General features: G+C 64.2%; 54 protein-coding genes (1 of these 54 only partly in view). 31 read left to right on the top strand and 23 right to left on the bottom strand.

The genetic code is table 11. The features are described from left to right. The 7 genes from RAC97_RS20855 to RAC97_RS20825 form a co-directional block, all read right to left on the bottom strand. Positions 1-856 carry the 5' portion of an efflux RND transporter periplasmic adaptor subunit gene (locus RAC97_RS20855; RefSeq protein ID WP_375101370.1) on the bottom strand. It extends 14 nt beyond the left edge of the window, so 856 of the gene's 870 nt are visible here — the first part of the coding sequence; the start codon lies at positions 854-856; its stop codon lies beyond the left edge, outside the window. An 11-nt stretch (positions 857-867) separates the two neighbouring features. Continuing rightward, the gene (locus RAC97_RS20850; RefSeq protein WP_375101371.1) at positions 868-1,074 is read right to left on the bottom strand and encodes a DUF1656 domain-containing protein; all 207 of its coding nucleotides are present in this window, start codon (positions 1,072-1,074) and stop codon (positions 868-870) included. Continuing rightward, positions 1,061-3,049, bottom strand: a complete 1,989-nt coding sequence (locus tag RAC97_RS20845) for an FUSC family protein (protein ID WP_375101372.1) — start codon at positions 3,047-3,049, stop codon at positions 1,061-1,063. The genes RAC97_RS20850 and RAC97_RS20845 overlap by 14 nt, the downstream gene beginning before the upstream one ends. Before the next feature lie 148 nt (positions 3,050-3,197). Next, complete coding sequence (gene ccoM, locus RAC97_RS20840; RefSeq protein WP_375101373.1) at positions 3,198-3,305, bottom strand: cytochrome c oxidase subunit CcoM; 108 nt, start codon at positions 3,303-3,305, stop codon at positions 3,198-3,200. A 145-nt stretch (positions 3,306-3,450) separates the two neighbouring features. After that, positions 3,451-3,612 (bottom strand): hypothetical protein, encoded by a 162-nt coding sequence (locus RAC97_RS20835; protein ID WP_375101374.1) that lies wholly within the window; start codon positions 3,610-3,612, stop codon positions 3,451-3,453. Between the two features lie 65 nt (positions 3,613-3,677). Next, positions 3,678-4,010: an aspartate-semialdehyde dehydrogenase gene (locus tag RAC97_RS20830; RefSeq protein WP_375101375.1), complete on the bottom strand. Its 333-nt coding sequence runs from the start codon at positions 4,008-4,010 to the stop codon at positions 3,678-3,680. Positions 4,011-4,119: 109 nt separating this feature from the next. After that, positions 4,120-4,815 (bottom strand): M949_RS01915 family surface polysaccharide biosynthesis protein, encoded by a 696-nt coding sequence (locus tag RAC97_RS20825; protein WP_375101376.1) that lies wholly within the window; start codon positions 4,813-4,815, stop codon positions 4,120-4,122. 117 nt (positions 4,816-4,932) lie between these two features. Here RAC97_RS20825 and rapA point away from each other — a divergent pair, with 117 nt between their 5' ends. Next, positions 4,933-7,779, top strand: coding sequence for an RNA polymerase-associated protein RapA (gene rapA, locus RAC97_RS20820; protein WP_375101377.1), 2,847 nt, complete (start codon positions 4,933-4,935; stop codon positions 7,777-7,779). Positions 7,780-7,995: 216 nt separating this feature from the next. Continuing rightward, positions 7,996-10,260: a putative bifunctional diguanylate cyclase/phosphodiesterase gene (locus RAC97_RS20815; protein ID WP_375101378.1), complete on the top strand. Its 2,265-nt coding sequence runs from the start codon at positions 7,996-7,998 to the stop codon at positions 10,258-10,260. Here the strand turns inward: RAC97_RS20815 and RAC97_RS20810 are convergent. Beyond that, on the bottom strand, positions 10,160-11,047 hold the full coding sequence (locus tag RAC97_RS20810) for an NAD(P)-dependent oxidoreductase (protein ID WP_375101379.1): 888 nt from the start codon (positions 11,045-11,047) through the stop codon (positions 10,160-10,162). The two genes, RAC97_RS20815 and RAC97_RS20810, sit on opposite strands and share 101 nt — an antisense overlap. Positions 11,048-11,247: 200 nt before the next feature. Here RAC97_RS20810 and RAC97_RS20805 point away from each other — a divergent pair, with 200 nt between their 5' ends. Further along, on the top strand, positions 11,248-13,419 hold the full coding sequence (locus tag RAC97_RS20805) for a hypothetical protein (protein WP_375101380.1): 2,172 nt from the start codon (positions 11,248-11,250) through the stop codon (positions 13,417-13,419). Positions 13,420-13,569: 150 nt separating this feature from the next. On the opposite strand, the gene RAC97_RS20800 is transcribed toward RAC97_RS20805, so the two are convergent. Continuing rightward, positions 13,570-13,875 carry a DUF2288 domain-containing protein gene (locus RAC97_RS20800; RefSeq protein WP_375101381.1) on the bottom strand — a complete coding sequence of 102 codons (306 nt, stop codon included), beginning with the start codon at positions 13,873-13,875 and terminating at the stop codon, positions 13,570-13,572. Positions 13,876-14,233: 358 nt separating this feature from the next. On the opposite strand from RAC97_RS20800, the gene RAC97_RS20795 reads away from it, so the two are divergent. From RAC97_RS20795 to nhaA, 8 genes are all read left to right on the top strand, one after another. Further along, positions 14,234-15,349: a branched-chain amino acid ABC transporter substrate-binding protein gene (locus RAC97_RS20795; RefSeq protein ID WP_375101382.1), complete on the top strand. Its 1,116-nt coding sequence runs from the start codon at positions 14,234-14,236 to the stop codon at positions 15,347-15,349. A gap of 235 nt (positions 15,350-15,584) precedes the next feature. Continuing rightward, positions 15,585-16,508 carry a high-affinity branched-chain amino acid ABC transporter permease LivH gene (gene livH, locus RAC97_RS20790; protein ID WP_375101383.1) on the top strand — a complete coding sequence of 308 codons (924 nt, stop codon included), beginning with the start codon at positions 15,585-15,587 and terminating at the stop codon, positions 16,506-16,508. Next, positions 16,505-17,761, top strand: a complete 1,257-nt coding sequence (locus RAC97_RS20785) for a high-affinity branched-chain amino acid ABC transporter permease LivM (protein ID WP_375101384.1) — start codon at positions 16,505-16,507, stop codon at positions 17,759-17,761. The genes livH and RAC97_RS20785 overlap by 4 nt, the downstream gene beginning before the upstream one ends. Next, positions 17,758-18,525: a high-affinity branched-chain amino acid ABC transporter ATP-binding protein LivG gene (gene livG, locus RAC97_RS20780; protein ID WP_375101385.1), complete on the top strand. Its 768-nt coding sequence runs from the start codon at positions 17,758-17,760 to the stop codon at positions 18,523-18,525. The genes RAC97_RS20785 and livG overlap by 4 nt, the downstream gene beginning before the upstream one ends. Next, on the top strand, positions 18,526-19,227 hold the full coding sequence (locus RAC97_RS20775; RefSeq protein WP_375101386.1) for an ABC transporter ATP-binding protein: 702 nt from the start codon (positions 18,526-18,528) through the stop codon (positions 19,225-19,227). Positions 19,228-19,354: 127 nt separating this feature from the next. Beyond that, complete coding sequence (locus RAC97_RS20770) at positions 19,355-20,029, top strand: COG3650 family protein (protein ID WP_375101387.1); 675 nt, start codon at positions 19,355-19,357, stop codon at positions 20,027-20,029. A gap of 103 nt (positions 20,030-20,132) precedes the next feature. After that, positions 20,133-21,740: an NAD(P)/FAD-dependent oxidoreductase gene (locus tag RAC97_RS20765; RefSeq protein WP_375101388.1), complete on the top strand. Its 1,608-nt coding sequence runs from the start codon at positions 20,133-20,135 to the stop codon at positions 21,738-21,740. Positions 21,741-21,977: 237 nt separating this feature from the next. Beyond that, on the top strand, positions 21,978-23,180 hold the full coding sequence (gene nhaA, locus RAC97_RS20760) for a Na+/H+ antiporter NhaA (RefSeq protein ID WP_375101389.1): 1,203 nt from the start codon (positions 21,978-21,980) through the stop codon (positions 23,178-23,180). A gap of 61 nt (positions 23,181-23,241) precedes the next feature. Here the strand turns inward: nhaA and RAC97_RS20755 are convergent, their stop codons facing one another. From RAC97_RS20755 to dinG, 6 genes are all read right to left on the bottom strand, one after another. After that, on the bottom strand, positions 23,242-23,706 hold the full coding sequence (locus RAC97_RS20755) for a glycine zipper 2TM domain-containing protein (RefSeq protein ID WP_375101390.1): 465 nt from the start codon (positions 23,704-23,706) through the stop codon (positions 23,242-23,244). A 167-nt stretch (positions 23,707-23,873) separates the two neighbouring features. After that, positions 23,874-24,521 carry a pyridoxamine 5'-phosphate oxidase gene (pdxH, locus tag RAC97_RS20750; RefSeq protein WP_375101391.1) on the bottom strand — a complete coding sequence of 216 codons (648 nt, stop codon included), beginning with the start codon at positions 24,519-24,521 and terminating at the stop codon, positions 23,874-23,876. 19 nt (positions 24,522-24,540) lie between these two features. After that, the gene (locus tag RAC97_RS20745) at positions 24,541-25,512 is read right to left on the bottom strand and encodes an OmpA family protein (protein WP_375101392.1); all 972 of its coding nucleotides are present in this window, start codon (positions 25,510-25,512) and stop codon (positions 24,541-24,543) included. Positions 25,513-25,611: 99 nt separating this feature from the next. Beyond that, complete coding sequence (locus RAC97_RS20740; RefSeq protein ID WP_375101393.1) at positions 25,612-26,757, bottom strand: serine hydrolase domain-containing protein; 1,146 nt, start codon at positions 26,755-26,757, stop codon at positions 25,612-25,614. Between the two features lie 129 nt (positions 26,758-26,886). Continuing rightward, positions 26,887-29,112, bottom strand: a complete 2,226-nt coding sequence (locus RAC97_RS20735; protein WP_375101395.1) for a beta-agarase — start codon at positions 29,110-29,112, stop codon at positions 26,887-26,889. A gap of 72 nt (positions 29,113-29,184) precedes the next feature. Further along, positions 29,185-31,329 carry an ATP-dependent DNA helicase DinG gene (gene dinG / locus RAC97_RS20730; RefSeq protein WP_375101396.1) on the bottom strand — a complete coding sequence of 715 codons (2,145 nt, stop codon included), beginning with the start codon at positions 31,327-31,329 and terminating at the stop codon, positions 29,185-29,187. Between the two features lie 98 nt (positions 31,330-31,427). Here dinG and RAC97_RS20725 point away from each other — a divergent pair, with 98 nt between their 5' ends. After that, complete coding sequence (locus RAC97_RS20725) at positions 31,428-31,892, top strand: CopD family protein (protein WP_375101397.1); 465 nt, start codon at positions 31,428-31,430, stop codon at positions 31,890-31,892. A gap of 50 nt (positions 31,893-31,942) precedes the next feature. On the opposite strand, the gene RAC97_RS20720 is transcribed toward RAC97_RS20725, so the two are convergent. The 4 genes from RAC97_RS20720 to RAC97_RS20705 form a co-directional block, all read right to left on the bottom strand. Beyond that, on the bottom strand, positions 31,943-32,692 hold the full coding sequence (locus RAC97_RS20720; RefSeq protein WP_375101398.1) for a collagen-like protein: 750 nt from the start codon (positions 32,690-32,692) through the stop codon (positions 31,943-31,945). After that, the gene (locus tag RAC97_RS20715; protein WP_375101399.1) at positions 32,685-32,960 is read right to left on the bottom strand and encodes a DUF1145 domain-containing protein; all 276 of its coding nucleotides are present in this window, start codon (positions 32,958-32,960) and stop codon (positions 32,685-32,687) included. Before RAC97_RS20715 ends, RAC97_RS20720 begins: the two co-directional genes overlap by 8 nt. Positions 32,961-33,056: 96 nt before the next feature. Then, the gene (locus RAC97_RS20710; RefSeq protein WP_375101400.1) at positions 33,057-33,779 is read right to left on the bottom strand and encodes an OmpA family protein; all 723 of its coding nucleotides are present in this window, start codon (positions 33,777-33,779) and stop codon (positions 33,057-33,059) included. Between the two features lie 88 nt (positions 33,780-33,867). After that, positions 33,868-34,563, bottom strand: a complete 696-nt coding sequence (locus tag RAC97_RS20705; protein WP_375101401.1) for an OmpA family protein — start codon at positions 34,561-34,563, stop codon at positions 33,868-33,870. A 160-nt stretch (positions 34,564-34,723) separates the two neighbouring features. On the opposite strand from RAC97_RS20705, the gene RAC97_RS20700 reads away from it, so the two are divergent. The 10 genes from RAC97_RS20700 to pdeM all read left to right on the top strand — a co-directional run bounded on the left by RAC97_RS20700 (position 34,724) and on the right by pdeM (position 46,140). Further along, entirely contained in the window at positions 34,724-35,218 is a 495-nt protein-coding gene (locus RAC97_RS20700) for a DUF6231 family protein (RefSeq protein ID WP_375101402.1), read from the top strand. A 4-nt stretch (positions 35,219-35,222) separates the two neighbouring features. Further along, positions 35,223-35,699 carry a YchJ family protein gene (locus RAC97_RS20695; RefSeq protein ID WP_375101403.1) on the top strand — a complete coding sequence of 159 codons (477 nt, stop codon included), beginning with the start codon at positions 35,223-35,225 and terminating at the stop codon, positions 35,697-35,699. Between the two features lie 2 nt (positions 35,700-35,701). Further along, positions 35,702-36,178 carry an LEA type 2 family protein gene (locus RAC97_RS20690; RefSeq protein ID WP_375101404.1) on the top strand — a complete coding sequence of 159 codons (477 nt, stop codon included), beginning with the start codon at positions 35,702-35,704 and terminating at the stop codon, positions 36,176-36,178. Between the two features lie 6 nt (positions 36,179-36,184). Beyond that, a complete protein-coding gene (locus tag RAC97_RS20685) occupies positions 36,185-36,382 on the top strand; it encodes an SEC-C metal-binding domain-containing protein (protein WP_375101405.1) in 198 nt (65 codons plus the stop codon). 134 nt (positions 36,383-36,516) lie between these two features. Continuing rightward, positions 36,517-38,955, top strand: coding sequence for a penicillin acylase family protein (locus RAC97_RS20680; protein WP_375101406.1), 2,439 nt, complete (start codon positions 36,517-36,519; stop codon positions 38,953-38,955). Between the two features lie 121 nt (positions 38,956-39,076). Continuing rightward, entirely contained in the window at positions 39,077-40,087 is a 1,011-nt protein-coding gene (locus RAC97_RS20675) for a ligase-associated DNA damage response exonuclease (protein ID WP_375101407.1), read from the top strand. Beyond that, positions 40,084-41,742, top strand: a complete 1,659-nt coding sequence (locus tag RAC97_RS20670) for an ATP-dependent DNA ligase (RefSeq protein ID WP_375101408.1) — start codon at positions 40,084-40,086, stop codon at positions 41,740-41,742. Before RAC97_RS20675 ends, RAC97_RS20670 begins: the two co-directional genes overlap by 4 nt. Before the next feature lie 109 nt (positions 41,743-41,851). Further along, the gene (locus RAC97_RS20665) at positions 41,852-42,967 is read left to right on the top strand and encodes a succinylglutamate desuccinylase/aspartoacylase family protein (protein ID WP_375101409.1); all 1,116 of its coding nucleotides are present in this window, start codon (positions 41,852-41,854) and stop codon (positions 42,965-42,967) included. A gap of 66 nt (positions 42,968-43,033) precedes the next feature. Beyond that, a complete protein-coding gene (locus RAC97_RS20660) occupies positions 43,034-45,484 on the top strand; it encodes a ligase-associated DNA damage response DEXH box helicase (protein ID WP_375101410.1) in 2,451 nt (816 codons plus the stop codon). Continuing rightward, entirely contained in the window at positions 45,481-46,140 is a 660-nt protein-coding gene (gene pdeM, locus RAC97_RS20655) for a ligase-associated DNA damage response endonuclease PdeM (protein ID WP_375101411.1), read from the top strand. The genes RAC97_RS20660 and pdeM overlap by 4 nt, the downstream gene beginning before the upstream one ends. Here the strand turns inward: pdeM and RAC97_RS20650 are convergent, their stop codons facing one another. Further along, positions 46,141-46,371, bottom strand: a complete 231-nt coding sequence (locus tag RAC97_RS20650; protein WP_375101412.1) for a hypothetical protein — start codon at positions 46,369-46,371, stop codon at positions 46,141-46,143. Between the two features lie 95 nt (positions 46,372-46,466). Then, entirely contained in the window at positions 46,467-47,033 is a 567-nt protein-coding gene (gene dcd / locus RAC97_RS20645; protein ID WP_003258001.1) for a dCTP deaminase, read from the bottom strand. A gap of 325 nt (positions 47,034-47,358) precedes the next feature. Between dcd and RAC97_RS20640 the strand changes: the two genes are divergently transcribed. Next, positions 47,359-47,568: a cold-shock protein gene (locus tag RAC97_RS20640; protein WP_016488765.1), complete on the top strand. Its 210-nt coding sequence runs from the start codon at positions 47,359-47,361 to the stop codon at positions 47,566-47,568. A gap of 176 nt (positions 47,569-47,744) precedes the next feature. Here the strand turns inward: RAC97_RS20640 and apbC are convergent, their stop codons facing one another. After that, positions 47,745-48,839, bottom strand: coding sequence for an iron-sulfur cluster carrier protein ApbC (apbC, locus tag RAC97_RS20635; RefSeq protein ID WP_375101413.1), 1,095 nt, complete (start codon positions 48,837-48,839; stop codon positions 47,745-47,747). Positions 48,840-48,997: 158 nt separating this feature from the next. On the opposite strand from apbC, the gene metG reads away from it, so the two are divergent. From metG to RAC97_RS20600, 7 genes are all read left to right on the top strand, one after another. Beyond that, positions 48,998-51,037 (top strand): methionine--tRNA ligase, encoded by a 2,040-nt coding sequence (gene metG, locus RAC97_RS20630; protein WP_375101414.1) that lies wholly within the window; start codon positions 48,998-49,000, stop codon positions 51,035-51,037. Positions 51,038-51,128: 91 nt separating this feature from the next. Continuing rightward, positions 51,129-51,656, top strand: coding sequence for an Rnf-Nqr domain containing protein (locus tag RAC97_RS20625; protein WP_375101415.1), 528 nt, complete (start codon positions 51,129-51,131; stop codon positions 51,654-51,656). Positions 51,657-51,670: 14 nt separating this feature from the next. Next, on the top strand, positions 51,671-52,642 hold the full coding sequence (locus RAC97_RS20620; protein WP_375101421.1) for an RnfABCDGE type electron transport complex subunit D: 972 nt from the start codon (positions 51,671-51,673) through the stop codon (positions 52,640-52,642). After that, entirely contained in the window at positions 52,639-53,226 is a 588-nt protein-coding gene (locus tag RAC97_RS20615) for an RnfABCDGE type electron transport complex subunit G (protein ID WP_375101416.1), read from the top strand. Before RAC97_RS20620 ends, RAC97_RS20615 begins: the two co-directional genes overlap by 4 nt. After that, positions 53,219-53,743, top strand: coding sequence for an Rnf-Nqr domain containing protein (locus RAC97_RS20610; RefSeq protein ID WP_375101417.1), 525 nt, complete (start codon positions 53,219-53,221; stop codon positions 53,741-53,743). The genes RAC97_RS20615 and RAC97_RS20610 overlap by 8 nt, the downstream gene beginning before the upstream one ends. A 4-nt stretch (positions 53,744-53,747) precedes the next feature. Further along, positions 53,748-54,386, top strand: a complete 639-nt coding sequence (gene nth / locus RAC97_RS20605; RefSeq protein WP_375101418.1) for an endonuclease III — start codon at positions 53,748-53,750, stop codon at positions 54,384-54,386. A gap of 125 nt (positions 54,387-54,511) precedes the next feature. Further along, on the top strand, positions 54,512-54,661 hold the full coding sequence (locus RAC97_RS20600) for a PA3496 family putative envelope integrity protein (protein WP_375101422.1): 150 nt from the start codon (positions 54,512-54,514) through the stop codon (positions 54,659-54,661). Positions 54,662-54,711: 50 nt separating this feature from the next. Here the strand turns inward: RAC97_RS20600 and RAC97_RS20595 are convergent, their stop codons facing one another. Continuing rightward, complete coding sequence (locus RAC97_RS20595) at positions 54,712-55,338, bottom strand: response regulator (protein WP_375101419.1); 627 nt, start codon at positions 55,336-55,338, stop codon at positions 54,712-54,714. A gap of 379 nt (positions 55,339-55,717) precedes the next feature. On the opposite strand from RAC97_RS20595, the gene RAC97_RS20590 reads away from it, so the two are divergent. After that, positions 55,718-56,206: a hypothetical protein gene (locus RAC97_RS20590; RefSeq protein WP_375101420.1), complete on the top strand. Its 489-nt coding sequence runs from the start codon at positions 55,718-55,720 to the stop codon at positions 56,204-56,206. The last annotated feature ends 92 nt before the right edge of the window (positions 56,207-56,298 follow it).

Here is a 56,298-nt window from a genome sequence, read left to right as displayed (position 1 = left end):
GGTCCTCGTGCACCTGCACGCTGGCGGTCATGCCGGCGCTGAGTACCACCCCGTCGGGAATGGTGTCCAGGCGGATGCGCACCGGAATGCGCTGCGCCAGGCGCACCCAGTTGAAGGTGGGCTCGACTTCCGGCAGCAACTGGCCGTCGGGGTTGCTGTTACGGTCGGTGATACCGCGGCTGATGCTTTCCACATGCCCTGGAATCGACTCCCCCGCCCCCATCAGCCACACCTTGACCGAGTCGCCGACCTGGATACGCGGCAGCTTGGTCTCTTCGAAATACGCCTGGATATAGAACGTCGACTCGTCCACCAGCGCCATCACCGCCTGCCCGGTGTTTACATAATTGCCCTGGGCCAGGCGCAGGTTGGTGATGTAGCCGCTGCGCGGCGCCCGCACTTCGCTGCGCGTGAGGTTGATCTGTGCCACCTGCACCTGGGCCTGGGCCTCGTGCAACTGGCCGCGGGCGATGGCGGCGTTGATCTGCGCGTTCTCGCGCAGCTCCGCGCTGATCGCCTGCGGACCCAGGGCATTGCGCCGGGCAGCCTCGCGTTCGCGCAGGTGCAACTGCTGGGCGCGCGTGTCGGCCACGGCGCTGGCCTGGTCGAAGGCCGCCTTGAAACGCTCGCGGTCGATGGTCATGAGCACCTCGCCGGCCTTGACCTGCTGGTTGTCGTGTACCTGCAACTCGCGCACCCAGCCGGACACATCCGGCGCTATCACCACCACATCGGCGCGCACGCGGGCATCGCGGGTCCAGGGTGTGAGCATGTAGTACTTCCACAGCTCGGCGCCGGCGAACACGGCGATGGCCACCACGCTCAGGGTGACCAGGATACGAACGGCTGCGCGCATGGACTGACTCCTTACAAAGGCCCGAGTAGATGTACCACCAACGACAGCACGCAGACGAACAACGCGGTGTCGAACAACGCTTCATGCCAGATCCAGCGCCCAAGCGGGGTGGCCTGTACCACCAGGCGCAATGCAGCGGTCATGGCCAGGGCCATCAGCACATAGATAAGGAAGGGGCTGAGCAGCACCCCACCCAGCGCCCATTCACGTAGCCCCATGCATGTCCTCCTGCCAGCGGCACCATTTGCCCCAGCTCTTCTGTAACTGCAATACCGCGCCCTCGGCCAGGCGCAGCGGGTCGCTGGCCGGCTGTTGGCGCAAGGCCTCGATGAACTGTGCGCTGGCAATGTCCAGGCGTTGACCCTGGCCAGGGGCCGGGCCACCTGCCAACACCGATTCGAGTTGCTGCAGGTATCGGCGGTCGGCGCCAGCCATCGAGACATTGGCCAGCGCCAGGCACATGCGCAGGTGCAGCAGCTCGTCACCGATGTCCAGGCCGTGCAGCCCGTCATCCCAGCGCTTGCGTTCGCTTTCCGGCAGCTCGCTGGCATGCCGGGCCAGCTGCATCAGGCGGTCGGCCATGCGCCCGCCGAACCAGCTGTCGGCACCACGCAGGTCGCGGCGGGTCAGGCGCACCAGGTCACTCTGGGTCGCGGCCCGCAGGCGTCGCCCCAGCCAGGCGGGGTGACGCAGGACGACCAGGCGGAACGCCAGCACCGCAGCGCCGACGCCCATCAGCATCGCCTGGGCGTTATTGAGCATCACAGCCACATCGAAATGCATGGCATTGAGCGGCGATACCAGCACGATGAAATGCAGGCAGTAGGAGGTGGCGGTTGGCCCCGTGCGCGGGTGCGCCATGCCCAAGGCGCCGAAGAACAGCGGCACGCCCATGCCAAGGAAGAGCATGGCGAAGCTGCTCCACTGCGGTAGCAGCACCTGCCCGACCAAAAACGCCACCGGTATCGCCAGCAGGATTCCACGCAAGAAGCTCAGGCCGATCTGCGCGCCGTTCTCGCGACTGGCGAACAGGCTGCACACCACGCAGGTCAGCACCAGCCCGCCGGGCGCGGCAGGCCAGGCGGTCGCCAGCCAGAAGCTGCTCATCACCAGGAAGGCCAGGGCACTGCGCGAACCGAACAGCAGCGCCAGCGGCAGGTCGCGATGCACGGCCAGGCCCTGGGAAGCGTCCTTGGGCACCCTGCCCTGCTCGACATCCTGCATGGCCTGGGTCGCGGCCATGGTGAAATCCAGCAACAGTGCCAGGCGCGCCAGGCAGAAATGCTCGGCGGGGCTGATCCGCTCGTCATGGGCGGCATCCCAGATGCGCTGACGCAAGAGCAACAGGCTGGGCGTGTCGGGCGTCGCGAGCTGAGTGCGTACTTGCTCCAACCAGGGCGCCAGCTGCTCCGCCTCCCGGGTATCGAGCTGACGCCACTGGCGGCGTACCGAACGGGAAATACGCAGCAGCACCATGAGCTTCTGGCTCAAGCCGCGAATGGCCTGAGCCCGCAAGCGGCCACTGCGGCCCTCGAACCAAGCGTGTTCGCGTTGCGCATCGATCGCCACGATGCGCCCAAGGATATCCAACAGCCCTTCGCGCGCTTGATCCTCGCCGCCCAGCATCGCACGGGCTGCCTGCAAGCCGTTGTGCCAGGCCTGGCGTGCCTGGCCGGCCAACTGCTGCTCGACGCGCATCGGCCACACCAGCGCACTGCTGGCCGTGGCGCAGACGATGCCCAGGCAGATCTCGGTGCAGCGGGCCACGGCCTGGTCGAACACCTGCAACGGATGGTCGATGGCCGGCAGCGAGATGATCGCTACGGTGTAGCCAGCCAGGACGAAGGCATAGGCCCAGGCACTGCGCAGTTGGGTGGAAGCGGCGGTGCACAAGGCCAGCCACAGTGCCAGCGCCAGCAGGAACAGCCAGGGCGCCTGGGCGAACAGGCCGATGAACACCACCGACATGAAGGTGCCAACCAGCGTCCCGGCCAGGCGCGCCAGGCCCTTTTGCACCACCATGCCCGACAGCGGCTGGGCAACGATGAAGGCAGTCATCAGGGCCCAGGCAGGCTGCTCCAGGCCCCAGCGCATGGCCAGCCATAGCGCCAGGCCACCGCCCAGCAAGGTCTTGAGGGCGAACTTCAGGGCGAGGACGTTGGGGACGAACAGGGCCTGGAAAGTGATAGGCACGAAATGGACCTTGCGCCGGAGGGATGCTTACAAGATAGACAACGGGAAACAGGACACTGCCAATACAAAACCGCCAGGCAAAAAAAATGGGCGACCGAAGTCGCCCTAAATGCCTTGCGTGCCCCTGAACCTGGAAGGGTCAGCGCGCCTAGCGCTTGTTCGAGTCCTTCCAGACGAAAAATCCCAGACCGGCAAAGAACACCACCATCAACCCGACCGTGATCACACCCGCGATAACGACATTGTCGAAGAACATGGCGGCCTCCCGAAGTGTTGCCGTTGTCCGATGAGCACAAGGTAACGAATCGGCGGGAGGAAAAAATTGACCGGGATCAATGCGGGCCCGGAGCCGGGCCTGGGAGGGGCGCAGGTTTGACCTGCATCAGTTTTCGGCGTTGCTGTCAGCGTTTGCCGGGCTTGCCCTTGGGCTTTTTCTTCTTGCCCGAACCCAGTGGCATGGCCTGCTCGAAGGCCTGACGCATGTCGTCCAGGCGCTTGTCGTTGATGTCGTGGATGCGTTTGGCGCGCTCGGCGCCGAAATCGATCAGTTTGTCTTGGCTCATGGGCGGGCTCGACGTACGGGATGGCACCATGATGAAGCCTTGCGCAGGCGCTGAACAGCCCTGGGTCAGACTTCGATATCGACCAGCAATCCCTGGCGCGGGCGTTCGCCCAGTGGCGCTACCGGCACGGTGTTGTCGGCGTTGAGCTCATCGCCGGCCAGGGCACTGTAGGGGACATCCTGCTGCTCCTGCCTTTCCCGCTGTTGCTGCTGGCGGCGCTGCTCTTCGCGCTGGCGCAGGGCCTGCTCCTCAGGGTCGCGCTGCTGCTTGAGGTCGATGGTGCCGTCGCTGGACGTCGGTTGGGCCGGCACCACGGGTGGAATATCCGGCGTGGGCTTGACCGGGTCGAGTTGCGAGGTCACTGGGGCAGCACTGAGCGGGATGATCGGCGGCAGCATGGGTTTTCTCCTATGGCCTTTGTATCGGCCAACCGCCAGCCGCCTTGAGCGCCCGCGGGCAAGTGTGTGCGGCACGTCACAGCGTCGCGCCTGCAAGTATAGACCTCAGCTACCGGGCATCGTCATCCAGCTCGTCTTCCGACGGCGGGCTGGCTTCGCTCCAGGGCCTCTTGTAGACCTGCTGCCACACGGCATCCAGGTGCTCGCGCAACACCTGCGAGGCATTTTTGAGCGAAGCGCTGTCCTCGCGCGTGCCGCCTATCGGCTCCTCGGCAGCCGGGGTGATCAGCGACTGGCCGGTGATGCTGTAGATGGCCTGGCCTTCGCGCAGTTCGATGGCGATGTCGTGGGGGTCGATGCCACCACCGCAGAAGGCGTGGCTGGCCACGGTCAGCTCAGCGACGCCATCCTTGTTCAGGTCGCTGACATCGCTGACATCGGTATAGAAGTCCACATCCAGGTCCAGCCCCGGGCAGGTGGTTTCCTGCTCGATCTGCCAGCGCGGCTTGAAGGGGTCGGCATCGGCCTTGCGCCCATACAGCGTGGCCTTGAGGATCACCTTGTCGACTTCCTGCTCGCTGTCCGGGTCGGTGGCCTGGCCATCGGCGCGGCTCAGCACCAACAGCCCTTCGCCGTCACGGTCGCGAAAATGCACGCTCTTGATCGGCGTCTGCACGCCGAGCACTTCCAGTTGCTCGACCGGAATCGGCGGCAGGGTCTCGAAGCTTTTCTGTTCGCAGGCGCTCAGCAGCAACAGGCTGCCCAGGCCCAGGGAGGCGTTCAACCAGCGGCGCGTGAAAGGCATGTCGGCACGTGGCTCTCTTGGCAAGGCGGGTATTCGTCGATGAAGTGGCGGGACGCTATGGTCCGCCCGGGCTATCCGTTAGAATAGTCCGCTTTTCATGGCGGGAGTTCAGGCAGTATGGCGCAGCAGTATCAACCGGGGCAACGCTGGATCAGCGACAGCGAAGCCGAGCTCGGCCTGGGAACCATCCTGGCGCAGGATGGCCGCCTGCTGACCGTGCTCTATCCGGCCACGGGCGACACCCGCCAGTACTCGCTTCGCAGCGCACCGCTGACCCGCGTGCGCTTCTCGCCAGGCGACCAGATCACCCACTTCGAGGGCTGGAAGCTGACCGTGCGCGAGGTCGAGGACGCCGACGGCCTGCTGGTGTACCACGGGCTCGACCAGCAGAACCAGCCAAGGGTGCTGCCCGAAACCCAGCTGTCCAACTTCATCCAGTTCCGCCTGGCCAGCGACCGCCTGTTCGCCGGGCAGATCGATCCGCTGGCGTGGTTCTCGCTGCGCTACAACACCTTGCAGCACACCAGCAAGCAGATGCTCTCGTCGCTGTGGGGCCTGGGTGGCTGCCGCGCACAACCGATCGCCCACCAATTGCACATTGCCCGCGAGGTCGCCGACCGCAGCGCGCCGCGGGTTCTGCTGGCCGACGAAGTAGGCCTGGGCAAGACCATTGAAGCGGGCCTGGTTATCCACCGCCAGTTGCTGTCCGGGCGTGCCAGTCGCGTGCTGATTCTGGTGCCGGAAAACCTCCAGCACCAATGGCTGGTGGAAATGCGCCGGCGCTTCAACCTTCAGGTGGCGCTGTTCGATGCCGAGCGCTTCATCGAAAGCGATGCCAGCAACCCGTTCGAAGATGCCCAGCTGGCGTTGGTCGCCCTGGAGTGGCTGGTCGACGACGAAAAGGCCCAGGATGCGCTGTTCGCTGCGGGCTGGGACCTGCTGGTGGTCGACGAAGCCCACCACCTGGTGTGGCACGAGCAACGGCCTAGCCGCGAATACTCGCTGGTCGAGCAGTTGGCAGAAGTCATCCCTGGCGTGCTGCTGCTCACCGCCACCCCCGAGCAACTGGGTCAGGATAGCCATTTCGCCCGCCTGCGACTGCTCGACCCCAACCGTTTCCACGACCTGGCCGCGTTCCGCACCGAGAGCGAGCACTATCGCCCGGTTGCCGAAGCGGTCCAGGAACTGCTCGACGAAGGTCGCCTGTCACCCAAGGCCCACGCCACCATCCTGGGCTTCCTTGGCGCCGAGGGCGAAGCGTTGCTGGCAGCGGTCAGTGACGGCGACAGCCAGGCCAGCGCCCGGCTGATCCGCGAACTGCTCGACCGCCACGGCACCGGTCGCGTTCTGTTCCGTAACACCCGTGCGGCGGTCCAGGGCTTCCCTGAGCGCCAACTGCACCCCTACCCGCTGGCCAACCCCGAGCAGTACCGCGACCTGCCCAGCGGCGAGCGCGCCGAGCTGTACCCGGAAGTGGCGTTCCAAGCCCAGGCCGACAGCGGCGAAGACGATCGCTGGTGGCGCTTCGACCCACGGGTCGACTGGCTGATCGACACTCTGAAGATGCTCAAGCGCACCAAGGTCCTGGTGATCTGCGCCCACGCCGAAACCGCCATGGACCTGGAAGACGCGCTGCGCGTGCGCTCCGGTATTCCAGCCACCGTGTTCCACGAGGGCATGAGCATCCTTGAGCGCGACCGCGCCGCAGCCTACTTCGCCGACGAGGAATTCGGCGCCCAGGTGCTGATCTGCTCCGAAATCGGCAGTGAAGGTCGCAACTTCCAGTTCGCCCACCACCTGGTGATGTTCGACCTGCCGGCCCACCCCGACCTGCTCGAACAGCGTATCGGCCGCCTCGACCGGATCGGCCAGAAGCACACCATCCAGCTGCACGTCCCGTACCTGCAGGAAAGCCCCCAGGAGCGCCTGTTCCAGTGGTACCACGAAGGCCTCAACGCCTTCCTCAATACCTGCCCTACCGGCAACGCCCTGCAGCACCAGTTCGGCCCGCGCCTGCTGGCGCAGCTGGACGGCGGCGACAGCGCCCTGTGGCGCGCCCTGGTGGCCGAGGCCCGCGCCGAGCGCGAGCGCCTGGAAGCCGAGCTGCACAGCGGCCGCGACCGCCTGCTGGAGCTCAACTCCGGTGGCGCCGGCGAAGGGCAGGCGCTGGTCGAGGCGATCCTGGAGCAGGACGACCAGTTCGCCCTGCCTATCTATATGGAAACCCTGTTCGACGCCTTCGGCATCGACAGCGAGGACCATTCGGAAAACGCCCTGATCCTCAAGCCGAGCGAAAAGATGCTCGACGCCAGCTTCCCGCTGGGCGACGAGGAAGGCGTGACCATCACCTACGACCGCAGCCAGGCACTGTCGCGCGAGGACATGCAGTTCCTGACCTGGGAGCACCCGATGGTGCAGGGCGGCATGGACCTGGTGCTGTCCGGCTCCATGGGCAACACCGCCGTGGCGCTGATCAAGAACAAGGCGCTCAAACCCGGCACCGTGCTGCTCGAACTGCTGTACGTCAGCGAAGCGGTGGCCCCGCGCAGCCTGCAACTGGGCCGCTACCTGCCACCGGCGGCGCTGCGCTGCCTGCTCGACGCCAATGGCAACGATCTGGGGCCGCGGGTAGCCTTCGAAACCCTCAACGACCAGCTCGAAAGCGTGCCCAAGGCCAGCGCCAACAAGTTCATCCAGGCCCAACGCGATGTGCTGGCCCAGCGCATCGCTGGCGGCGAGGCGAAGGTCTTGCCGGTGCACGAAGCCCGCGTGAGCGAGGCGCAACAGCGCCTTGCAGCCGAGACCGACGAGGAGCTGGCACGCCTGATCGCCCTCAAGGCCGTCAACCCGAGCGTGCGCGACAGCGAGATCGATGCGCTGCGCAAGCAGCGTGAAGATGGCCTGGCGATGCTCGACAAGGCCGCGCTGCGCCTGGAGGCGATCCGCGTACTGGTCGCGGGCTGATACACGCCAGCAACAACATCGCGGGATAGGTCGGCAAAGTAGTGCCGGCCTGCCCCGCGATTTTTTATGCCCCTTCGCTATGACCTCGATATCCAAATGGTAGAAACCAAAGTGCCATTAATCAGGAAGGCTTAAGCCCCCGTTCCTATACTCCATCTTCAACAGTCTCCAAGGGCATGGGGAGACCAGAGTGCGAACTCGACGATGGGGCAAGCAATGGAATGGCTGGGACTGCAACTTTTTGCCGAATTGCCGACGACTGGACAGATCGTTCTCGACTGCCGCCACAACCCTTTCCTGGTGCTGATCGCCTACCTGGTCGCGTGCGCAGCATGCTTCGCCACGCTGGACATGGCCGAGCGCCAGAGCCATAGCGAAGACCGCTACGCGCGTCGGCAATGGCGAGTACTGGGCGCCTGCTGCCTGGCCAGCGGCATCTGGGCCATGCACTTCATCAGCCTGCTGGCGTTTCAGGCACCGCTGGAAGTGCACTACGACATGCCCCTGACCGCCCTTTCGCTGATGATCGCGCTGTTGGCCGCGTGGCTGGCGATGAACAGCCTCAACCGCGGCACGATGCGACTGCGGCATTACCTGCAGGCCGCGCTGACCATTGGCGTGGGGATCACGGTGATGCACTACGTGGGCATGGCGGCACTCAAGACCAGCGCCCTGCAGTACTACCAGACCGGCCTGCTGGTGAGTTCCTTGGGCATCGCCATCGTCACCAGCCTGGTCGCGCTGCTCATGGCCAGGTACTTCCGCAGCGGCAGCGGCACGTTGCACCTGCTGATGAAATATGGCGCCAGCCTGGTGATGGCTGGCGGTATCGTGCTCACCCATTTCACCGGCATGGGCGCCATGTCGCTGGTAATTCCCAGCGACGTGCCGGTGCGCCTGCCCTCGGCCGACAACAGCCTGCAACTGGCACTGGCGATCGCTTTCGTCACCTTGCTGATCAGCGCCAGCAGCATCAGCGCCGCGCTGTCGGACAAGAAGCTGCAAAGCAAGGAGCACGACCTGCGCCGGGTCAATGTGCTGCTCAGCCAGCTCGACCAGGCGCGTGTCTCGTTGCAGCAGGCCGCGCACTACGACGCCCTCACCAACCTGGTCAACCGCCGCGGCTTCAACCAGGTCTTCGCCGAACGCCTGGCCGAGCAAATGGCCAATGGCGGCATGCTGGCCGTGATGTTCCTCGACATCGACCATTTCAAACGCATCAACGACAGCCTCGGGCACGCCGCCGGCGATGAACTGCTCAAGGTGATCTCGGCCCATATCAAGGCCGCGACCCGCACCCAGGATGTAGTGGCGCGCTTCGGCGGCGACGAGTTCTGCATCGTCACCAGCCTGCACAACCGCGACGAAGCACGCCATCTGGCCCAGCGCATCATGCAGCGGATGAAAGAGCCGATCGACGTTGGCGGGCGGCGCATGGTCATGACGACCAGCATCGGCATCAGCATCTTCCCCGACGACGGCCGCACTGCCGAGGAGCTGCTGAAAAACGCCGACCTCGCGCTTTACCAGTCCAAGGGCTGCGGGCGCAACAACCTGAACTTCTTCGCCAGCAGCCTGAAGACCCGCGCCACCCTTGAGCTGCAACTGGAAGAGGAACTGCGCGTGGCGCTGCTGGATGAAGGCGGCCTGCGCGTGCACTACCAACCCATCTTCGACCTGCGTAGCGGCCAGGTGGCAAAGCTCGAAGCCCTGGTGCGCTGGCAACACCCCCAGCACGGCCTGCTCAGCCCAGACCGCTTCATTGCCATCGCCGAGGCCAACGGGCTGATCGCCGAGCTCGACCTGTGGGTGCTGCGCCGCGCCTGCGAGGACCTGGCACAGCTCGGCCGACACGGCCATGGCAACCTGAAAGTGTCGGTGAACTGCTCGGCCCTGACCCTGGGCCGCGAAGAGCTGGCCAGCGAAGTGGAAATGGCGCTGTTCCAGGCCGGCCTCGCGCCACGCCAGCTGGAACTGGAGGTGACCGAGAATGCCTTGATGGGCGACATGCAGCGCATCACCAGCCTGCTCAAGGGCATTCGCGCGCAAGGGGTGGCGCTGTCGATCGACGACTTCGGCACCGGCTATTCATCGCTGGCCTACCTCAAGCGCCTGCCACTGGATGTGCTGAAGATCGACCGCTCGTTCATCCAGGATGTGCCAGGCAGCCAGAAGGACCGGGAAATCGTCCAGGCCATCATCATCATGGCCCACACCCTGCACCTGCAGGTGGTCACCGAAGGCGTGGAAACCGTGGAGCAGTACGAGTTCCTGGCGGCCCACGGTTGCGACTTCATCCAGGGCTACCTGCTCAGCCGCCCGGTGCCGCTGGCCGAATTGCGCCCGGTGCTGGAGCGGCTCGACCGCCAGGACAACGACTTCACGCCTTGCCGCGGTACAGCGTTACCAGGGTCGCTGGATCTTTTTGCAGATTCCCCTGACTACCATGCAGGCGCATCATCTGCGCGGCGAGGCCACTGAGCGGCGTCGCCGAACCTTGTTCACGGGAAAACTTCACTGCGGTATCGAGGTCCTTGAGCAAGGTGCGTACATGCCACTTGACTGGCTCGAAACGGCTGTCGGCCATCTGCGGCGCCAGGATCTGCAAAGGCTTGGAGTCGGCAAAACCGCCTGCCAGCGCCTCGGCGATCAGGTCGGCCTGCACCCCTGAGCGCTCGGCAAGGGCAACCACCTCGGCAATCACCAGCGCATTGCAGGCGACGATCATCTGGTTGCAGGCCTTGGTCACCTGGCCTGCGCCCACGCCGCCCATATGGGTAACCCGCTGGCCCAGGGTCAGCAGTACCGGGCGTGCTCGCGCCAGGTCGTCGGCTTCGCCACCGACCATGATCGCCAGGGTTCCTGCTTCTGCACCCGGGGTGCCGCCGGACACTGGCGCATCCAGCCAGGCCATGCCGCACAGGGCAGCGAGCTCGACAGCCATCTCACGGGTAGCGGTCGGCTCGAGGCTGGAAAGGTCCACCAGCAACTGACCATTGCTGCCACCCCGGGCAATGCCCTGTTCGCCAAACACCACTTCGCGCACTACAGCGGTATCGGCCAGGCACAACAGCACCATGTCGCTGCCCTGGCACAACGCCGCAGGGCTTTCGGCCAGGCGCGCCCCCGCCGCGACCAGCTCGGCGCACTTCTCCGGGCTACGGTTCCATACGCTCAGCGGATACCCGGCTGCCAGCAGGCGGCGGCACATCGGCAGGCCCATCAGGCCGATTCCGGCAAACCCCAGTGAAGGTAATGCTGTGTTCATCGATGACTCCCGGCAGATTAAAGAACAGGACGATTCGGGCGATGCAGTGCTGATGCACAGAGGGAGCAAACCCTGAGTGCTTATAGGGCAAACCCCTATCGCGTAAGCAAAAGGCGCACTGATACAGTCGCCAGATTTCTCCGTGATGGCTAGATGACATATCGTCCAGCGACCCACCACCTCAAGGCAAATGGCGCACTATGACCTCCAATAATACTTCTGCCAATGCAGTGCCCGAGTCCTCGACCAGCTCAACCTCGCTGACCCTCGGTGGTAACCCGGTCGCTCGCAGCGTCCCGGGGCAATACCTCTACTACACCGAGAACGACATCCAACGCATCCTCGAAAACCTCGACGGCCTGCGCGACATGGTGTTCCCGCAACGCCTGCACGTGGAAGACGAGACGCAACTGCGCCTCGATCAGCAGTTCCCCTCGGTGTGCCTGATCGGCCTGGGACGTTGCGGCTCGAACATCGCCCTGGACGTGGCGGAACTGGTTTACAACGCACGCACCTTCTACCTCAACGAGTTCAACAACGAGGACCGCATCAAAGGCGAAGTCGGCCACAGCCCCGCGCGCTGGATCCGACAGAACCTGCGCCTGGTGCAGAACAAGGGCACCAAACCGGTGTTCCTGGTCGAACCCCTGGTGATGCTGGGCGACCTGGACAAGGACATCGCCGGGCGTATCCGTTTCTCGCGCAAGGGCGAGCGCGGCGGTTTTCTGCGTGACTACAGCAAGATGAAGATCATGGACCTGTCCGAAGTCCATGCAGGTGGCGCCGGCAACGCGCCGATCCTCGGCCAGTACCTGGCCAAGATCATTCTCAACAAGGAAACCCAGCGCTTCTCCAGCGCCGACTGGAAGCTGATCCATTCCTACCTGATCGACTCGTGCGGCATCAAGGCCAACCAGTCGCGCCTGTACTTCTACATCTTCAGCGCCGGCGGCGGTACCGGCTCGGGCATGGCCTCGGAGTTCGGCCTGGCCCAGCAGTACTCGTACATGAACAAGACCTTCGACACCAAGCCGGCCGACGAGAACGACGGCAAGAGCGGCCACTCGTTCGTCTTCGAGCCGATCTTCACCAGCGGCATCTGCGTGCTGCCGAACATTTCCGACCACCGCAGCGAAATGTCCGAGGCCCTGCACATCAACGCCGGACGCTTGCTATGCAAGTACCTGTCGGAGGAATGGGACTTCTCGTACAACTTCGACAACGAAGACAGCAGCGAAGCCAGTGTCATGGGGCGTATCCGCCCATGGAACGCGATGATGCTGATCTCCAACGACATCATGCGCTACGCCGAGGAAAGCGACGACGGCACGATCCAGAACATCGACGTCAACGCCATGGAGAAGCATGCGAACCAGTACATCTCGCAGCAGATCTTCAACATCCTCACCGCCCAGGCGGTGACCACCGACTACGACCAGAACTACTTCCGCCGGGCCGGTATCGATATCGGCGAGACCATTCGCCTGGACGCCAACGACCTGTTCATGAGCCTGGCCGGCCCCGTGGCCATCGCCTACGCCGAGTCGGTGGTCCCGGAAGTACCGGCGCAGCCCTCGGACAAGTTCAAGGTATTCGAACGCGAACCCCCGCGCCTGGACATCGACGACCTGTTCTTCCGCTCCATCGACCTGCCGCACTTCAACAAGCAGACCCAGGCCATCGAAGGCATCAGCCTGCTGCCGATCGAGTCGCGCCGCTACCGCGCAGCGCTGGAGCAATACAAGGCCTCGGGCTACGACGCAGCGGCCCTGCACGACTTGCACTTCTTCAAGAACTGCTCCTCGGTGGTGTCGATCGTCTCCTTGCCCAAGGACTACAAGCTGTCGTACATGGACCTGAACCGGCTCAAGACCCACCTCAACAGCCTGTTCCCCAACACCACGCTCAAGCGCTATGCCCTGGTGATCGGTGCCTCGGCCAACCTGTCGCTGACCACCCTGATCGCCAAGAGCCCGTGCCTGTCGGACGACTTCCTGACGCTGATCGTGGCCTTCATCAAGCGCTGCTTCGCTCGCTCGCCCTATCGCTTCGACGATACCCTGGACAACGCCATCCTCGAGTTCATCACCAGCGAGCACTTCGATGAAGGACGTATCGACGACTTGCTCAACGAGTTCGAGAACCCAGCGAAGATCCTCGATACCAACTGGTACGCGATCAAGCCGATGTACGAGAAGAAATACCGCGAGTTGATCAATGACAAGAGCCGTTTCGTGTCGATCAATGACATCCGCCTTTCGCGCGAATGCGTGAAGAAGGCGGTGAAGTACCTGCGCGAGATCTTCCGCCACCGTATCGGCAAGACCCGGGTGATTTCCCTGAACCAGCACACCGGGCGGGTGGACTACTGAGGCCAGAGGGGTCGCCCGGCGACCCCGTTACGCTTACGTAAACTGTTACCGCACGTTCGTACCAACAGGGGGGTTGTTACCAACAGCCACCCTCATGCTGTGCGATACCGAGCACAGATTTGGTGCGCCTGTGCGTTTTTTCGCACCAAATCAGATCACCCGCTTTTCTTGCATGACCACGAAAGGCGAAACCACCACCGCCCAGATCTGCGGATCACGGGTTTGCAGGTCTAGCGCCTGCTCTGCGCTGAGCGGCGCGACAGTGCCATCACTGCGCCATTTGGCGAACATTTCGCTGCGATTGTCCGCCATGGCCTCGGCGACGGCGATCAGGTCGAGACTCGGCGCGACCCAAATCAGGTCACCCTTGGCCCAGAAACGCTCCAGCGCTTTCCACTCGATGGTCGCGGTCTCGCCGAGCAATTTGGCATAGAGGGTGCTTGTTTGATCAGTCATGGGTTTTCCTGCGACAAGAACAGCCGTTAAAAGGCCGCTATTTTTGCAGAAAAACCTGGTTTCAAATATGTAATTTGGTCGATCGGTCCCGCGCCAGTGGGGTTGGACCAGGGATGGCAGCAAAGCATTGGCGCTTTTCTGTATCTTTATGTCGATCATGCGACAACCACGGAATAAGGCGCTTTTCCCACGCTTTTCAAGCGCTCGGGCAGCGCTCTAAACTGTGCCGGTACAGTTCCGGGACAAGTTCCGGGGGATGGTGGGCTTTACGACAAGGCGTGGCCATGTCGGGGGATCCGCCCGGTCTGTAGCCCTGACACCAGGACTATAAGAATTACAACAGAATGAGTGGAGCACTATGATCAAGATTTCCAAGCTGTTCGCCGCGATGGTCCTGGCCGGGGTAGCCAGCCATTCGTTTGCCGCCGATACCATCAAGATCGGTATCGCTGGCCCTAAGACCGGTCCGGTCACCCAGTACGGCGACATGCAGTTCGTTGGTGCGAAACAAGCCATCAAGGACATCAACGCCAAGGGCGGCATCGACGGCAAGATGCTCGAGGCCAAGGAATACGACGACGCCTGCGACCCTAAACAGGCCGTGGCAGTCGCCAACAAAGTGGTCAACGATGGCGTCAAGTTCGTCGTCGGCCACCTGTGCTCCAGCTCCACCCAGCCTGCGTCCGACATCTACGAAGACGAAGGCGTGATCATGATCACCCCAGCAGCCACCAGCCCGGAAATCACCGCCCGTGGCTACAAGCTGATCTTCCGCACCATCGGCCTGGACAGCGCCCAGGGCCCTGCCGCCGGCAACTACATCGCCGACCACGTCAAGCCGAAGGTCGTCGCGGTACTGCACGACAAGCAGCAGTACGGTGAAGGCATCGCCACCGCGGTCAAGCAGACCCTCGAGGCCAAAGGCACCAAGGTTGCCGTGTTCGAAGGCCTGAACGCCGGTGACAAGGACTTCTCCTCGGTCATCCAGAAGCTCAAGCAGAACAACGTCGACTTCGTCTACTACGGCGGCTACCACCCAGAGCTGGGCCTGATCCTGCGCCAATCGCAGGAAAAAGGCCTGAAAGCCAAGTTCATGGGCCCGGAAGGCGTGGGTAACGACTCCATCTCGCAGATCGCCCAGGGCGCCTCCGAAGGCCTGCTGGTCACCCTGCCGAAGTCTTTCGACACAGACCCTGCGAACAAGGCCATCGTCGACGCCATCAAGGCTGACGGCAAAGACCCGAGCGGTCCGTTCGTGTTCCCGGCCTACTCGGCTGTCGAGCTGATCGCCGAAGGTATCAAGGCAGCCAAGTCCGAAGACACCGACAAGGTGGCCGAGGCCATCCACGCCGGCTCCTTCAAGACCCCGACCGGCACCCTGTCCTACGACGAGAAAGGTGACCTGAAAGACTTCAAGTTCGTTGTCTACGAATGGCACTTCGGCAAGCCGAAAACCGAAGTCTCCCCTCAGTAACTGCGTGACTAATAGCTGACCGAGAAGCCCACTGTGCGAGCAGTGGGCTTTGTTTTACGAGGTTCATGGACCTGATTCCCGCGATCCGGGGGCCGGTCTACCTGAAAATCTTAAAACCGTCACCCGCGGTTTCCTGGTAGAGCCCAACAACGATCACGTGGCGAAGACCACGAGAACAAGGGCCGGGGTCACCCCCCGCCAGAGAAATGCAAATCAGGTTTTTAGGAGCGCTGTAATGCCTGAGATCTACCATTTCCTACAACAACTGGTTAACGGATTGACCATCGGCAGTACCTACGCCTTGATCGCCATTGGCTACACGATGGTGTACGGCATCATCGGCATGATCAACTTCGCCCACGGCGAGGTGTACATGATCGGTTCCTACGTGGCCTTCATCGCCCTTGCTGCGCTGGCCATGATGGGTATCCATTCGTTGCCGATCCTGATGACCGTGGCCTTCGTCGCGACGATCTTCGTCACCAGTGCCTATGGCTACAGCATCGAACGGGTCGCCTACCGGCCGCTGCGTAACAGCAACCGCCTGATCCCGCTGATTTCCGCCATCGGCATGTCGATCTTCCTGCAGAACACCGTGCTGCTCTCGCAGGATTCCAAGGACAAGTCCATCCCCAACCTGATCCCCGGCTCCTTCTCCTTCGGCCCAGGTGGCGCGGAGGAAGTACTGGTTTCCTACATGCAGATCCTGGTGTTCGTGGTCACCCTGGTGGCCATGACCTGCCTGACACTGTTCATCTCCCGTTCTCGCCTGGGCCGCGCCTGCCGCGCCTGTGCCGAAGACATCAAGATGGCCAACCTGCTGGGCATCAATACCAACAACATCATCGCCCTGACCTTCGTCATCGGTGCAGCCCTGGCAGCCGTAGCGGCCGTATTGCTGAGCATGCAGTACGGAGTCATCAACCCCAACGCCGGTTTCCTGGTGGGCCTGAAGGCCTTCACCGCGGCGGTACTGGGTGGCATCGGCAGTATCCCGGGCGCCATGCTCGGTGGCCTGGTGCTGGGTGTAGCCGAAGCGTTCGGTGCCGACATCTTCGGCGACCAGTACAAGGACGTCGTGGCATTCGGCTTGTTGGTTCTTGTCTTGCTGTTCCGGCCGACCGGCATCCTGGGCCGTCCGGAGGTTGAAAAAGTATGAACAGAAATCTCAAACAGGCGTTCTTCAGCGCCTTGCTGGTCTGGGCCGTCGCCTTCCCGGTGCTGGGCCTGAAACTGAGCATCGATGGCATCCGCCTGATCGTCCACAGCCAAGGTACCTTCACCATCGGCATCATCGCCGTGTGCTCGGTGCTGATGTTCCTGCGCGTGCTGTTCGACAAGCAGTGGAGCGCGGTGATGGGCAGCCGTTCCGAGCGCAAGCTGGTGCCGGCATCCGTCAGCAACTTCCTGACCCTGCCCAAGACCCAGCGCTGGGTCATCCTCGGCCTGATCGTGGTCGCCCTGGTATGGCCGTTCTTCGGTTCGCGCGGCGCAGTCGACATCGCCACCCTGATCCTGATCTACGTGTTGCTGGGCCTGGGCCTGAACATCGTGGTCGGTCTGGCGGGCCTGCTCGACCTGGGCTATGTCGGCTTCTACGCGGTCGGTGCCTACAGCTACGCCATGCTCTCGCACTACCTGGGCTGGAGCTTCTGGGTCTGCCTGCCGATCGCCGGTCTGATGGCTGCCACGTTCGGCTTCCTGCTGGGCTTCCCGGTGCTGCGCCTGCGCGGTGACTACCTGGCCATCGTGACCCTGGGCTTCGGCGAGATCATCCGCCTGTTCCTGCGAAACCTCACGGAATGGACCGGCGGCCCCAACGGCATCAGCAACATCGAGAAGCCAAGCTTCTTCGGCCTGACCTTCGAACGTCGCGCCGCCGAGGGCATGCAGACCTTCCACGAGTTCTTCGGGCTGGAATACAACTCGATCAACAAGGTCATCTTCCTCTACCTGGTGGCCCTGCTGCTGGCCCTGGCGGCACTGTTCGTCATCAACCGCCTGCTGCGCATGCCGATCGGACGTGCCTGGGAAGCGCTGCGTGAAGACGAGATCGCCTGCCGTGCGCTGGGCCTGAACCCCACCGTGATCAAGCTTTCGGCCTTCACCCTGGGTGCCAGCTTCGCCGGTTTCGCCGGTAGCTTCTTCGCCGCGCGCCAAGGCCTGGTCACTCCGGAATCGTTCACTTTCATCGAGTCGGCGATCATCCTCGCCATCGTCGTGCTTGGCGGCATGGGCTCTCAGTTGGGCGTGATTCTCGCGGCCATCGTGATGATCCTGCTGCCCGAGCTGATGCGTGAGTTCAGCGAATACAGGATGCTGATGTTCGGTGCGCTGATGGTGTTGATGATGATCTGGCGTCCGCAAGGCCTGCTGCCTATGCAACGTCCACATATGGAGCTGCGTCGATGAGCCGCGAAATTCTGAGTGTCAGCGGCCTTAGCATGCGCTTCGGCGGCTTGTTGGCGGTCAACGGCGTGGGCCTGACCGTCAAGGAAAAACAGGTAGTGGCGCTGATCGGCCCGAACGGCGCCGGCAAGACCACGGTGTTCAACTGCCTGACCGGCTTCTACAAGCCTAGCGGCGGGACTATCCTGCTCGACGGCCAGCCGATCCAAGGCCTGGCCGGCCACGAGATCGCCCGCAAGGGCGTGGTGCGGACTTTCCAGAACGTGCGCCTGTTCAAGGAAATGACCGCGCTGGAGAACCTGCTGATCGCCCAGCACCGCCACCTGAACACCAACTTCTTCGCGGGCCTGTTCAAGACCCCGTCCTTCCGCCGCAGCGAGAAGGAAGCGATGGAGCGTGCCCAGTACTGGCTGGAGAAGGTCGAACTGACCGACTTCGCCAACCGCACCGCCGGCACCCTGGCCTACGGCCAGCAACGCCGCCTGGAAATTGCCCGCTGCATGATGACCCAACCGCGCATCATCATGCTCGACGAGCCAGCAGCAGGCCTGAACCCCAAGGAAACCGAGGACCTCAAGGCGCTGATCAGCTACCTGCGTGAATCGCACAACGTGACCGTGCTGCTGATCGAGCACGACATGAAGCTGGTCATGAGCATTTCCGACCACATTGTGGTCATCAACCAGGGCACCCCCCTGGCCGATGGCACGCCGGAGGAGATCCGCGACAACCCTGATGTGATCAAGGCCTACCTGGGGGAAGCGTAAATGCTGAAGTTCGAGAACGTTTCCACCTTCTACGGCAAGATCCAGGCGCTGCACAGCGTCAACGTGGAAATCAACCAGGGCGAGATCGTCACCCTGATCGGTGCCAACGGCGCCGGCAAGTCCACCTTGTTGATGACCCTGTGCGGCTCGCCGCAGGCGCACAGCGGCAGCATCAAGTACCTGGGTGAAGAGCTGGTCGGTCAGCCTTCCTCGCACATCATGCGCAAGAGCATCGCGGTGGTGCCGGAAGGCCGCCGCGTGTTTGCCCGCCTGACCGTCGAGGAGAACCTGGCCATGGGCGGGTTCTTCACCGACAAGGGGGACTACCAGGAGCAACTGGACAAGGTCCTGGAGCTGTTCCCGCGCTTGAAAGAGCGTTATGTACAGCGTGGCGGCACCATGTCTGGCGGCGAGCAGCAAATGCTGGCCATCGGCCGCGCACTGATGAGCAAGCCCAAGCTTCTGCTGCTCGACGAGCCGTCGCTAGGCCTGGCGCCTATCATCATCCAGCAGATCTTCGACATCATCGAACAACTGCGCCGTGACGGCGTGACGGTGTTCCTGGTAGAGCAGAACGCCAACCAGGCGTTGAAGATCGCCGACCGTGCCTACGTGCTGGAAAACGGCCGCGTGGTCATGCAAGGCACCGGTGAAGCGCTGCTGACCGACCCGAAAGTGCGCGACGCGTACCTGGGCGGTTGATCCAGCGGTATCGGGAAAAGGGCCTTCGGGCCCTTTTTTCATGTCTGCAAAGGGGCTGCACCTTGTGCACACAGACCAGCATGAGTACCGTGGCCTGCACTTCCTGCACGCGCCCCGGAGCCCCTTGATGCGCCTCACCCCTTCCCTGCTGCTCGCCTCCCTGCTACCCCTGTTCGCCGGTTGCCAGACGTTCAGCGAGCCGCCACGCGACCCGAACGTCGGAACCACGCGCCTGCAGGGTGAACTGAGCGCCACCGGTGGCCAGTTGCTGTTCAAACCCTGTGGCGAGAGCCGCCATTTCATCGTGCGGGATGCCGCTGGCACCGGCGTGCTGCAGGAAGCCGCCAACCTGGCCGATGGCGCCGACGATAAACTGTTCGCCGACCTTCGCGGGCGCCTGACCGGCAACAAGCAGGCCAATACCGATGGCCAGTTCGAAGTGTCGCGGCTGTACCGTGTGGAACCCTCGACCCGGGCCTGCGAAGACCCCAACTTCAAGCAACTGACCCTGCGCGCCAGCGGAGAGGGGCCGACGTGGGACGTCAAGGCCAGCGGCAAGGGCATGGTGATCGACCGCGAAGGCCAGCCGCCGCTGCCGCTGCCTTTTCTGGAAGAGCAGATGCCCGGCGGCGGCCTGAGCCTCACCAGCGAGGCCAACGGCCAGCGCGTCGAGCTGTGGGTGGCGCCGCAGCGTTGCGTCGCACGCGACAGCGGCTCGATCCGCCACCTGCGCGCCGAGTTGCGCATCGCTGGCCAAACCCTGCAAGGCTGCGCCTACTATGGCGGCGCCCGCGACAACTGATCGTCGGCGACGTTTAACCTGCCAGTCAAGGCGGCGAACAGCTTATACTTGGCGGTTTGTGTAAAGCCGCCGGCCGCCCATGGCCGGGATACTGGACCCTGCCATGCTACGAATCACCGAACTGAAGCTGCCCCTGGACCATACCGACGAAGCCCTGCGCGAGGCCATCGTCCAGCGCCTGGGGATCCTTGACGAACAACTGCTCGGTTTCACCCTGTTCAAGCGCAGCTACGACGCCCGCAAGAAGAACAGCGAACTGCTGTTCATCTACACCATCGACCTCGAAACCAGCAACGAAGCAGAACTGCTGCGCACGTTCGCAGACGACCGCAATATCGGCGTCGCCCCCGATGTCCGCTACACGTTCGTCGGCCAGGCTCCGGAAGGGCTGAGCGAGCGTCCGATCGTGGTGGGCTTCGGTCCTTGCGGCATCTTCGCAGGCCTGGTGCTGGCGCAGATGGGCTTCAAGCCGATCGTGCTCGAACGCGGCAAGGAAGTGCGCCAGCGCACCAAGGACACCTGGGGCCTGTGGCGCAAGAGCGTGCTCAATCCCGAGTCAAACGTGCAGTTCGGCGAAGGCGGCGCCGGCACCTTTTCCGATGGCAAGCTCTATAGCCAGATCAAGGACCCGAACCACCACGGTCGCAAGGTGCTGGAGGAGTTCGTCAAGGCCGGGGCACCGGAGGAGATCCTCTACATCAACAAGCCGCACATCGGTACGTTCCGCTTGACCAGCATGGTCGAGAAGATGCGCGAGGAAATCATCGCACTGGGCGGCGATGTGCGCTTCGAACAGAAGGTCACCGACCTGCTGCTCGATGGCGAGCAACTCACTGGCGTGGTGCTGCAAAGCGGCGAACAGTTGCATTCGCGGCACGTGGTGCTTGCCTTGGGCCACAGCGCCCGCGACACCTTCCGCATGCTGCACGCCAAGGGCGTGTTCATGGAAGCCAAGCCGTTCTCGGTAGGCTTTCGTATCGAGCACCCACAGTCACTCATCGACAAGGCGCGCCTGGGCAAGTACGCCGGCCACCCCAAGCTCGGCGCCGCCGACTACAAGCTGGTGCACCACGCCAAGAACGGCCGCTCGGTGTACAGCTTCTGCATGTGCCCTGGCGGGACCGTGGTGGCTGCCACCAGCGAGCCTGGTCGGGTGGTGACCAATGGCATGAGTCAGTATTCGCGTAATGAGCGCAATGCCAACTCGGGGATCGTCGTGGGCATCGACCCCGAGCGCGACTACCCCGGCGGCCCGCTGGCCGGCATCGAGCTGCAGGAACGCCTGGAAGCCCATGCCTATGTGATGGGCGGCAGCAACTACCAGGCGCCGGCGCAGCTGGTGGGCGATTTCGTCGCGGGACGCCCCTCCACCGCACTGGGCAGCGTCGAACCATCCTACAAGCCGGGCGTTACCCTGGGCGACCTGGCACCGAGCCTGCCGGACTTCGCCATCGAGGCAATCCGTGAAGCCCTGCCGGCCTTCGACCGCCAGATCAAGGGCTACAACCTGCACGACGCGGTGCTGACCGGCATCGAAACGCGCACCTCGTCGCCACTGCGCATCACCCGGGATGCGAGCTACCAGAGCCTCAACCTGAAGGGGCTGTTCCCAGCGGGTGAAGGGGCTGGTTATGCCGGCGGCATTCTCTCGGCGGGCGTCGACGGCATTCGCATCGCCGAGGCGGTGGCGCGCGATATGCTCGGGCTATAAGACATCGTTGGCGAGCCTCGTGGATGCAATCCGCGACGGCTCGCCAAACACCTGAAAAAAACCTACACCAGACCCCGAATTACCCTCATCAAACTGGACCGAAGCTCCCTCTGAACCCCCGCACGCAAACAGGCAACAAGTTATAACAAAAAAGAATATACTTTTTGTTTTAAAGAATATCCCGCCACGTTAGGGTGTACCCCTTCCCCTGAATTCGTACTGGAGAGACGCTTGCCCGTGCGCAACCTCATCAATCGTTTCCTGCAACTGGAGGCCGCCGGCGGCTTGCTGCTGATCGCTGCGGCGGTGGTCGCGCTGGTCATCAACAACTCGCCCTTGTCGCACTTCTACACCGGTTTCCTGAATGTTCCCGTTGCCGTGCAGATCGGCGCCCTGGAGATCGCCAAGCCCCTGCTGCTGTGGATCAACGACGGGCTGATGGCGCTGTTCTTCCTGCTTATCGGCCTGGAGGTCAAGCGCGAGGTGGTCGATGGTCACCTGTCCAAGCCTTCCCAGATCATCCTGCCCGCGACCGCAGCGGTCGGAGGCATGGTAGTGCCTGCGCTGATCTACTGGTTCATCAACCGTGACAACCCCGCCAGCATGGCCGGTTGGGCCATCCCTACCGCCACCGATATCGCCTTCGCCCTTGGCGTGCTGGCACTGCTGGGCAAGCGCGTACCGGTATCGCTCAAGCTGTTCCTGATGACCCTGGCGATCATCGACGACCTGGGCGCGATCATCATCATCGCGCTGTTCTACTCCGGCACCCTGTCGAGCCTGGCGCTGATGCTGGCCGGCGCGTGCCTGGTGGCCTTGCTGGCGATGAACCGGCTGGGCGTGGTGCGGCTTGCGCCGTACCTGCTGGTGGGCTTGGTGCTGTGGGTATGCGTACTAAAAAGCGGCGTGCATGCGACCCTGGCCGGTGTGGCCCTGGCGCTGTGCATTCCCTTGAGAACCCTGTCCAAACAGCAGGCTTCGCCGCTGCTGACCCTGGAGCACGCTCTGCACCCTTGGGTGGCCTACGCCATCCTGCCGCTGTTCGCGTTCGCCAATGCGGGCGTCTCGCTGGCCGGCGTCACCTTCGAAAGCTTCACCCATCCGGTGCCGCTGGGCATCGCTGCGGGCCTGCTGCTGGGCAAGATGGTGGGGGTTTTCGGACTGACCTGGATCGCCGTCAAACTGCGTTTGGCAGCCTTGCCTGCGGGGGCCAACTGGGGCCAGGTGATGGGGGTGGCGATCCTCTGCGGTATCGGCTTCACCATGAGCCTGTTCGTCGGTTCCCTGGCGTTTGTACCGGGTAGCAGCGACTACGCAGGCATGGACCGCATGGGTATTCTCACCGGTTCGTTGTTCGCCGCGCTGCTCGGCTATGCAGTGACCGCAATGTCCAGCCGTAAACCGGACGATCTAAAGGAACATGCGGTCGGCAACCACTGACCGACAGGCAAAAAAAAACCCCGACACGGCATTGCCGGTCGGGGTTTTTCTTTGCGCCCTGTCAGTGGGTGACGCGGCTGGTGCCGTCCACAGTCATGATGCGCACGCGCTCGCCAACACGGAAGATTTCGTTCTCCTGCACTTGCTGCACGTACGCACGCATGCTGCCGTCGTCTTCGCGCACGGTGATTTCGACGCCTTGGGTTCGCGTCAGGCCTTCTTCGGCCGCCGAACCTGCAAAGCCGCCCGCCAAGGCACCGATCACCGCAGCGACGATGCTGCCACGGCCGCCGCCGACAGCGCTGCCGGCCACACCGCCGACAATGGCGCCAGCGCCACCGCCGATCGGCGTCTTGGTGCCCTCGATCTTCACAGGGCGAAGGGATTCGATGGTACCCATGCGTACGGTTTGCACGCGGCGGGCCTCATCACGGGAATAGCTGTCGCCGGTCAGGTTGGAGGCACAACCGCCGAGCAGCAGCGAAAAGGTGGTGAAACTCGCCACCAGCAAAACGGATTTACGCATGAGATGAATCTCCATAAGACAGGTGTCCATTAGACTCCGCGCAACGACGAGTGTCACGATACACACGTTATAAAATTGTTTTCATTCAGCCGGGGTACAGAGAGCCCCCGTTCGGGCGTTGCCCTGAAAAGATGCCGCTGCCATCTACAGGCAGCGGCATTGTGCGCTCAAGGCGCCAGTCGCTCGCGCAGCCACTGCCCGTCGACCAGGCGGTAGTTCAAGCGGTCGTGCAGGCGGCTGGAGCGCCCCTGCCAGAACTCGATGCGCTCGGGCAGCAAGCGATACCCACCCCAGTGCTCAGGGCAATGCGGCTGCGAGTCGCTGAAGCGCGCCTCCGTCGCCTTGAGCAGCCCTTCCAGTTCGGCACGATCAGCGATCACCTGGCTCTGCGGCGAAGCCCAGGCCCCCAGGCGGCTGCCCAGTGGGCGCACCTGGTAGTAATCGTCCGACTCCTTGGCCGACACCTTTTCCACACGGCCTTCGATACGTACCTGGCGCTCCAGCGTCGGCCAGAAGAAGGTCATGGCCGCGAAGGGGTTGGCCAGCAACTGCTGGCCCTTGGCGCTTTGGTAATTGGTGAAGAAGGTGAAACCACGCTCATCCAAACCTTTGAGCAACAACACCCGGCAATGCGGGCGTCCCTCGCCGTCGACGGTAGCGAGGGTCAGGGCATTGGCCTCGACCGGTGGCTGCTCGGTCTTTACCGCGTCGCCAAACCACTGGTGGAACAATGCGAACGGCTCGGCGGGCGCCTGCGCTTCGGCGAGCCCATCGCGGGTGTAGTCACGGCGCATATCGGCCAGGGATTGGGTCATCGCAGCGTGTCCTTGATGATCAGTTGGTCTTCGCCGGGGTATTGGCGGCGACCTTCTTGTCGGCTGCGGGTTTCTTCGCCGCCGGTTTGGCTGGGGTCGCTTTCTTCGCCGTGGCGGCCTTGGCCGGTGCCTTGGCTGCCGGCTTCTTCGCCGCTTGCTTGACCGGAGGCTTGGCAGTCGGCTTCACATCGGCCTTGGCAGCCGGCGCCTTGGCATCCTGCACCGCAACCATCGGTGCTGGGACTGGCGCGGCCTGTTGATACTTGGCCAACAACGCGACCATGGTGTCCTGCGGGGTCAGCAGCAGTTCAACACGGCGGTTCAGGGCACGGCCTTCATTGCTGTCATTGGCGGCGCGCGGCATTACCGAGCCCATGCCCTTGAGGGTCAGGCGGTCACGTTGCAGACCGCTGAGGCGGAAAATCGCCGAAACCGAGGCGGCGCGCTCCAGGCTCAACTTCTGGTTGGCGGCGGCAGCGCCCGTGCTGTCGGCGTGGCCCAGCACCAATACGGCGGTCTTAGGGTCTACCTCGACGATCTTGGCGACACGGGTGATCGGCCCCAGGCTCACCGGCAGCAGCATGTTCGGACGATCCGGATTGTAGGCACCGTCCACCGGGATGGTGACAGCCAGCACGTTGTCACGGCGCTCGAGCTCGAACTTGGTGTCCTTGATGGCTTCACGCAGCTTCGGCTCGTACTGGTCCAACCAGGCTTGGGTGGCTTTCTGGTCGATCTTCGGCACGGCAGGTGCCTCGGCCTTCTTCTCTGTCTCACCGAACGGCCACCACCAGCGGCTGCCGCTCTCGGACTTGGCATCGGCCTGGGCCACCTTCTCGGTGACGGCTTCCTTCACTTCCTGCTCGGCCACCTTGTCCGAGCCAAAGGGCCACCAGCTGCGGCTGGCCTCCTTCGAAGCATCCTGAGAATGGCTGGCGCAGCCTGTCATGGCCAGGCACAACGCGAGTGCTAAGGTTTTTTGTGAAGACATGAGCGATACACCATGAATTAAAAGGAAAATTTGCCCATACACGCCAGGCGTTGGCATTGAGGATAGTCAAAGGGGCCGGGCAATACCCGCATTACCCGATCAAAGGCAGGTACCGAGTACCCGCACCAGCTTCTGCGCACGGGGGTCCATCAAGACGTAGGGCCCCAAGGTATTGGTAACGAAGCCAAAGGCCACATCATATTCCGGATCGGCAAAACCGACCGAGCCGCCCGCCCCCGGGTGCCCGAACGCCCTCGCGCCCAGCCCGAAAGTGGCATTGGCGACCTGTGCTTGGTCGAGCATGCAGCCCAGGCCGAATCGGGTCTGGGTCAGCAGGGTGCGGTCCTGGCCGAGGCTGTGCTCGCGGGTCAGCTCATCGAGCAGTTCGGACTCCAGCAAATTGCCATCCAGCAGGCCCGCGTAGAAACCGGCCAGACTGCGCGCGTTGCCGTGGCCATTGGCGGCCGGTTGCTGCATGCGCCGCCATTCGGGCTTGTTGGTGCTGGTCAGGATCGCCGGCGGGTTGGTGAAGGCGCGGGTAGACAATGCCTGGGGTTCCCGCATGGTCACTTGCAACAGGCGCTGGGCCGCGGCATCGCCTGCGTTGCCCTTGCCACGGGCAATGTGCGCCACGCGGTGGAATTCTTCGTCGGCCAGGCCGATATGGAAATCCAGCCCCAGGGGCTTGGCCGTGCGCGCGACGATCGACTCGCCAGGGCCGCGGCCATCGACACGCCGGATCAACTCGCCAATCAACCAGCCATAGGTGATGGCCGCGTAACCGTGTTCGGTGCCGGGTGTCCACCACGGCGCTTCAGCGGCCAGGGCATCGACCATGGCCTGCCAGTCATACAGCGCCTCTGCCGGCAGCAACGCCCTGATCGCCGGCAGCCCGGCCCGGTGACTGAGCAGCTGACGCAGGGTGACGTGCTCCTTACCGGCCTGGGCGAATTCCGGCCAGTAGCGCACCACGGCTGCATCCAAGGCCAGCTTGCCCTCATCCACCAGTTGCAGGGCGGTGACGGCAGCGAAGGGCTTGGTGCACGAGAACAGGTTGGCGATGGTGTCGCTGTGCCAGGCCTGTTGGCCGTCCTTGTCGGCGCTGCCGGCCCATAGGTCGATGACGGTTTCGCCACCCACCTGGATGCACAGCGCTGCGCCACGCTCCTGGGGGTCCTCGAACAACGCGGCGAAGGCATCGCGCACCGCCTCGAACTTCAGCTCATAGTGACCCTGGATCTGCACCCGTCTGCTCCCCGCACGACCTACTCACAAAGTGGTGCATTGTTTCAGTAGTTGATGGTTTTGCAAACCGGATAGGGCCGGGTGGTCGCATGAAAAAGTTCCGTAACGCCACGACCGTTCGGCCCTATGCTATGGGGAGGTTTTTTCCAAGCCTTTGCGCAGTTGTTCAAGCAACAGCTGGTTGCTCTTGCGTACCGCTTCGACGAAACCCGGGTAGGCCACATCGGTGATGGCAACCAACCCCAGGTGCCCGTTCTCACCATCGAGCAGGCGCCCGCTGGCGGGCTGGTCGAGGTACTGGAACCAGTGCGCGCCGACGATCGTCGGCTGGGCCAGGGCCGCCTTGAGGAAGTTGCCGTAGGCGGGCCCGCGGTCTTCTTCCCGGGCAACCTCCAGCGGCCCCGGCCAGAACGGCCCGCGATCGCGGGAGCCGAACTGGAACTCCGATACCAGCACCGGCTTGTCCAGCTCGGCCAGGCGGGCGAAGTCGTAGCCATCCTCGGGCGTCAAGGTATAGAAGTTGAAGCTCAGCACATCGCAGAAGCGGGCGCAGGCCTTTACCGCTTCCGGCGTGCTCACGGCATATCGGCCGCCCAGCAGCAGGTGGTTGGGGGCATGCCATGCGAGCGCATCGTCGATGGTCTTGAAATAGGTCTCGGCGAACACCTGCTGGAAATACTGGTAGTCACGTTCGATTTCCGGGTGCTCGGGGTTGGGCAGCGGCGCCTCGAAACCTGGGTCTTCCATCAGTTCCCAGGCTTGCAGGTCGATCCCCCAAGCCTTGGACAGGCCTTGCTGGTTGCGGTACTTGTCGCGCAGTTGCTTGAGAAACGCCCGCTTGGCCGGTACGTCGGTGGTCAGGCGCAGGGTGCCGTAGGCCAGGCCGTAGCGTGCCTTGGGGTCGTCGCCGGGGGCCGCCCAGGCCAGTTCATTGTCGGCGAAATAGCCGATCAACCAGGGATCGTCCCGGTGGTCGCGGGCGGCGATGGCCACGGCACGCTCGGTGGCCATGGCAAAGCGCGGGTCGAACGGGTCGGGCATGCGCCCCCACCAGTCCATGCCGGTGCTGATGCTGGCGTAGTCGCCGACGATCGACAGCGGCAGGGTGTACGGCATGCGTTGGGTTTGGCCCAGGGCTGGGTCGCTCCAGTTGCCCAGGGTGTTGAAACCCCAGGCTTGCAGGCGGTCCAGGGTGTGGGCCTGCCAGCGCAGGGCATCCAGGCTGGCCGTTGGACAAGGCTGTGCAGCATCGGCCGGGCACGGCGAGGCATGGGTGCGCAAGAGGTTGGCGGCATAGAAGTCGAACCAGCGGCCCTGCTTGAAGCCACGCCCCTGCGACGATGCATTGCCGTCGTCGTTATCTCCCTTGCCGTAGAAGGCCGCGAGCCTATCGCCTTCGGCGGGCAAGGCCATGAACATAGCCTCGCGGCCTTCGACGTAGGTCTGCCCTGCGTCGGCGGCCACGGCATTGACGCCCAACGAGTAGAACGGGTGGCCATCGGGGGTCACCAGGTACCAGCGGCTATCACGTTTCTCGGTGCGGAAAAAGCCCTTGGCCTCGAATGCAGGCCCGGCCAGCAGCCCGCCGTAGGGGTCCAGTGGTTGCTTCTCGCGCTCGGCGAGCCATCCCTTCAGTTGCTGGCGTTCACGGTCGGCAGCGAGCTTGAGCTGTTCGTCCTGGACGATCTTTTCCGGCCATTGCCCACGGGTGGACTGCCCATAGCCGTCGATCAACCCGTTGTATGCAGCCTTGAGCGCCAGGTCGTCATCCTGGATGCCGACTTTTTCGATCAGCAGGTTCTGCGCCACCTTTGGCGCCGGGATACTCAAGCTGACCGAGGTGACCTGACTGAGGTCGAGCTCGCCACTGCTGCTGCCCAGCAACAGTCGCTGGCCTTCGAAGACCCACGGCATGGGAGGCCCTGCGCGCATGCCTTGGCTCAGGGGAGAGCTGGCCTTGAGCGGCACCATCACGGTTTGCGCAGGCCCTGCCGGCAGGTCGATGCGACTGGTGAGGGTGCGGCCATCACTGCCCTGCACCGTCACATCGACGGTCAGCGCCCAGTCCATGGCGCTTTGCAGGCGCAAGGTAAGGAACTGCGCGGCGGACCAGTCCCAAGCGCCGCTCTGCGGGCTCAGGCGCAGGGTCGGCCGCGCCACGGGGTTGAACACCACGCGCCTGAGCACCTCGCCTTGCGCTGTCTGCTCCGCATTGTATTGCGGCATGTCGGCGCCTTCGGTGGCCACGTTGACCACCGAAGCGGGGCGCACGAAGCTGAACAGCGTCTGTTGCCCGGCCAGCAGTGGAGGGCAGAACAGCAGCGCGGCAAGGACTGGCAGGGTGCGGCGGAACATAAGGCGGGTATCTCCTTCCAGGCCTTCAGGACCGAGTATGGACAACTGCACCGGCGCGTCGTGCGCCGGTGTTCATTCGATCTCGCGGCGGAACGGCGGCAGCGCGTTGAGAATAGCCTTGCCATAACGCTGGGTGACCAGGCGTCGGTCAAGCAAAGTGATGACGCCACGGTCCTGCTCGGTGCGCAGCAGCCGACCGCAGGCCTGGATCAGGCGCAGCGAGGCGTCGGGCACGGCGATTTCCATGAACGGGTTGCCGCCCCGTGCTTCGATCCATTCGGCCAGGGCTGCTTCGACCGGGTCATCCGGCACAGCGAAAGGAATCTTGGCGATGACCACGTGCTCGCAGTAGGCGCCAGGCAGGTCGACGCCCTCGGAAAAGCTCGCCAGGCCGAACAGCACGCTGTGCTGGCCATCGTCGACCCGGGCTTTGTGCTTGTTCAGGGTTTCCTGTTTGGAGAGGTTGCCCTGGATCAGCACCAGCTTGCGCCAGTCACGGTCCAGGCCGTCGAACACGTCCTGCATCTGCTTGCGCGACGAGAACAACACCAGCGAGCCGCGCGCATCCTCCAGGATATCGGGGAGCGCGCGAACGATAGAGGCGGTATGACCCGGCACGTCGCGCGGGTCGGCGCCCAGGTCTGGCACTCGCAACAGGCCGGCATCACCATGGACGAACGGGCTGGGCACCACGCAGGTCACTGCATCGCGCGGCAGGCCCGAGCGCATGCGGAAGCGGTCGAACTTGCCCAGCGCGGTGAGGGTAGCGGAGGTCACCAGGGCGCCATGGGCGACGTTCCACAGGCTGCGGCGCAGCATTTCGGCGGCCAGGATGGGGCTGGCATTGACTTCGATATCGAACAGCGCACCGCTTTCGGCCAGGGTCAGCCAGCGTGCCATGGGCGGGCTGTCCTGCGGGTCTTCGGCGGTGAAAGCGGTCCACAGCTCCCAGTTGCCCTGGGCGCGGGTCACCAGGCTGCCGAACAGCGGGTACCACTCCTCGGCCTGGTGACTGGCGATACCGATGCTGGTCTCGCCATCCATGCCTTCCTTGAGCAGATCGGCCAGGCGGGTGAACAGGTCGTTCAGGCGGCCGAAGCCTTTTTTCAGCTCGATACCGACTTCGCGGATCTGCTCCGGCACCACGCCGCCTTCGAAGCGGTAGCGGGGCCGGTCGCGGCCTTCCATGTCCTCGCCGGGGCGGAAGTCGGCGACCTGCTCGCAAAGGGTGAACATGAACTGCTGCTGGGTGCGCACCTCGCGCGCCAGCTCCGGCACCTGCTCGATCAGCCGCCCCAGATCGCCCGGCAGCGGGTGCTGGGCCAGCAGTTTGGTGAGGTTCTTGGCGGTCTGCTCCAACCACTCGGCGGTGGAGCGCAGGCGTGAATAGTGAGCGAAGTGGCCGATGGCCTTGTCCGGCAGGTGGTGGCCCTCGTCGAACACGTAGAGGGTGTCGCGCGGGTCGGGCAGCACCGCGCCGCCGCCCAGGGCCAGGTCGGCCAGGACCATATCGTGGTTGGTGACGATGACGTCGACCTTGCCCATGCCTTCGCGCGCCTTGTAGAACACGCATTGCTGGAAGTTCGGGCAGTGCCGGCCGGTGCACTGGCCGTGGTCGGTGGTCAGGCGCGCCCAGTCCTGGTCTTCCAGGGCCTCGGGCCAGCTGTCGCGGTCACCGTCCCAGCGGTTGCCGGCCAGCTTCTCGATCATGCTGTTGAACAGCTTCTGGCTGCGCTCGTCCACCTCGATGCGAAAGCCTTCTTCCTCGAACAGCTGGGCGGTGGCCGACTGGGCATGGCCTTCCTGCAGCAGTACGTCGAGCTTGGACAGGCACAGGTAGCGGCCCCGGCCCTTGGCCAGGGCGAAGCTGAAGTTCAGGCCGCTGTTGCGCATCAGGTCGGGCAGGTCCTTGAAGACGATCTGCTCCTGCAGCGCCACGGTGGCGGTGGCGATCACCAGGCGCTTGCCTGCGGCCTTGGCGGCGGGAATCGCGGCCAGGCTGTAGGCGACGGTCTTGCCGGTACCGGTTCCGGCCTCCACCGCAACCACGGCAGGCTCGCCAGCGCGGCGTCCGTCGTCGTCGCAGGCGATGTCGCCGAGCACCTTGGCCACTTCGGCGATCATCAGGCGCTGACCGTAACGCGGCTTGAGGCTCTTGGCTTCGAGAAAACGCGAGTAGGCGCCCTGGATGGTGGCTTTGAGTTCGTTGCTGATCATGGTCTGCAGGCGCCCGAAGGGCTGGATATATTTTCAGTGTTTCGCATGGGGCGGCTATCATACCCCGCTATTGCCCTTTGTGCCGCATGGAGATCCCGATGCTCGCCTTTGCCCTGCCCTACACACTGCATGTCCTGGCGGCCCTGGTTTGGGTCGGCGGTATGTTCTTCGCCTGGCTCGTACTGCGGCCAGCGGCGGTCGCAGCGCTGGAGGGGCCTGCGCGGCTGCGTTTGTGGGTGGAAGTTTTCCGACGCTTCTTCGGATGGGTCTGGTTGGCCGTGGCCATTCTGGCGATAAGTGGTATCGGGATGTTGCACATGCGCTTCAACGGCTTCGAGACCGCGCCACGCTACATTCAGGTGATGATGGGCGGCGGCATCGTGATGTTCGCGCTGTTCATGCGCATCCAGGCGTTGCTGTTGCCTGAGCTGAAGGCGGCGGTGCAGGCCGAGGACTGGCCCACTGGCGCCGCCGTGCTCGGCAAGATTCGCCGCATGGTTGGCATCAACCTGCTGCTGGGGATCGCCGTGGTAGCGGTGGCCAGCTCACGCCTTGCGCTCTGAGCAAGCGACAACGACCTCTTCGCAGGACCACCCGCGAAGAGGCCGAGCCGTCACAGCTGACGCAGGATCAATTCACCCGCCGCACCTGCCTGCCCTGGCAGGCCATCGCGGCCCTTGTCGCCTGCATCGGTGCGGTACACCAGGCAGCCTTTGCTGGCACCGCCCTGCCCTGCCTTGCCGGCTTCGCCCGGCTTGCCCGGCGCACCGCCTTCCACACGCACATGAATGCGCTCCTGCGGGAAATCGCCCGGCACGGCCAGGCGAATGCGCCCGCCTGCTGCGCCGTCGTGGCCATCGCCACCGTTGTCGCCGTTGAAGCCACGGCTGGCCTGCCCCCAGGTGCAGCCGCCCGGCTTGCCATTGGCGCCGTCTAGCCCGGCGTAACCCGGTGCACCGGCACCACCGCGGGCGTCAATAGACACTTGGTCGGCCTGCAACGCCTGCAATTGCAGGTCGAGGTTACGACCCGGCCTGGCCGCGCGCTGGTAGGTGCCCGCCGAGCCCGGTGCGCTGATCTGGCTGCCGGGCGCGAGTACGGCGTAGCCTGCCTGGATGCTGAGAGTACTGTCGGCCGGGGCAATGGCTATGCGCGCATCGCGCCCAAGCTCCAGTTGGTCGATCTTCAGTTCGGTGAGGCTGGCGGGCAGCAGCAAGGTCGCCGACTCCGCCACCTGCAGGCGCTCCAGGTGCACGCTGGCCGACTTGTTAGGCAGGCGCACCATCGAGTGAGCGGCGACGTCCAGGCTTTCGGCCTGGGCCAAGGGCGTGGCCAACGCGGCCAGCAACATCAATTTACGCATTGCGTGGGGGCTCCTGTGGCCGGGGGATGGACATGACATGGAAGATGCCGGTCAGCAGGATCTGCAAGCGGTCGAACCAGCGGTGGCTACGCCCGCGCAGACTAGCGTTGAAGAACAGCACTTCCAGCACATGCAACGTCAGCAACAGAATGCCTGCTGCATTGATCAGCAGGTTCAACGGCAGTGGCTGCGGCATCAACAGGTTGAACAGCACCACCCCCCAGAAAACCACCGTCAGGACCTTGCCCAGGCCCAGGATGAACTTCATACCCCGCCCCCGACTTCTATTGTTATGTTGTGGCGGCCCGTTCGAGCGAGCCGCGCAGGCAACAGTAACGCGGTGCCAAGGCGCGCGCCAGAGGGGTCAGTTCAGGTGCAGCTCCACCCGTCGGTTCTGCGCCCGCCCCGGGTCGGTGTCGTTGTCGGCCACCGGCTCGCTTTCTCCCTTGCCCTGGCTGGTCACCTTGCTCGGCGCCAGGCCCTGGCCGATCAGGTACTGCGCGACGCTGGCGGCGCGACGTTCGGAGAGCCCCTGGTTGTAGGCATCGGAGCCGACGCTATCGGTATGCCCGACTACTTTCACCGCCGTAACCGCCGGGTCGCCGAGCTTGGGCAGCAAGCCTTGCAGGCGCTGCTGCGCCGCGGTGGAAAGCGCTGCCGAGTCGAAGGCAAACAACACCTGGCCTTGGTCGTCGAGGGTTATCACTTCAGGCGTTGCAGGCGCCGTCTCGGTTTTCGGCGTGGAGGCAGGGTACTGCGGCAGCGGGCAGCCCATGTGGTTCACCGCCGTGCCTTTGGGCGTATCGGGGCAACGGTCGCGACGGTCGAAGACACCGTCCTCATCTTCGTCGCCATCCTGGGCGTAGCAGATCAACCCACCGGCAATGGCGCCGGCCAAACCGCCCCCGGCGGCCCAGCTGGAACTCTCGATCGCGCCAAGGCCACCCCCGACCAGGCCGCCGAGCAGGCTGCAAATGGGCCAGGTACGTTGGTTGAGCGGCGCGCTACCGTCACTGTGGGTGGCGCAGCCGGCCAGCAGGCTCGAGGCCATCAGCAACGGCAGCGCGGTCTTGGACATAACACTCATGGTGAATGCTCCTGTGTCACCGGCCACTACCGGTCACACAGGAGTAAAGACGCGCCCACGTCACTTCTCAAGGCGTGGGCACACGGCTTCAACGCTGGATCTTGATCTCCGTGCGGCGGTTCGCGGCACGCCCTTCGGCCGTGGCATTGTCGGCCTCGGGCTGGGTTTCACCGGCGCCTACCACCGAAACGAAGCTGTTGCGTGGGACACCACTGCCAACCAGGTACTCGGTCACCGATTGCGCGCGGCGCTCGGAGAGCTTCTGGTTGTAGCTGTCGGAGCCGACGCTGTCGGTATGCCCGGTGACACTCAGGCGGGCACTCGGCGCTTCCTGCTTCAGGCGCGTGGCGATGGTATTGAGGCGTTCCTTGTCGGCAGCGGTCAGGCGTGCCGAGTCGAATTCGAAGTGCACGTCACGAATGATGATGACTTCTTCCTTCTCGACCACCACCACTTCCTCGACCACCGCGACCGGCTCAGGCGGGCAGCCATTGGCATCGACCTGCACCCCACGCGGGGTGCCGGGGCACTTGTCGCGGCTGTCCGGCACGCCATCGCCATCCTCGTCGCCGTCACCGTTGGCCCAGCAGTAGCCAGCTGCCAGGCCGCCGCCGAGCAGCGCGCCCCAACCGGCCCAGCTGGAGCTCTCGATGGCGCCCAGGGCCGCGCCGCCCACGCCCCCGACGGCAGCACACTTCGGCCAGTCGGTTTTCTGCAAACCTGCACAACCAGTCAACACACTGGTGAGCAGTACCAGGGGTATCGCTGTGCGTACTATGCTCATTTCGTTGCTTCTCCTTGGGGGATCGGTGCAAAACCGATGCCTTGGGAGTAAAGACTGCGTATTCCCAATCTGCCAGCAATAAGCCACCCCAGTGGCGTTGTGCCCCTTTGCCCGCAGCGCTGGAAACGCTAGCCTTGAGCGACTTGAACGAGGATTGGCAATGAGCGACGGTTTTTCCCAACGCACCCCACAACAGGCCCTGGCCGCGCTGCTCGAACGCTTCGCGCCGCAGCGCCTGCTATTGGTGGGTTCGCGCTTCCCGGCGCTGGACGCCTTCGCCGAGGCGCACCCCGGCACCACCATCGAAGTCGCCACTCCCGGCCCGCTACCGACAGCCCTGGCCGCCCAGCGCTTCGACCTGGCGGTGCTGGTGGATTGCCTGGAGCACCTGCCCAAGCGCGGCGGGCTGGAACTGCTGGGCGGCATTCGCAATCTCAATGCCAATAGGGTCGCGGTACTGGCGGACCTCGGCGCCTGTGGCTGGAGGGACACCGACTTCTTCGCCCTGGCGCTGTCGGCCAGCGAGAAATTCCGCCGCGACGAGCAGGTGCTGAGCCTGTTCACCTATGATCTACATGATTACAAGCAAGTGCCTGACTGGCTCAACGCTAAGTTCTGGGCCAACCCGGAAAACTTCGGCAAGTATTGGTGGTGACTACATGAGTGTCTCGGTCTGCCCCTGCGGCAGCGGCAACCTGCTCGACGCCTGCTGCGGGCATTATCACGCCGGCACCCCGGCACCGGATGCGCAAGCCTTGATGCGTTCGCGCTACAGCGCCTACGTGCTGGGCCTGGTGGACTACCTGGTGGCGACCACCCTGCCGGCCCAGCAGGGCGACCTGGATCGCGCCGGCATCCAGGCCTGGAGTGCCGGCAGCACCTGGCTGGGCCTGGAAGTGGAAAGCGCCGAAGTGTTCGGCGGGCAGCCTGAACACGCCTTCGTCACCTTCACCGCGCGCTGGCACGACCTGCAAGGCGACCACCAGCACCGCGAGCGTTCGGCATTCGTCCAGCACCAGCAGCGCTGGTACTTCATCGACCCGACAGTGGGCCTGAGGGCCGGGCGCAACGACCCCTGCCCTTGCGCCAGCGGGCAGAAATTCAAGAAATGCTGCGCCAGTTATATCGGTAACTGAACATGACTGCCCTGGCCCGCCTGTTCCTGCTCGGCATCACCCTGTCGTTGCTGGCAGGCTGCGTAGGCTGGGGTGGCGCCGAATGGCAAGCCCCGCAGGTACATCTGGTACGGATAGAAACGGTCAAGGCGCGCCTGCACCAGCAAGAGTTCGTGCTGCACCTGCGCGTCGACAACCCCAACGACAGCCGCCTGTTCATCCGCAACCTGGCCTACCGCGTGCGGCTCAACGACCTGTTGCTGGCAGAAGACGAGACAAGCCTCTGGCGCAGCGTGGGTGGGCATGCCCAACGCACTTTCAAGATCACCACTCGCACCAACCTGTGGAGCCAACTCAAGCCCCTGGCCAAGCTGCTGCGCAGCGGCGAGCCGTTGCGTTACCAGTTGCAGGGCGACCTGAACACCGGGTTGCTCTTCCATCAGGCACTGCACTTGTCGCGCAGTGGTGAGATAATGCGCGGCGATCTTCAACCGGAGTAACCCGTAATGACCCAGCAACCCCATGTCCATGGCCCCGACTGCAACCACGATCATGACCACCACCACGATCACGGCCATGTGCACGGCCCGCACTGCAACCACGGCCACCAGGAGCCGGTGCGCAACGCCCTGAAGGACGTCGGCCGCAACGACCCTTGCCCGTGCGGCAGCGACAAGAAGTTCAAGAAGTGCCACGGCGCCTGACCCCGCCTTAGCCTGCCAGCTGCAAGAATGCGCACGCCTCTTCTTGCAGCCTGTCCCTCGCACTTGCGCCGCTCGCGCGCGCTCACTACCTTAGCGCCTTTGCCACCCTCGCCACGCCTCGCAGGAGCCTCTCCATGGCCGCCCACGTCCTTCCTCCCTTCCGCCCCAAGTTCGGCACCACCGCCGTGCTGCTAGGCCTGCTCGGGCTTGCCGGCTGCCAGGTGGGGGGCTTTCAGGACAGCGTGCCGCCGACCACCGGCGTGCAGCCGCTGAAAGGCCTGGCGCAGAACGTGTCGGTGCGGCGCAATGCGATGGGTGCCCCGCTGATCGAGAGCAGCAGCTTCCATGACGCGCTGTTCAGCCTCGGCTACGTGCACGCGGGCGATCGTCTCGAACAGATGCTCGCCATGCGGCTGCTGGCCCAAGGCCGACTGGCCGAACTGGCCGGCCCCGAGGCGCTGGACATCGACCGGCTGATGCGCGCGGCCAACCTCAAGCAGACCGCCGCCCAGCAGTACGCCGACGCCTCGCCGCGCATGAAGCGCTTCCTCGAGGTATATGCCCGCGGGGTCAACGCCTACCTGTTCCGCTACCGCGACAAGCTGCCGGGCGAGCTGGCCCGCAGCAGCTATCGCCCGGAGTACTGGAAGCCCGAGGACTCAGCGCTGGTGTTCAGCCTGTACGCCTTCAGCCAGTCGGTAAACCTGCAAGAAGAACTGGCTGCGCTGACCCTGGCGCAGCAGGTCGGCAGCGACAAGCTGGCCTGGCTGCTACCTGGCGCACCGGATGAGCCGCTGGCCGAAGGCGAGGCCGAGAAACTGCGCGGTATCAACCTGGCCACCCAGTTGCCTGGCCTCGCGCCCTTGGCTGCCGCCAGCCAGAAGCTCGCCGAGCTGGGCCTGCTCGGCAGCCCTGGCTCGGCCAACGTCGCCCTTGGCCCACAACGCAGCCGCAGCGGCAAGAGCCTGCTAGCCAGCGACAGCCGCGCAGCCTGGGCCCTGGTGCCGGTGCAGATACACACGACCAAGTACCAGGTCGCCGGCCTGTCGCTGCCGGGCCTGCCCATCGTGCTGGCGGGCTACAACGGCAAGCTGGCCTGGAGCAGCAGCGCGGTGATGGCCGACAACCAGGACCTGTACCTGGAACAACTACGCCGCCAGGGCAGCCAGCTGACCTACCTGGCCGACGGCAAGTGGCTGCCGGCAGGCTCGCGCAGCGAAACCTTCTTCATCCGTGGCCAGCGCCCGCAGCGCGAGGTGCTGTACGACACCCGCCACGGCACCCTGCTCGGCCAGCCGGGCAATGGCTATGGCCTGGCCCTGCAACTGCCGCAGCTCAAGGGCGACAAGAGCCTCGACGCGCTGTTCGACTTGACTCGCGCGCCGAATGTCGAGCGCGCCTTCGACAGCACCCGCGAAGTCGGCGCCGCCGCCCTGAACTTCGTGTTCGCCGAGCCCGAGCACATCGGCTGGCAAGTCAGCGGCCGCTACCCCAACCGCCGCGACGGCCTGGGGCTGCTGCCCTCGCCGGGCTGGGAAGGCCGCTACGACTGGGACGGCTATGCCGACGGGATGCTCCACCCCTACGACCAGGACCCGCCCAGCGGCTGGATCGGCCACGCCAACCAGCGCAGCCAGCCCAAGGGCTACGGCATGCAGTTGTCCAGCACTTGGTACTACCCCGAACGCGCCGAGCGCCTGGCCCAGCTGGCCGGCAACGGTCGTCACGACGCCCGCAGCCTGATGGCCATGCAGAACGACCCGACCACCCTGCTGGCGGACAAGGTCAAGCAGATGTTCGATGCCCCAGGCATGAGCCAGCCGCTCAAGCAGGCCATCGATGCCCTGCCCGCGCCCCAGCGCGACAAGGCCCGCGAGGCGCTGGCCCGGCTCAAGGCATTCGATGGCCGCCTGAGCCCGGTGTCGGCAGATGCCGCGCTGTATGAGCTGTTCCTTCAGGAAGTGACGCGGCAAACCTTCCTCGACGAGCTAGGCCCGGAATCCAGCCCGGCTTGGCAGGCCTTCGTCAGCAACGCGCGGCTTTCCTACTCGGCCCAGGCCGACCACCTGCTCGGCCGCGAGGACAGCCCGTTCTGGGACGACCGCACCACGTCGCAGAAGGAAGACAAACCCACCATCCTCGCCCGCAGCCTGGCCGGCGCGGTGGACGCCGGCATCGCCCAACTGGGCAGCGACCGCCGCGCCTGGCAGTGGGGCAAGCTGCACCAGTACCGCTGGCCGGCCCCGGCCTACTTCGGCCTGGGCGACAACCTCAGCCGCGCGCCACAGGCTGCCGCTGGCGACTTCAGCACCCTGGGCCTGACCCCCTACGCCTGGGGCAGCAATTTCGACACCAGCCTGCCGGCCTCGGCGCGCATGGTCGTCGATTTCGGCCAGGTCGAGCCTTTGCAGGTGCTGACCAGCAACGGCCAGTCCGGCAACCCGGCCAGCCGTCATCATCGCGATGGGCTCGATGCCTGGTTCAAGGGCAGCTTCATGAGCTTGCCGGTGCAACAACAGAACTTCTCGAGGGCCTACGGCAGCCAGCGCTTGACCTTGGTGCCAGGTAAGTAAGCAACATCAAACAGAGAAGCCATCAGCAGTGATGGCTTCTCTGTCACGTCAGCAACCCATCCGAACTTCCCCCGCCACCCCGCGCTCCTACCTTGTAACCCCTTCAAGCAGCGCCACCCTCATGGACCTCGTGATCGCCCGCCCCGAAGGCCTGTACTGCCCGCCGGGGGATTTCTACATCGACCCCTGGCGCCCGGTGGACCGCGCGGTCATCACCCATGGCCATGGCGACCATGCGCGCGGCGGCAATAACCACTACCTCACCGCCGAGCCCGGCGCGGGGGTATTGCGCAGTCGCCTGGGCCAGGACATCAACCTGCAAACCCTGCCCTACGGCGAACGCCTGCTGCACCATGGCGTCACCTTGAGCCTGCACCCGGCGGGGCATGTGCTCGGCTCGGCGCAGGTGCGCCTGGAGTACCAGGGCCAGGTGTGGGTCGCCTCGGGCGACTACAAGGTCGAAGCCGATGGCACCTGCGCGCCGTTCGAGCCGGTGCGTTGCCATACCTTCATCACCGAGTCCACCTTTGGCCTGCCGATCTACCGCTGGCCAGCCCAGGCCCAGGTGCTGGCCGAAGTGAACGACTGGTGGCGCGAGAATTGCGCGTTGGGCAAGGCCAGCGTGTTGTTCTGCTATGCCTTCGGCAAGGCCCAACGCATCCTGCATGGTCTTGACGAAGCGATCGGGCCGATCCTGGTGCATGGCGCGGTCGAGCCCCTGAACCGGGTGTATCGCGAGGCCGGGGTGGCGCTTGCGGCCACCCGCTATGTCGGCGATATCCCACGCAACGACCCGCTGCTGCGCCAGGCCCTGGTGCTGGCTCCGCCCTCGGCGGCCGGCAGCAGTTGGATGCGCCGCTTCGGCGACTACCGCGACGCCTTCGCCAGCGGCTGGATGCGCTTGCGCGGTACGCGTCGGCGGCGTGGCGTAGACCGTGGCTTCGTGCTGTCCGACCACGCCGACTGGCCCGGCCTGTTATGGGCCATCGAACAAACCGGCGCCGAGCGGGTGATGGTCACCCATGGCTCGGTCAACGTGCTGGTGCGCTACCTGTGCGAACAAGGCCTGGATGCACGCGGCTTCACTACCGAATACGGCGAAGAGGACGACAGCGCCGGGGAGCCGGCATGAAGGCCTTCGCCGAACTCTACCTGCGCCTGGACGCCACCACCTCGAGCAACGCCAAGCTCGAAGCCCTGCGCGACTACTTCAGCCAGGCCCCCGCTGCCGACGCAGCCTGGGCGGTGTACTTCCTTTCGGGCGGACGCCCCCGGCAACTGGTGCCGAGCCGCCTGCTGCGCGAACTGGCGACGGAGCTGGCGGGGCTACCGGAGTGGCTGTTCGAAGAGAGCTACCAGGCTGTCGGCGACCTTGCCGAGACACTGTCGCTGCTGCTGCCGGAGAATCCGCACAGTAGCGACGAGGGCTTGGCCTGTTGGGTCGAGCAGTACCTGTTGCCCTTGCGCGGACAACCTCCCGCCGAGTTGCGCGAAAAGTTGCCCGCGCTGTGGGCCAGGCTAGACCGGCCCAGCCTGATGCTATGCGTGAAGCTCATTACCGGCAGTTTTCGCGTGGGGGTCTCGAAACTACTGGTGACCCGCGCCCTGGCGCGCCTGGCGGACCTGGACGCCAAGCGCGTGGCCCAGCGGCTGGTGGGCTACACCGACCTCGGCCACCGTCCCAGCGCTGACAGCTACCGCAAGCTGATCGCCGCCGAGTCCCATGACGAGCACGCCCAACGCGGCGGCCAGCCCTACCCGTTCTTCCTTGCCCACGCCTTGCAGGCCCCTGTGGAGCAGTTCGATAGCCTGCTCGGCCCGCCAAGCGACTGGCAGATCGAATGGAAGTGGGATGGCATTCGTGCCCAGCTGGTCAAGCGCGATGGCCAGCTGTGGGTATGGTCGCGGGGCGAGGAGCTGGTCACCGAACGTTTCCCGGAGCTGCACAGCCTGGCCCAGGTGCTGCCCGATGGCGTGGTCATCGATGGCGAGATCCTGGTGTGGAAACCGGGCGCCACTAACGACATCCCGGCGGTCCAGCCTTTCGCCCTGCTGCAACAGCGCCTGGGGCGCAAGACCCTGGGCAAGAAGCTGCTCGGCGACGCCCCGGTGGTGTTGCAAGCCTACGACCTGCTGGAATGGCAAGGCGAGGACTGGCGCAGTCGGCCACAACACTTACGCCGCGCCCAGCTCGAACAGCTGGTAGAGCAATTCCCCCTGGCGCCGCTGTTGCTTTCGCCCCTGCTCCAGGGCCAGGACTGGGCGGCCCTCGCCAACCTGCGCGAGCAATCACGCAGCCTCGGCGTCGAAGGGCTGATGCTCAAGCAGCGCGAAGCCTTGTACGGCGTGGGCCGAACCAAGGACATGGGCACCTGGTGGAAATGGAAGGTCGACCCGTTCAGCGTCGATGCCGTGCTGATCTACGCCCAGCGCGGCCATGGCCGACGCGCCAGCCTGTACAGCGACTACACCTTCGCCGTCTGGGATAGCCCGCCAGGTTCGCCCGATCGCGCCCTGGTGCCTTTCGCCAAGGCCTATTCGGGCCTGAGCGACGAGCAGATGCGCCAGGTCGATGCGATCATCCGCAAGACCACCACGGAAACCTTCGGCCCGGTGCGCAGCGTTACTCCAACCCTGGTATTCGAGCTGGGTTTCGAGGGCATTGCCTTGTCCAAGCGCCACAAGAGCGGCATTGCCGTGCGCTTTCCGCGCATGCTGCGCTGGCGCCAGGACAAGCCGGTGGATGAGGCCGACGACCTGGCCACCTTGCAGGCCTTGCTGACCTGAAGCGTCCGCTCCTAACAGGCCGTCATCAGTGGCAAACGGGACATGCACAAAGCCTGGGTTTGTGCTTCTATTCCTGTCGCCCCGTTCAACATCCAGCACCAGGACCACCATGCACCATTCGACCCACGACCTGCTGTCGCCCGTCCCCGGCATCGCCCGCCAGTTGCACAGTTTCCATTTCGGCCCACGCGGCGGGCGCAAGGTATACATCCAGGCCTCGCTGCATGCCGATGAGCTGCCCGGCATGCTGGTGGCCTGGCATCTCAAGCAGCGCCTGGGCGAACTGCACAAGCAGGGGCTGCTGCACCGCGAGGTGATCCTGGTACCGGTAGCCAACCCGGTGGGCCTCGAGCAGGTGCTGCTGGATGCCCCGCTGGGGCGTTTCGAGCTGCAAAGCGGCGAGAATTTCAACCGCAATTTCGTCGACCTGTCGGACAGCATCGGCGACCAGGTGGAACAACACCTGACACAAGACCCGGAGCACAACGTCGAGCTGATCCGCGACTACCTGCGCCGCGGCCTGGCGGTGTATCCCGCGGCCACGCCGCTGCAATCCCAGCGCCTGGCCCTGCAGCGCCTGGCCTGCGACGCCGACATGGTGCTGGACCTGCACTGCGACTTCGAGGCGGTCGAGCATCTGTACACCACCCCCGAGGCCTGGTCACAGGTCGAGCCACTGGCACGCTACCTGGGCGCACAGGCCAGTCTGCTGGCCACCGACTCCGGCGGGCAGTCGTTCGATGAATGCTTCAGCCTGCTGTGGTGGCAGTTGCAGCAGCGCTTCGGCAAGCGTTTCCCTATCCCCCTGGGCTGTTTCTCGGTAACCCTCGAGCTACGCGGCCAGGCGGATGTCAGCCACGACCTGGCAAGCAAGGACTGCCAGGCGATCCTCGATTTCCTCACCCACGCCGGCGTCATCGCCGGGGAGGCTCCCGAACTGCCCGAGCTGCCCCACGCGGCTACTCCCCTGGCGGCGGTCGAGCCGGTAGTGGCACCGCTGGGCGGCTTGCTGGTGTTCCATGCCAAACCCGGCCAGTACCTGGAACCAGGGCAGTTGATCGCCGAGGTCATCGACCCGCTCAGCGACCGGGTGAGCGCCATCCGCAACACTCAGGCCGGCCTGCTCTATGCCCGCAGCGTGCGACGCATGGCCACTGCGGGCATGGTCATCGCCCATGTCGCGGGCGAGCACGTTTGCCGCAGCGGCTACCTGCTGGCCAACTGAGCCAGTAAAACCAAACCCCCTCGCGGCGGGTCTGTAGAAGCACAGCTTTCTACGGACCGGCCGCCCATGCCCACACCTTCCGACCTCGCCAGCGCCTGGTTCGCCCGACATGGCTGGGTGCCCTTCGCCTTCCAGCGCAAGGTCTGGGCCGCCGTGCAGCGTGGCGAGTCCGGGCTTCTGCACGCCAGCACCGGCAGCGGCAAGACCTACGCGGTGTGGCTCGCCGCACTGCGCGCTTTCGCCAAACCCGTGCCGGGGCGTCACTCTGCCCCGCTGCAAGTGCTGTGGATCACCCCCATGCGCGCCTTGGCGAGCGATACCGCGCGCGCCTTGCAACTGCCCGTGGACGAGCTGGGCCTGGACTGGAGCCTGGGCGTGCGCAGCGGCGACACCTCCAGCGCCGAACGCGCACGCCAGGCGCGGCGCCTGCCGAGCGTATTGGTTACCACGCCGGAAAGCCTGACCTTGCTGCTGACCCGCGAACAGGCCGCCAGCGATTTCGCCCAGCTGCGCCTGGTGGTGGTCGATGAATGGCATGAACTGCTCGGCAACAAGCGCGGCGTGCAGCTGCAACTGGCGCTGGCCCGGCTACGCCGCTGGCGCCCAGGCTTGCAGACCTGGGGGCTGTCGGCCACCCTCGGCAACCTCGAACATGCACTCGACGTGCTGCTACCCGAGGGCGGCCGGCTGGTGGAAGGCCGCCAGGACAAACGCATCCAGGTCGACACCCTGCTCCCCGAGCGCATCGAGCGCTTTCCCTGGGCCGGGCATATGGGCCTGAAGATGCTCGAACAGGTGGTAGCCGAAGTCGACGCCAGCGCCAGTTGCCTGGTATTCACCAACACCCGGGCGCAGGCCGAGCTGTGGTACCAGGCGCTGCTGACAGCAAGGCCCGACTGGGCGGGGCTGATCGCCTTGCACCACGCGTCCTTGGCGCGGGAAACCCGTGACTGGGTCGAGCGCAGCCTCAAGCAGGGCGCGCTCAAGGCCGTGGTTTGCACCTCGAGCCTGGACCTGGGCGTGGATTTCCTGCCGGTGGAGCGTGTCCTGCAAGTCGGCTCGGCCAAGGGCATCGCCCGCCTGCTGCAACGTGCAGGCCGCTCGGGGCATGCACCGGGGCGCACGTCGCGAATCACCCTGGTACCGACCCACAGCCTGGAATTGGTGGAGGCAGCCGCCGCCCGCCATGCCCTGGCCGCAGGCCACATAGAAGCGCGTGAGTCGCCGCGGCTGTGCATGGACGTGCTGGTCCAGCATCTGGTCAGCATGGCCCTGGGCAGTGGCTTCCGGCCTGACGAGCTGTTGGCGGAAGTCCGCGCGACCTGGGCGTTCGCCGGCCTGCGCGACAGCCAATGGCAATGGGCGCTGGACTTCGTGCGCAATGGCGGCAGTTCGTTGACCGCCTACCCCGACTACCAGCGGGTCGAGGCACACCCCGATGGTATCTGGCGGGTGGCCAGCGAACGCCTGGCACGGCGCCACCGCCTGGGCATCGGCACCATCGTCAGCGACGCCAGCATCCAACTGAAATTCTGGAGCAAGGGCGGTGGCGGCAAGTCGCTGGGCAGTGTCGAGGAGTCGTTCATCGCTCGCCTGCGCCCTGGCGACACCTTGCTGTTTGCCGGACGCGTACTGGAGTTGGTGCGGGTCGAGCAGATGACTGCCTACGTTCGGCGCAGCACCTCCCGCAAGGCGGCAGTAGCGCGCTGGAATGGCGGGCGCATGCCACTGTCCAGCGAACTGGCCGAAGCCCTGGTGGAGCGGCTCGATGCAGCCGCCCATGGCCATTACGACGGCCCGGAACTGCGCGCGGTGCGGCCATTGCTCGAGCTGCAAGCCACGTGGTCCGCGCTGCCCACCCGCCAGACGCTGCTGGCGGAAACCCTGGCCTCGCGCCAAGGCTCGCACCTGTTCCTCTACCCCTTCGCCGGGCGCATGGCCAACCTGGGCCTGGCCAACCTGATTGCCTGGCGAGTCAGCCGCATACAGCCGCTTTCGGTCTCGATCGCCGTCAATGACTACGGCCTGGAACTGCTCAGCCCGAGCCCCGTGGACTGGGCGACGCACTTGCCGCAGGCCCTGGCTACCGACCACTTGCTGGACGACGTGCTGGCCAGCTTGAATGCAGGAGAAATGGCCCTGCGCCGCTTCCGCGAAATCGCCCAGATCGCCGGGCTGGTGTTCGGCGGTTATCCGGCTGCGCAGAAAAGCACCCGGCAGATCCAGGCCTCCAGCGGTTTGTTCTACGAAGTGTTTCGCAAACACGACGCAGGCAACCTTTTGCTGGGCCAGGCGCGGGACGAGGTGCTGCGCGAGGAACTGGAAATCGGGCGGCTGCACCGGCAACTGCTCAGGTTGGGCGAGCTACGTCTCGAACTGAAGGCGTTGAAACGCCCAGCACCGCTGGCGTTCGCCTTGCTGGTGGAAGGTATGCGCGAAACCCTGAGTACCGAGAAACTGGCCGATCGCATCGCGCGGATGGTGGCTGACCTGGAGAAAGCGGCGGGTAATCCATGACGAACCACCTGGTCATCGAACACTGCGGCGAAACGCTGTGGCTGCTGGCGGACAAGGCGCTGTACTGGCCGGCCCGGCGGGCCTTGCTGGTGGCCGACGTGCATATAGGCAAGGCGGCCAGCTATCGCGCACTGCACCAGCCGGTGCCACGGGGCACGACCGAGGCGACGCTTGAGCGGCTTGACCGGTTGCTGGGCCTTCATGACTGCGAACAGCTGATCGTACTGGGCGACTTTCTCCATGCACGTGCAGCCCAGGCCCCCGCCACGCAGGCCCGCCTGCTGGACTGGCGCCAGCGGCATGGCAGCCTGCGCATGGTGCTGGTGCGCGGTAACCACGACCGCCATGCAGGCGACCCGCCAGCGCAATTGCAAATAGACGTACTCGACGAACCCTGGCTGCTGGAACCCTTCGCCTTGCAGCACGAACCGTCGGCGCATCCGACTCATCCGGTACTCGCCGGTCATGTCCATCCGGTGTGCCTGCTGCGCGGGAAGGCCCGCCAGCGCCTGCGCTTGCCTTGCTTCGCCCTGGGGCCTGAGGTCAGTCTGCTGCCCGCCTTCGGCGAATTCACCGGCGGCTGGAATATCGACGCAAAACCCGGCTGTCGCCTGTTCGTAGTGGGCGACAGCCGGGTCTGGGCGCTGCCCGGTTGATCAAGCGACTGGCGCGGGTGGCGGCTCGTCGGGCAGGGTCGGCTCTCCCGGTTCCATGGGCGGGGTATCGCCGGGCTGCGGCGGTTGCGGGGTGTCGGGGTCAGGTTGATGCGGCACGCCACCGGTTTGCACGGGCGTGTGCGGTTGGGCGAGCAACGACCACGCCAGCACACCGATCTGGTTCGGCTGGAGGATCGCCAGCTTGTCACTGATTGCAGGGTGGAGTTTCATGGGCTGCTCCTGACGAGGGCCGACGCGCATAATGCACACCGGCTTCTACGTCGTTGGAGTGCCGAAGCGGAAAGGAATTCCCGCGCTTCGTCGGTTCAGGTCCGCGGCAGGGTAACGCCGCGCTGGCCCTGGTACTTGCCACCACGGTCCTTGTAGGAGACTTCGCACTCCTCATCGGACTGCAGGAACAGCATCTGCGCCACGCCTTCGTTGGCGTAGATCTTCGCCGGCAGCGTGGTGGTATTGGAGAATTCCAGGGTCACGTGGCCTTCCCACTCGGGCTCAAGGGGCGTGACGTTGACGATGATGCCGCATCGGGCGTAGGTGCTCTTGCCCAGGCAGATGGTCAGCACGTCGCGGGGAATGCGGAAATACTCGACCGTCCGGGCCAGGGCGAAGGAGTTCGGCGGAATGATGCAGACATCGCTCTTGATGTCGACAAAGCTGCCGGCATCGAAGTTCTTCGGGTCGACGGTGGCCGAATTGATGTTGGTGAAGACCTTGAATTCGTCGGCGCAGCGCACGTCGTAGCCGTAGCTGGAGACGCCGAAGGAAATCACCCGGCTGTCCTGCTCGCCGCGCACCTGGCGCTCGACGAACGGTTCGATCATGCCGTGTTCCTGCGCCATGCGGCGAATCCACTTGTCCGATTTGATGCTCATGGCGGGGTGTCCTGAAAATTACAAGGTGAAGAACGAGACGCGCATATTACCGGTCCCGGCGCTCGCGGCAAAGTTTCCCCGCCGCACACCGCACAGGACGCGGCTTGTGGCGCCGCTGATCCGAATTGCGACAAACGCCAACCAGACCATTGGCAGGTCGGGGAAAGTGGGTTAAGGTGTCGCCACTGTGCTGCACGTGACACCGAGAATCTGTTTGATGCACGATCCTGATCGGCCCATCGCTGAATTTTCCACTCTCTTTGCACTCAGTCCCGGCCAGGGCGTTTCCTGAGCCGAAATCTACTTTGTCCAAGGAGACAGACACATGTCCAATCGCCAGAGCGGTACCGTCAAGTGGTTCAACGATGAGAAAGGCTACGGCTTCATCACCCCTCAGTCGGGTGACGACCTGTTCGTACACTTCAAAGCCATCCAGGCTGACGGCTTCAAAACCCTGAAAGAAGGCCAGGCTGTTACTTTCGTCGCTACCCGCGGCCAGAAAGGCATGCAGGCTGAAGAAGTTCAAATCGCCTAAGTCGATTTAGCTTCCTCGCTTCAGAAAAAAACCCGCCTCACGGCGGGTTTTTTTATGCCTGGCCGAAACCGGCCCGGGCCTCTTCTGCGGTAAACCCGCCCCAAGTATTGCGCAGACCTCAAGACGTGCGCTGTGGGAGCGGGTATACCCGGGAAGGGATAGACGCGTTTGGCGCGTCAATCCTCGCTGATGGTGATGCTCGGCATCGCTGGCGCCGCGGCTTCCTGCAGCACGATGCGCGCCCCGACCTGACGCGCCAGCTCCTGGTACACCATGGCGATCTGGCTTTCCGGCTCGGCGATGGCCGTTGGCTTGCCGCTGTCGGCCTGCTCACGGATCAGCATCGACAGCGGCAACGAGGCCAGCAGCTCGACACCATACTGCGCCGCCAGCTTCTCGCCGCCGCCCTCGCCGAACAAATGCTCGGCATGGCCGCAGTTCGAGCAGATGTGCACGGCCATGTTCTCCACCACGCCCAGCACCGGAATATTCACCTTGCGAAACATCTCCACGCCCTTCTTGGCGTCCAGCAGGGCCAGGTCCTGAGGGGTAGTGACGATCACCGAGCCTGCCACCGGCACCTTCTGTGCCAGGGTCAACTGGATGTCGCCGGTGCCCGGCGGCATGTCGATCACCAGGTAGTCCAGGTCGTCCCAGGCCGTCTGTGTCACCAGTTGCAGCAGGGCGCCCGAGACCATCGGGCCACGCCAGACCATCGGCGTGTTGTCGTCGGTCAGGAAGGCCATGGACATCACCTCCACGCCATGGGCCTTGATCGGCACGAACCACTTCTGCTCGCGTACCTGCGGGCGGGTGCCCTCGGGGATGCCGAACATCACGCCCTGGCTCGGCCCATAGATATCCGCATCGAGGATGCCCACTCGCGCGCCCTCGCGGGCCAGGGCCAGGGCCAGGTTGGCGGCGGTGGTCGACTTGCCGACCCCGCCCTTGCCCGAGGCCACGGCGATGACATTCTTCACGTTCGCCAGGGCCGGCACCTGGGCCTGGGCCTTGTGGGCGGCGATCTCGCAGTCGATGCTCACCTTGGCGGAATCGACCCCGTCGAGGTTCTCGATGGCCGTCTGCAATACCTGCGCCCAGCCGTTCTTGAACAGGCCGGCGGCGTAGCCGAGCTGCAAGCGGACACTGACGCTGCCCCCCTGGATATCGATGGCGCGCACGCAACTGGCGCTGACCGGGTCCTGGTTCAGGTAAGGGTCGTTGTACTGGCGAAGCACGCCTTCGATGGCGGCATGTGTGACGGCACTCATGGAGGCTCCCGTTGACGAACTGAAAATGGCACAGGCGCCTATGCTAACCCGTCAATCATCGACAGATGCGTACACGGGGTGAAATATATTTCCCGGCGCTTTATAGTGGCCGATCACCCTTGTTTTCCTTGCAAACCTGAGCAGATAGCCGAGCCCCCATGTCCGAGCCACGTCAGATTCTCGTCACCAGCGCCCTCCCCTATGCCAACGGTTCCATCCATCTTGGCCATATGCTCGAGTACGTCCAGACTGACATGTGGGTACGCTTCCAGAAGATGCGCGGTAACCAGTGCATCTATGTGTGCGCCGACGATGCCCATGGTTCGGCCATCATGCTGCGCGCGGAAAAGGAAGGCATCACGCCTGAACAGCTGATCGCCAATGTCCAGGCCGAGCATGCCGGCGACTTCGCCGACTTCCTGGTCGACTTCGACAATTTCCACTCGACCCATGCCGAGGAAAACCGCGAGCTTTCTAGCCTGGTCTACACGCGCCTGCGCGATGCCGGGTATATCGCCAACCGCTCCGTCACCCAGTACTTCGACCCCGAGAAGGGCATGTTCCTGGCCGACCGTTTCATCAAGGGCACCTGCCCGAAATGCGCGTCCGAGGACCAGTACGGCGACAACTGCGAGAAGTGCGGCGCCACCTATTCGCCGACCGAGCTGAAAAACCCCAAGTCGGCGATCTCCGGCGCCACCCCGGTGCTGCGCGACTCGCAGCATTTCTTCTTCAAGCTGCCCGAGTTCCAGGCCATGCTGGCGCAGTGGACGCGCAGCGGCACGCTGCAGGAGGCGGTGTCGAACAAGCTCGCCGAGTGGCTGGATTCGGGCCTTCAGGAATGGGATATCTCCCGCGATGCGCCGTACTTCGGCTTCGAGATTCCCGGCGAGCCTGGCAAGTATTTCTATGTCTGGCTGGACGCGCCGATCGGCTACATGGCCAGCTTCAAGAATCTCTGCGCACGCCGTCCGGAGCTGGACTTCGATGCGTTCTGGAAACCTGACTCCAACGCAGAGCTGTACCACTTCATCGGCAAGGACATCGTCAACTTCCACGCGCTGTTCTGGCCAGCCATGCTCGAAGGCGCGGGTTTCCGTAAACCGACTGCAGTCAACGTACATGGCTACCTGACCGTCAATGGCGCGAAGATGTCCAAGTCGCGCGGCACTTTCATCAAGGCCCGCACCTACCTGGACCACCTGCAGCCGGAGTACCTGCGCTACTACTACGCTTCCAAGCTGGGCCGCGGCATCGACGACCTGGACCTGAACCTCGACGACTTCGTGCAGAAGGTCAATTCCGACCTGGTCGGCAAGGTGGTGAACATCGCCAGCCGCTGCGCCGGCTTCATCCACAAGGGCAACGATGGCGTGCTGGTAGCTGGCGATGCCGCACCGGAGCTGACCGAAGCCTTCCGCGCCGCTGCCCCGTCGATCGCCGAAGCCTATGAGGCGCGCGATTTCTCCCGCGCCATGCGCGAAATCATGGCCCTGGCCGACCGCGCCAACGCCTGGATCGCCGACAAGGCGCCATGGTCCCTCGCCAAGCAGGAAGGCAAGCAGGACGAGGTGCAGGCCATCTGCGCCCAAGGCGTCAACCTGTTCCGCCAGTTGGTGATCTTCCTCAAGCCCGTGCTGCCGGTGCTGGCTGCCGATGCCGAAGCCTTCCTCAATGTCGCCCCACTGACCTGGAACGACCTCGGCTCGCGCCTGGAAAACCACAAGCTGAACCCGTTCAAGGCACTGATGAGCCGGATCGAGCCCGCCAAGGTCGAAGCCATGGTCGCCGCCAGCAAGGAAGACCTGGCCGCAAGCCAGGACGCCAAGCCCGTCGGCAACGGCGAGCTGGCCAAGGACCCGCTGTCGGCGGAGATCGAGTTCGATACCTTCGCCGCCGTCGACCTGCGCGTCGCGCTGATCGTCAAGGCCGAGGCCGTGGAAGGTGCCGACAAGCTGCTGCGCCTGACCCTGGACATCGGCGACGAGCGCCGCAACGTGTTCTCCGGCATCAAGGCTGCCTACCCCGATCCGGCCCAGCTGGAGGGTCGGCTGACCATGATGGTGGCCAACCTCAAGCCTCGCAAGATGCGCTTCGGCGTGTCCGAGGGGATGGTCATGGCAGCCGGCCCGGGGGGCGAGGAAATCTACCTGCTCAGCCCTGACAGCGGCGCCAAGCCCGGACAACGCATCAAATAATGCCTGTCACTGCCCCGGCCCTTGGCCGGGGCATTTGCATCCCCTGTCTGCTGGCCGATAATCAGCGCACCTTCCGCCCTTCGGCACGTTCATGAGCGACTTCGTCCTGGTATTGGTCAGCGCTGCGCTGGTCAACCACCTGATGCTGCACACGGCACCGGTTACCCGCCTGCGGGTGCACGTACTCGGCTTGTGCAGCGCCGTGTCGATGCTGGTCGCGCTGCCTGTGGCAACGCTGCTGCCGCTCGCTCGCGGGCTGGAACTGCTGGTCGCCCTGCCACTGCTGGCGGCGCTGGCGTGGGGCATACCGGCCCTGCTGGAACGGCTACGCCCGGACTGGCCGGTAGCAGGGTTGCCAGCGCTGCTGCTGGGTAACGTCGCGCTGCTAGGCGGTTTTCTGCAACGGGCCAACGACGTCAGTGGCTGGGGCGCAGCCCTGGCTTGGGGCCTGTGCGCCGGGGCCGGGTTCTGGCTGGCCCTGGCACTGTTCCACGACCTGCACCAGCGCAACGACCACCCCGACCTGCCGCAGGCAATGCGTGGCCTGCCTATCGAGCTGATCGCTGCCGGGGTAATGGCCATGGCCTTTTCCGGCCTCAACGGACTGCTCCCACAATGAAAGTCGACACTGCCATGCCAGCGCCTGACCTGCGCCAGCGCCATGCCATGGGCCTGGTGCTGCTGGCCTGCGTGCCTGGCATGCTGGCGCTGTTGTGGTTCCACGGCTGGGGCGTGCTCTTCAACCTGCTGGCCTGCACCGTGACGGCGCTGGGCTGCGAAGCGGCGCTGCTGCGCCTGCGAGGCGTGCCAGCGGCCCCGCTGTTGAACGACGGCAGTGCCCTGGTAACCGCCGTGCTACTGGCCGTTGCCCTGCCCAGCCATGCCCCCTGGTGGCTACCAGTCACGGCCACGGCGGTTGCCATCGCCCTTGGCAAACAGGCTTTCGGGGGCGTCGGCCGAAACCCGTTCAACCCCGCCATGGTCGGCTACGCCTTCGTGCTGTTGAGCTTCCCGCTGCAGATGACCCATTGGCCTGGCGCCTCGCCAGACCTGTCGCAGGCATTCGGACTGCTAGTCGGTGGCAACCCGCCGATCGACGCCTGGGCACAACCCACCGTGCTCGACGTCCTGCGCCACAACCGTAGCCTGACCATCGATGAACTGTTCACCAGCCATCCCGGCTTTGGCGGGGTGGGCGGACGCGCTGGCGAGTGGGTGAACGTCGCCTTCCTGCTGGGCGGGCTGTTCCTGTTGCAGCGCCGGGTGTTCAGCTGGCATGCGCCAGTGGGCGTGCTGGCCGGGCTGTTCGTCTTCAGCCTGTTGGGCTGGAATGGCTCAGGCTCCGACTCCAATGGCTCGCCATTGCTGCACCTGTTCAGTGGCTCGACCATGCTTGCCGCGTTTTTCATTGCCACGGAACCGGTATCTGGCCCCAGGCTGCCCCTGGCCAGGCTGCTGTTCGGCGTCGGCTGCGGCGTGCTGATCTACCTTGTGCGCACCTGGGGCAGCTACCCGGACGGCACCGCCTTCGCCATCCTGCTGATGAACCTCGGCGTGCCTGCGCTGGAGCGCCTGGCACTGCGCCGTCAGCAGGCGACGCCATGAAGTCCACCCTCCTGGCGTTGGTGGTCGGGCTGGCGCTCGCTATTACGCTGGCCTGCTGGCATTGGACAGCTGCGCCCATCGCCGAGGCCGAACACCAGTGGGAACGCCAGCAATGGCTGGCGGCGCTGCCTGTCGGCGGACATGACAACGACCCCCTGCAATCTCCCTTGCCTGTAGCGGGCACCCAGCTTGCACACAGCCAGTTGCTGTCAGCCTATCGCGCGACCCTGGCAGGCAAGCCCGTTGCAGTCGTGCTGCGCAGCCAGGCCCGAGGTTACGCAGGCCCGCTCCAACTGGCGATCGCCATCGACAACAGCGGACGCCTGCTTGGCACACGTGTTCTTGAGCAACATGAAACCCCCGGGCTGGGCGGGCAACTGGCCGACCCGCAGCATACCTGGCAGGAGCAGTTCACCCGGCGGGACCTGAACGCGCGCTGGGCGCTGAAGCGTGACCAAGGCGATTTCGATCAACTGGCGGGAGCAACGGTCACCTCTCGCGGCGTGATAGATGCGCTGCAAGACGCCCTGCGCTACTTCGACACGCACCGCCAAGCCCTGTTGCAGGAACCCCTCGATGACTAGGTTCTGGCTGTTCGGCACGTCACTGGCGCCCTTGCTCGGCGCTACCGGCAACCTCGCACAAGGCGCCGCCATCGGGCTGTGTGCAGTCAGTCTGCTGTTGTGCCACCAAGCGTTGATGTGGCCGTTGCGCCAACCACTCCAAGGCCCCCTGCGCCTCGCCGCAAGCTTGGCCATCGCCGCGGCCCTTGCCACTTGCCTGCAATTGGCGCTGCGCACCTGTGCCTTGCCCGTGGCCCTCTCCCTTGGACACTATCCCGCCTTGCTGTGCCTGTATTGCGTTGCGCTGGATAGCGACTTACCCGGCGCTAGCCGGTACCGCGCACTAGCCCTGCACCTGACGGGCATGATGAGCTTGTGCCTGGTACTCGGGGCCTGCCGCCAAGTCCTGGCCGAAATGGCCAACCTGCACCTGGCGAGCCAGGCCCCGGGTGCATTGATACTGCTCGGCCTGCTGCTGGCCTTGTACAATCGCCTGCGCCCGGGCACCGCCCCCTCTCGCCGTCAAGGAACGCTTTGAGCCCATGAATGCTGCCAAACGCCTGGAGATCTTTCGCAGGCTGCACGAAGACAACCCCGAGCCGAAGACCGAACTGGCCTACAGCACCCCCTTCGAACTGCTGATTGCGGTGATTCTCTCCGCCCAGGCTACCGACGTAGGCGTCAACAAGGCCACCGCCCGCCTGTACCCCGTCGCCAATACGCCCGAGGCGATATACGCCCTGGGTGTCGAAGGGCTTAGCGAGTACATCAAGACCATCGGCCTGTACAACAGCAAGGCCAAGAACGTCATAGAGACCTGCCGTCTGCTGATCGAATTGCACGGCAGCGAAGTACCGCAAGAACGCGAGGCCCTCGAAGCGCTCCCGGGCGTAGGCCGCAAGACCGCCAACGTGGTACTCAACACCGCCTTCCGGCAATTGGCGATGGCCGTGGACACGCATATCTTCCGGGTCAGCAACCGCACCGGCATCGCGCCGGGCAAGAACGTGCTGGAGGTTGAAAAGAAGCTGCTCAAGTTCGTGCCCAAGGACTATCTGCTCGACGCACATCACTGGTTGATCCTGCACGGCCGCTATGTTTGCCAGGCACGCAAGCCGCGCTGTGGAAGCTGCCGGATTGAAGACCTTTGCGAGTACAAGCAGAAAACATCGGACGATTGAAGCAATAGAGAAAAACCAGTAAATACGATTGAAAAAATCTTTTTTACCAGGCTCGGGATTCTCGCTATAAGGACGGCCAATGGCCCTTTGGCTTGGAGTGACTCATGAGCATTGACACAGATGAGATGATCGACGACAACGTCGCCGCAGAAGACGAAGGCGAAACTCGAGTGGAACCTGCGAAGACCAACTTGAGCAAGCGCCGTACCATCGATAATCTTCTGGAAGAACGACGCCTGCAGAAACAACTGGCCGATTACGATTTCGACCTGTAGCCGTACAAGTCGCCCGTAGAAAAGCCTCCCTTGCGGAGGCTTTTGTCGTTTCAGGCTAGCCCGTGGCGTTGGGCCAGTTCGATCAGGTCGACCAGTGAGCGGGCATTGAGTTTGAGCAGCAGGCGCGTCTTGTAGGTGCTGACCGTCTTGTTGCTGAGAAACATGCTGTCGGCGATCTCCTTGTTGGTACGGCCTCGTGCCAACTGTTGCAGCACCATCATCTCTCTGCCGGACAAGCGCTCGACCATTTCCGTCTCGCTACCACCGCCTACGCCCCCGCGCGTCTTGTGCAACGCCTGGTTGGGAAAATAGCTGTAGCCGGACAGTACCGCTTTTATGGCGCTGAGCAATTCGGTCAGTTCCTGTTGCTTGCACACGTAGCCAGCAGCGCCCGCCTGCATGCAACGCATGGAAAAATGCCCAGGCGCCTGGGACGTCAATACCAGCACCTTGGTACCGGGGCTTGCCGCAGTCATGCGGGCGATGACCTCGAGGCCGTCCAGCTTGGGGATACCTATGTCGAGCACGACGATGTCCGGTAGATATTCTCGCGTGAGTTGCAGCGCATCCACACCATTGTCGGTTTCCGACACCACTTCATAGCCATGCCGTTCCATCAGCATGCGTACGGCCAAGCGAATGACCGGATGATCATCCACGATAAGCACTTTATTCATGGGATATCCATTGATCCGTTATTCTAGTTGTGACGCGCCAAGATAACCGAGCGAATCGTTTCATTGCGCGACTATTCACTAGCCACACACACGCAAAGAAGGAACCCACACAAAAAAGCGAAACTTCCTACATTAAATCTTTCAATAAAAGCCACAAACGCCTGATAAGCCCACGCAGGTGAAAGCTATCACCCCGCGAGACGGCTCTCCAAGTTTGGAAAATACTCACCTGTCGCCGGATTTTTCCTCACCCCATACTGGAAACCCCCGAATCACAGGCGGTTCGCGTAGAAGCAACAATCACCCAGGGAAATGGCCTACCTTTCTTCACCTAATGGAACGCTATACAGATGCGGGTATCGACAAGCAGGTGACCCGCATGAAAAGCGACGACCCCATCAGCCCCCTGACTATCATCGCTATCTTCGCTGGCATCATTGAGGCCTCGGCGCTCGCATCTTTGCCATTTCTGAGCGAGAACAGCCAAAGCATCTACACCTGGTTCCTGGTGGCCTTCCCTTTCTTTCTGACGGTGCTGTTCTTTCTTACCTTGAATTTCAACTATGCCTCGCTCTACAACCCCAATCAGGCAGAATCGCAAACCGGCCGCCCGGGTCCAGCTCGCTCCCCAAACAGGCCCCAGCAACGACCCGGCGCAGTGCCAAACGCGGCCGAGGCGCCAAATGTCGTGACCATCGCGCTGTCCGGGCCAGATACCCACAAGACCATCGAGCAGCATGTATTGCGTGTCGTCACGCAACCGCCTGAACAAGCGCACAGTTGGGTTCTCTACAACCTGGACTGCCGAACGTGCGTGAACCTGTCGGTGCGTCCGCTCGCGCAAGACGAGGGCCCCTGCTCGCTGTAATGCGCATCCAGAAGATCTCGCCCATGAAAAAACCCGGCATTGGCCTAATGCTGTTCAGTTAAGCATTTGAGTCCAAGCCGGGCTTTCTAGAG

It is taken from the genome of Pseudomonas sp. LS_2 (assembly GCF_042709235.1).
GTDB lineage: Bacteria > Pseudomonadota > Gammaproteobacteria > Pseudomonadales > Pseudomonadaceae > Aquipseudomonas.
Note: the sequence above shows the minus strand (reverse complement) of the source record. Positions and strands in the feature narration are given on the sequence as shown.

Coding starts and splice junctions, on each gene's coding strand:
- RAC97_RS20815 (WP_375101378.1), top strand. CDS start 7,996: ATGGAATGGCTGGGACTGCAACTTTTTGCCGAATTGCCGACGACTGGA.
- RAC97_RS20810 (WP_375101379.1), bottom strand. CDS start 11,047: ATGAACACAGCATTACCTTCACTGGGGTTTGCCGGAATCGGCCTGATG.
- RAC97_RS20650 (WP_375101412.1), bottom strand. CDS start 46,371: ATGAAACTCCACCCTGCAATCAGTGACAAGCTGGCGATCCTCCAGCCG.
- RAC97_RS20695 (WP_375101403.1), top strand. CDS start 35,223: ATGAGTGTCTCGGTCTGCCCCTGCGGCAGCGGCAACCTGCTCGACGCC.
- pdxH (WP_375101391.1), bottom strand. CDS start 24,521: ATGACCCAATCCCTGGCCGATATGCGCCGTGACTACACCCGCGATGGG.
- RAC97_RS20595 (WP_375101419.1), bottom strand. CDS start 55,338: ATGAATAAAGTGCTTATCGTGGATGATCATCCGGTCATTCGCTTGGCC.
- RAC97_RS20705 (WP_375101401.1), bottom strand. CDS start 34,563: ATGAGCATAGTACGCACAGCGATACCCCTGGTACTGCTCACCAGTGTG.
- RAC97_RS20680 (WP_375101406.1), top strand. CDS start 36,517: ATGGCCGCCCACGTCCTTCCTCCCTTCCGCCCCAAGTTCGGCACCACC.
- RAC97_RS20625 (WP_375101415.1), top strand. CDS start 51,129: ATGAGCGACTTCGTCCTGGTATTGGTCAGCGCTGCGCTGGTCAACCAC.
- RAC97_RS20685 (WP_375101405.1), top strand. CDS start 36,185: ATGACCCAGCAACCCCATGTCCATGGCCCCGACTGCAACCACGATCAT.
- RAC97_RS20755 (WP_375101390.1), bottom strand. CDS start 23,706: ATGCGTAAATCCGTTTTGCTGGTGGCGAGTTTCACCACCTTTTCGCTG.
- RAC97_RS20835 (WP_375101374.1), bottom strand. CDS start 3,612: ATGAGCCAAGACAAACTGATCGATTTCGGCGCCGAGCGCGCCAAACGC.
- RAC97_RS20725 (WP_375101397.1), top strand. CDS start 31,428: ATGCTCGCCTTTGCCCTGCCCTACACACTGCATGTCCTGGCGGCCCTG.
- RAC97_RS20675 (WP_375101407.1), top strand. CDS start 39,077: ATGGACCTCGTGATCGCCCGCCCCGAAGGCCTGTACTGCCCGCCGGGG.
- metG (WP_375101414.1), top strand. CDS start 48,998: ATGTCCGAGCCACGTCAGATTCTCGTCACCAGCGCCCTCCCCTATGCC.
- rapA (WP_375101377.1), top strand. CDS start 4,933: ATGGCGCAGCAGTATCAACCGGGGCAACGCTGGATCAGCGACAGCGAA.
- RAC97_RS20670 (WP_375101408.1), top strand. CDS start 40,084: ATGAAGGCCTTCGCCGAACTCTACCTGCGCCTGGACGCCACCACCTCG.
- RAC97_RS20735 (WP_375101395.1), bottom strand. CDS start 29,112: ATGTTCCGCCGCACCCTGCCAGTCCTTGCCGCGCTGCTGTTCTGCCCT.
- RAC97_RS20640 (WP_016488765.1), top strand. CDS start 47,359: ATGTCCAATCGCCAGAGCGGTACCGTCAAGTGGTTCAACGATGAGAAA.
- nth (WP_375101418.1), top strand. CDS start 53,748: ATGAATGCTGCCAAACGCCTGGAGATCTTTCGCAGGCTGCACGAAGAC.
- RAC97_RS20610 (WP_375101417.1), top strand. CDS start 53,219: ATGACTAGGTTCTGGCTGTTCGGCACGTCACTGGCGCCCTTGCTCGGC.
- ccoM (WP_375101373.1), bottom strand. CDS start 3,305: ATGTTCTTCGACAATGTCGTTATCGCGGGTGTGATCACGGTCGGGTTG.
- RAC97_RS20660 (WP_375101410.1), top strand. CDS start 43,034: ATGCCCACACCTTCCGACCTCGCCAGCGCCTGGTTCGCCCGACATGGC.
- RAC97_RS20830 (WP_375101375.1), bottom strand. CDS start 4,010: ATGCTGCCGCCGATCATCCCGCTCAGTGCTGCCCCAGTGACCTCGCAA.
- RAC97_RS20825 (WP_375101376.1), bottom strand. CDS start 4,815: ATGCCTTTCACGCGCCGCTGGTTGAACGCCTCCCTGGGCCTGGGCAGC.
- RAC97_RS20700 (WP_375101402.1), top strand. CDS start 34,724: ATGAGCGACGGTTTTTCCCAACGCACCCCACAACAGGCCCTGGCCGCG.
- pdeM (WP_375101411.1), top strand. CDS start 45,481: ATGACGAACCACCTGGTCATCGAACACTGCGGCGAAACGCTGTGGCTG.
- RAC97_RS20715 (WP_375101399.1), bottom strand. CDS start 32,960: ATGAAGTTCATCCTGGGCCTGGGCAAGGTCCTGACGGTGGTTTTCTGG.
- RAC97_RS20765 (WP_375101388.1), top strand. CDS start 20,133: ATGCTACGAATCACCGAACTGAAGCTGCCCCTGGACCATACCGACGAA.
- RAC97_RS20600 (WP_375101422.1), top strand. CDS start 54,512: ATGATCGACGACAACGTCGCCGCAGAAGACGAAGGCGAAACTCGAGTG.
- RAC97_RS20795 (WP_375101382.1), top strand. CDS start 14,234: ATGATCAAGATTTCCAAGCTGTTCGCCGCGATGGTCCTGGCCGGGGTA.
- RAC97_RS20710 (WP_375101400.1), bottom strand. CDS start 33,779: ATGAGTGTTATGTCCAAGACCGCGCTGCCGTTGCTGATGGCCTCGAGC.
- RAC97_RS20775 (WP_375101386.1), top strand. CDS start 18,526: ATGCTGAAGTTCGAGAACGTTTCCACCTTCTACGGCAAGATCCAGGCG.
- RAC97_RS20785 (WP_375101384.1), top strand. CDS start 16,505: ATGAACAGAAATCTCAAACAGGCGTTCTTCAGCGCCTTGCTGGTCTGG.
- RAC97_RS20690 (WP_375101404.1), top strand. CDS start 35,702: ATGACTGCCCTGGCCCGCCTGTTCCTGCTCGGCATCACCCTGTCGTTG.
- RAC97_RS20665 (WP_375101409.1), top strand. CDS start 41,852: ATGCACCATTCGACCCACGACCTGCTGTCGCCCGTCCCCGGCATCGCC.
- RAC97_RS20745 (WP_375101392.1), bottom strand. CDS start 25,512: ATGTCTTCACAAAAAACCTTAGCACTCGCGTTGTGCCTGGCCATGACA.
- apbC (WP_375101413.1), bottom strand. CDS start 48,839: ATGAGTGCCGTCACACATGCCGCCATCGAAGGCGTGCTTCGCCAGTAC.
- dcd (WP_003258001.1), bottom strand. CDS start 47,033: ATGAGCATCAAATCGGACAAGTGGATTCGCCGCATGGCGCAGGAACAC.
- RAC97_RS20720 (WP_375101398.1), bottom strand. CDS start 32,692: ATGCGTAAATTGATGTTGCTGGCCGCGTTGGCCACGCCCTTGGCCCAG.
- RAC97_RS20620 (WP_375101421.1), top strand. CDS start 51,671: ATGCCAGCGCCTGACCTGCGCCAGCGCCATGCCATGGGCCTGGTGCTG.
- RAC97_RS20805 (WP_375101380.1), top strand. CDS start 11,248: ATGACCTCCAATAATACTTCTGCCAATGCAGTGCCCGAGTCCTCGACC.
- RAC97_RS20850 (WP_375101371.1), bottom strand. CDS start 1,074: ATGGGGCTACGTGAATGGGCGCTGGGTGGGGTGCTGCTCAGCCCCTTC.
- RAC97_RS20615 (WP_375101416.1), top strand. CDS start 52,639: ATGAAGTCCACCCTCCTGGCGTTGGTGGTCGGGCTGGCGCTCGCTATT.
- dinG (WP_375101396.1), bottom strand. CDS start 31,329: ATGATCAGCAACGAACTCAAAGCCACCATCCAGGGCGCCTACTCGCGT.
- livH (WP_375101383.1), top strand. CDS start 15,585: ATGCCTGAGATCTACCATTTCCTACAACAACTGGTTAACGGATTGACC.
- RAC97_RS20800 (WP_375101381.1), bottom strand. CDS start 13,875: ATGACTGATCAAACAAGCACCCTCTATGCCAAATTGCTCGGCGAGACC.
- RAC97_RS20770 (WP_375101387.1), top strand. CDS start 19,355: ATGCGCCTCACCCCTTCCCTGCTGCTCGCCTCCCTGCTACCCCTGTTC.
- livG (WP_375101385.1), top strand. CDS start 17,758: ATGAGCCGCGAAATTCTGAGTGTCAGCGGCCTTAGCATGCGCTTCGGC.
- RAC97_RS20590 (WP_375101420.1), top strand. CDS start 55,718: ATGAAAAGCGACGACCCCATCAGCCCCCTGACTATCATCGCTATCTTC.